This window comes from Bartonella sp. W8122 (assembly GCF_016102485.1).
Lineage (GTDB): Bacteria > Pseudomonadota > Alphaproteobacteria > Rhizobiales > Rhizobiaceae > Bartonella > Bartonella apihabitans.
This window is the reverse complement of sequence record NZ_JACFOO010000001.1, coordinates 230687-288357: the sequence shown is the minus strand read 5'-3', so window position 1 is coordinate 288357 and position 57671 is coordinate 230687. Positions and strand designations below refer to the sequence as shown.

The window sequence follows — 57671 nt, the reverse complement described above, 5'->3', positions numbered from 1 at the left end:
CCAGAACATAGGAAAGCAACATCGTATCGTCGAAAGACCGGATTGTGACATGATACTGTCGCATCACCAGCCAATCATATTTCATATTTTGCGCAATTTTAAGAATCGCGGGATTTTCCAATACCGGCTTCAATAAAGCGACCGCTTTTTGTGTATCAAGTTGTCCTTTCACGCGTCCACCGCCCAGCAAATCATTGCTACCATCGACATGGTTAAGTGGCACGTAGGCCGCTTCACCGGGTTTAAGACCTATAGAAAAGCCGATAAGTTCCGCTTGCATAGGGTCAAGCGAGGTCGTTTCGGTATCAAATGCAAAGAACCCCTGATCGAGCGCCCGATCAAGCCATTGTTTCAATTCGGCTTCGTCCGTTATAGTGTGATAAGCGGTCGTATCTATTTTTTCTGTGAGTGCTTCTTTTTTACGTTTTTCTGCCAGAAGCTGCGGGGTGTTTTCCGCTTGTGAATAATCAGAATCACTTTCTTGTTCTTGTCGAGCATTACCACCAACTTCCGGCGCTCCGCCAACATCGGAACCTTCCTCAAGATCAGGCCCATGGGCACTTTTGCCCCATTCGACATCAAGCTCCACCGGCTCGATTAAAGCCGCATCACAATTGGTCGCTTCTGCAACACGACGCGTCAAGGAATTGAATTCCATTGCTTTCAAAAAGCCGATAAGCCGCGGCCCGTCGGTTGGTTCCAACAGGAGGCCATCAAGACCGGTTTCAAGCGGAACATCGGTTTTTAATGTTACAAGCTGACGTGCCAATCTTGCCTGATCGGCAAATTCAATAATATTTTCACGACGTTTTTGTTGTTTAATGTCGCCGGCATGAGCCAAAAGCGTATCAAGATCGCCGAATTCGTCAAGAAGCTGGGCTGCCGTTTTCGGGCCAATACCCGGCACACCTGGAACATTATCGGTGGAATCACCGGTAAGCGATTGCAAATCAATCATCTTTTCCGGCGGAACGCCCCATTTTTCGATCACTTCCGCAACGCCGATCGGACGGTCTTTCATGCCGTCATACATCCCGACCTGTTGATTGACGAGTTGCATGAGGTCTTTGTCGGAAGAAATGATTGTGGTTTTCGCACCACTTCGGGTGGCCTCAGACGCATAAGTTGCAATAATGTCGTCTGCCTCATAACCTTCTTTTTCAATGCATGGCAGGTTGAAAGCGCGGGTTGCCTGTCTGATAAGGCTGAATTGGGGAATAAGATCGTCGGGCGGAGTAGGGCGGTTCGCTTTATATTCGGGATATATCTTTTTACGGAATGTTTCCGACGAATAATCAAAAATGACAGCAAAATGCGTTGGCACCACGCCAACTGCAGTATCACGCGCATCGCACAGCAATTTCCACAGCATATTGCAAAAACCGGCCAGCGCGCCAACCGGCAAACCGTCTTTTTTCCGTGTTAATGGCGGCAAGGCATGATAGGCGCGAAAGATATAACTTGAACCGTCAACGAGAAAAAGGTGATCATTTTTTTGCATCGTCAATCCTGACATTGAATTTTAAAAACATTATATAAGTTTAAAAGCACATTGAACCCGAAAAGCCCATGAGCAAACGATAGAAAATGTGGTGCAGGCAAAATTTATCGTTAGCCTTTTTAAACATTTTTCACGCATTTGTTACAAAATGTTAATATAGTTGCCCTTGAAAAGCCATTTTTAAATTCTTTTATATGACCTATCGACACTGCGTCGATATGTCCGGTTGTCCGGCTTTGTCCCCCGCCGTTTACCGGATACAACAGTCTACTTTCCCTCTCCGGACTGTTGAGTGAGTGCAGTAAAAAAGACCGTTGTGGTTCCCCCTCTCCGCAACGGTCTATTTTTTTAAACTGATTTTCCGAAAATAGCCCCTGAAGATATTGATCAGATCGATTTGAAGCGCGGTTTTACGAAGGGATGCGAAAAAAATTATTATTGAAGTTTGAATAATCATACAGATTTGAATGCGGGCGTTAAAATCAAAGTCCGCTTTTTCCTTAAATTTTCAAGTGCTATATCCCGCTATCATAAACTCCGGATAGTCCGGATGCCGATATAATCTTCATTGGAGATTTTATGAAAACCAACTTGGCTGGCATCAGGATATTTCCGGTTTCTCCGATTGCCGGTTTTCCCGACACTTCAATTTTTTATGTGGCTCCACATGGCTTTTTCGCCGATTTTTGCAAGCAATGCGTCATGGGCCGCCTTATCCTCTTCGCTCAAACGGCTTGGCAAAGGTTTGGGGCGCGTTTTCAGAACAATTTTATTCTGATCATCATTTTCGTTGGATTTGCTATCTGAATTTGCTCCATCAAATCCCAAAGCTCCCTGTTTGCCGCCAATCAGTTCGATATAAACATCGGCGAGAATTTCAGAGTCGAGCAAAGCACCGTGTAGCGTCCGGCGTGAATTATCAATACCGAAACGTTTGCACAATGCATCGAGAGAATTAGGCCCCATCGGAAATTTCCGTCGCGCCATTGCCAATGTATCAATAATACGATCAACACTGATGAGGGGCTTATGGATACGCTCCAATTCTGCATTCAAAAATCCAAGGTCGAAGTTTGCATTATGGGCAATCAATGTCGCGCCTTCGATAAAGGAAAGAAAATCATCGGCTATTTCTTCAAATTTCGGCTCGTCCTTGAGGCGCTCATTGGTAAGACCGTGGACTGCTACAACTTCGTCGGGAATAATCACCCCTTGCGGATTGAGATAGACGTGAAAAGTTTTATCAGTGAGATAGCGATCAACCATCTCCACACAGCCGATTTCGACAATACGGTCTGTTTCTTTGTGAAGGCCTGTTGTTTCAGTATCAAAAATAATTTCTCTCATAAAAATCTGCTCTCATCAGCCCTTTAAATTGCTCCGGCATTTTTGCACGAATTGTACCTTCATAATGGATTATTTCCCATCTTTCTTGCGTTTTGAAGATGCAATAAACAACAAATCCTGTTTCCGGTACTGTTGGCGCCTATATTCGCGTGAATACGACCGGAAGGTTAGCTATCAAAAATAGTCGACGCAAAATCATTTTGACGATTTTTACATTTATATATCTTTGAAAGAAACTATGGATAATCCGGATATAACGTTGCTAAAATTCGCGATTGAGCCGTCATTTCAATTTTACAAAAACAGCGCCGAAAATATCCACATTCTCATGGGCGGGCGGTTTATTTCAATGTCAAACGGGAAATCAGATGTTTTACCTGTTCTCTCGCGTCATCAAGGCTTTTGCCAGTATCAATAACAAAATCGGCACGCCTTCGCTTTTCTTCGTCCGATATCTGACGCGACAAGATACGGTCGAGTTTCTCGTCATCCCAGCCGCTGCGGGCTAGTACACGTTGCCGCTGAATTTCGGTTGGTGCCGAAACAACCGCTATTTTGTCAACCCGCCCTTCAGGCCCTGTTTCAAATAATAAAGGAATATCGAGAACCACAAGCGGGTCACCCCGATCGCGGTGCATTTTTACAAAGTCTTTTTCCTTTTTTCGCACCAGCGGGTGAATGAACTTTTCCAAAATGGCAAGTTTTGACGGATTCTTCACAATTGTTTTTGATAATTTTGACCGGTCTATCCGGCCATCTGTCAAACAATCAGGGAAAATACGGCTTAAATCTTCAATAACCGGCTTACTTTCATAAAGTTCATGAACAGCCCTGTCAGCATTATAAACGGGAACACCGGCTTCTTCAAAAAAGCCGGCTGTCGTCGTTTTTCCCATGCCGATAGAACCTGTAAGCCCGAGGATAATCATTTATTGGCCCATTTTACCCAGTATTTCTTGTCGTAATTCATTATCAACAACAGGTCTTATTCCAAACCACCGTTCAAACCCCGGTACAGCCTGATGAAGCAACATTCCGATTCCGTCAACATAATTGAGGTTTCTAGCTTTGGCCTGTAAGAGAATTGGCGTCATCAAAGGCGTGTAAACAATATCTGTCACGAGAACCGACGGCTTTGCCTGATCAAGGTGAATAAACGGTTCGCTGTCTTTTTTAATAAGATTATTTGTCATCCCCAGAGAGGTCGTATTAACGATTAGATCTGCCAGAGGAACGAGATCATCAATTTCGTTCCAATTGCGTGCTTTTACCTGATGACCAAAATAACCGGCAAGCTTGTCGGCACGTGATCTCGTCCGGTTTACAAGATAAATGTTCTCGAACCCACGTTGTTCAAGCGTATAGATAATTGCGCGCGCCGCTCCACCAGCGCCGATGACAAGCGCCGCATTTCCACCCCAGCCGGGAGCAAAATCGTCAAGATTGGCTTCAAAACCATAACCATCGGTATTGCTTGCACAAAGTATGTTATTCTCGAACCATAATGTATTGGCGGCTCCTATCCTTGTTGCAGCCTGATCTTTTTTTTCGGAAAGGCGAAAGGCTTCTTCTTTATGAGGCAGCGTAACATTGCCACCGCAAAAACCTTTTTTTTGCAACGAATTGATAAATGTTTCAAAATTTTCCGGCTTAACCTCGACTGCATCATAAGTTCCGGCCAAGTTATATTTTTTGAGCCAAAAGCGATGAATTTGCGGTGAAAGGGAGTGTCCGACCGGATAGCCGGTTACAAAAGCATGGGGTATTTCTGGTATTAAATTTGTCATCTTATCGAATGATGATTCCTGTCTCGCGTAATTTCTGCAACAATAATAAGAGGGGTAAACCGATAATGGTAAAATAATCACCCTCTATTTTATCAAATAGCTGGATACCCAAGCCTTCAACCTGATAGGCACCGACACTTGATTGAACGTCATCTCCTGTTTTATCGATATAATAATCAATAAATTCGGGCGATAATGAACGGACAATCATTTTCGCCGTTGAAAGCCCGACCCAATCGGCTTTACCGGCTTTTGCCAAAGCGATGCCGCTATGAAGATAATGTGTTTTACCTGATAAGGCGGCAAGACGCTGACGCACTTCCTCAAGATTTGCCACTTTATGAAGTGCATTTCCTTCAAGCTCCAGTGTTTGATCGCATCCGATAACAAGTGCATTTGGAAACCGGCGAGAAACATCTTCTGCCTTTTTTATTGCCAATTCTTTGGCAAGCTCCTCCGGTGTGATTTTACCTAGAGTTTTTTCGAGCTGACGCTCATCTATTTTTGCTCCTTCAACATCAAATTCGAGACCAGCATTTTCCAAAATCGATTTTCTGAACGGGCTTAAAGATGCGAGAATAAGCGGTTTATGAGACATGGTTTTTCTTTTTATTAAAATTCAGATTTGATGATCGCGCAGGTAAAGTTCGAGAATCGCAGTTGCTGTTTCTTCGATAGAACGGCGTGTAACATCGATAACCGGCCAATTGTTACGCATACAAATCTGTTTGGCATTATTGAGTTCCTGGGCGATATTTGCCCGGTCAATATAGCTTTCTGTTGAAAGCCCGCCACCAATGTTACGACTTTGCCGCACCTGACTTATCCGGTCGGCAGAAGCGATAAGACCGACGATCATAGGTTTTTTCGACAAAAAGAGCTGATTGGGTGGTTCAACACCGGGAACCAATGGAACATTGGCTGTTTTGATGCCACGATTGGCAAGATAAATACTCGTCGGCGTTTTTGACGTTCTCGAAATTCCTACAAGAATCACATCGGCATTTTGTAAGCCATCCGGCAATTGGCCGTCATCATGATCCATTGTGTAATCGAGCGCCTCGATTCGTTTGAAATAATTTGCATTAAGCTCGTGCTGGGCACTGGCGCGCCTGTTTGCCGGCAACCGCAAATAGGAATGGAATGCTTTGAAAACCGGATCAAGAACAGAAACCGAAGGCACACCCATTTTTTCACATGCCGAATGCAGTAAATGTGCGATTTTTTCGTCCACAATTGTATAAAGCACAATTCCCGGCTCACGATTGATCTGGCCGATTACTTCCTGCAACTGGGCTTCATTGCGAATAAGCGGATAAACATGTTCAATAGCGTTTGCTTCTACATATTGGGAGGCCACTGCGCGACCTGCCGAGAGGAGAGTCTCTCCGGTCGCATCAGAAATCATATATAAATGAAAGTCCAATTTTTCTTTTGTCACAGGATTCACAGGCCCTTGTTGATAGATGTGCAAATGAACAATCATTTTGTGCACACCAAAAAAATGTGAGGATAACTCCATGATGTTATACACAAGCCAAGCCATTGTGGGAAATTCAAAAGCGGGCAATTGAATTACGGGGAAAACCTTCTGTTTTGGAAATTCAACGGCTTTACGATTTTTATTTCACAATTTTAAGAAAGTCGTTGTTTTTATGTATCAAATTAAAATTAATCGGGTAAATATAAGGTTGCTGTGAGCAGGTTTTTCCGGCTTACAAAAATCTCGCCAATTCTGTGGATAAAAAAAGGTTAATAAATAATTAACAGAAAACACAGACTCTAAGAATCAGAATCCAAGATTCAAAATGATTTCTTTATTGAAACCCTCCTTTGGAAAAGCCAACATAAGCCATGACAAAAAAAGTTCTTGAAGTCCTAAGTGGTAAAACAATATCTCCCCCACCAATCTGGTTGATGAGGCAAGCTGGAAGATTCCTGCCGGAATACCGAGAAGTTAGGGAAAAAGCGGGAAGCTTTCTTGATCTTTGCTATAACCCTCAACTTGCTTTTGAAGTCACAATGCAACCGATCAGACGATTCGGTTTTGATGCAGCAATTCTCTTTTCGGATATACTCGTTGTACCCCATGCTTTAGGAAGGAATTTACGTTTTGAAGAAAAAAAGGGACCAATTCTTGATCCTCTATCGGTAAACGAAATTGAAAATTTAAATGTCGAAAAGGCTCAGGAAAAACTAATCCCGAGTTTTGAAACTCTCTCTCTTCTCAAAAATGCTTTACCTCATGACACAACACTGATCGGATTTTGTGGAGCTCCATGGACTGTTGCAACCTATATGATTGCCGGACATAGCACTCCGGATCAGGCTCCTGCCAGATTGTTCGGCTTCAATCATCCGGAAGCAATGAAAACTCTTCTTGAACTTCTTGCCGATGTTTCGGCTGACTATCTTGTCAATCAGGTCAAGTCCGGAGCTGAGGTTTTACAGATTTTTGATTCCTGGGCAGGTGTTCTGGATGAACAGAGTTTTGATGAATATGTTATTTATCCGATAAACCGGATGGTCCGGCGGATTAGAAAAGTTTTTCCGGAAGTTCCGATAATCGGTTTTCCAAAAGGTGCCGGTGCACTTTACGAAAATTTTGCTCGAAAAACAGGGGTAACGGCCATCGGACTTGATTGGTCTATACCGCTTTCCTTTGCCAAAAAACTACAAGAAATAACACCCGTACAAGGAAATCTTGATCCATTGCGGCTGGTTTCGGGTGGTACTGCTCTTGAAAAAGGAATAGAGACTATTCTGGAAAATCTCGGGAATGGACCCTTGGTTTTTAATTTGGGGCATGGAATAACACCACAAACGCCTATCAAAAACGTCGAAAGACTGGTCAAACTGGTGAGGAATTTTAACAAATGACGAATTCTAAAACGCATATGACAACGGGGACAATCTGGCTTCGCGCCATCGTTTCGCTATTGATTGTCGTGGTTGTTTTATGGGCATTGTTTCACGTGAATCCTGATAAATATCCGGAATCGACGTTATGGATTAAATCTTTTCATGTGATTTCTATCATCTGCTGGATGGCCGGTATGTTTTATCTGCCGCGTTTGTTTGTCTACCATTGTCAGGCAGAAGCGGGATCCAAACAATCCGAAACGTTCAAAGTTATGGAACGGCGCCTGTTGCGGGCAATTATCAATCCTGCGATGATTGCATCGTGGGTTACGGGGCTCTGGTTGGCATGGGAAGTTTATGCACTTCAGGGTGGTTGGCTGCATCTGAAACTTCTCGTTGTGGTTATTCTTTCCGGCTATCACGGATTGTTATCCCGCGGAGTTCGCCATTTTGCCGAGGATAGAAATAACTTTTCCGAAAAGACATGGCGGATTTTGAATGAAGTTCCCACAGTGCTCATGATCATCGCTGTGATTGATGTCATTGTAAAACCGTTCTGAGTGAAAATGGCTTGATTTCTTAAGGCAAGGGGGGTAGATGGAATTTACCCTCCTTTTTTATTTTCCAAAGTTTCTGAATAAGGCACTTTTTCAAGGAAAATATTTTTCCATAATCACAAGAGTTTATATTGGATGCAGAATATTCAACAGATGAAACTACAAGAGCTGAAAAGCAAAACGCCGGTTGAACTTGTAGCTTTTGCCGAAACACTGGAAGTCGAAAATGCTTCGTTAATGCGCAAACAGGAATTGATGTTTGCCATTTTGAAGAAGCTTGCCCTTCAGGATGTTGAAATTATCGGTGAAGGTGTTCTGGAAGTTTTGCTGGACGGCTTCGGATTTTTACGTTCGGCCGATGCCAATTATCTTCCGGGCCCCGATGACATTTATCTGTCACCCTCCCAAATCCGGCGGTTTTCATTAAAAACCGGCGATACAGTCGAAGGACCGATACGCAGTCCTAAAGAAGGCGAGCGTTATTTTGCACTATTAAAAATCAATACGATCAATTTTGAAGATCCGGAGAAAATCCGTCACAAAATCCATTTTGATAATTTGACACCTCTCTATCCGAACGAGAGGTTGAAAATGGAGTTGAGTGACCCGACAAACAAGGATATGTCGGCAAGGGTCATTGACCTCATTTCGCCTTTAGGTAAAGGACAACGTGCACTGATTGTTGCACCGCCAAGAACCGGTAAGACAGTTCTTCTTCAAAACATTGCCCATTCGATTACGGCCAATCATCCGGAATGTTTTCTGATTGTGTTGCTTATTGACGAACGTCCGGAAGAAGTGACGGATATGCAACGTTCTGTCAAAGGTGAGGTTGTTTCGTCAACATTCGACGAGCCGGCATCCCGCCACGTTCAGGTCGCTGAAATGGTCATTGAAAAGGCAAAGCGCCTTGTTGAACAGGGTCGCGATGTTGTCATTCTTCTCGATTCGATCACCCGTCTTGGTCGCGCTTATAATACTGTCGTTCCTTCATCAGGTAAGGTATTGACCGGTGGTGTTGACGCCAATGCTCTGCAGCGCCCCAAGCGCTTTTTCGGTGCAGCCCGCAATATTGAAGAAGGCGGTTCGCTCACAATTATCGCTACAGCGCTGATTGATACGGGTAGCCGTATGGATGAAGTCATTTTCGAAGAGTTCAAGGGAACCGGTAACTCTGAAATTGTGCTCGACCGGAAAGTGGCCGATAAGAGAATTTTCCCGGCAATGGATATTTTGAAATCCGGAACCCGCAAGGAAGATTTGTTGGTTTCCCGTCAAGATTTGCAGAAAATATTTGTTTTGCGTCGTATTTTGGCTCCGATGGGCACAACCGACGCGATCGAATTTTTGATTGATAAATTGAAGCAGACAAAAACCAATGCCGAATTTTTCGACTCAATGAATACGTAATTCGGGAATACGTAATTCGGGAATACCTGATTTGGAAATACATGATCGGAGAACTGCTGATCTCCGATCACCCGATCGGGAATGTGTCTGACAGCTGTTTTTCAAAACATACATATGTAGCTTTTTCCGTCCGGAAAATTTTTCGGGCGGTTTTTATATATCTGCGGTAGCATAATTGGGTATGGCAAAGCCGAACAAAGTTTTTGTCAAAAATGGTTATAAAGTTCTGCTTCAAATGATGTGTAGATCATTTTCCGGCTTTTTATAATTCGTTTTTTATTGCTAGACGCGTGGCCGAGCCGGAATAAGACATTTTGACGAACGAGGATAACAACAGTGGATACTATTTTTGCTTTATCAAGCGGAAAACTTCCCTCTGGGGTCGCAGTCATTCGCGTTTCGGGAGATATGACCAAAACGATCGTCAAGACATTGCTCGGTAAGGTTCCGGCACCGCGTTTAATGACATATGGCAAACTTACGTCTCGAGAAGGCGAATTTCTGGACAATGCATTAACAGTGTTTTTTTCCTCACCACATAGTTTTACCGGTGACGATAGCGTGGAATTTCATCTTCATGGCGGCAAAGCCGTTGTGGACCGGTTTTTGAACGAGCTTGAGAAGTTCGATTCATGTCGTTTGGCAGAACCGGGTGAGTTTTCAAGGCGGGCATTTATCAATGGCAAGCTCGATTTGACAGAAGCAGAAGGGCTGGCTGATTTAATCGAAGCGGAAACCGAAAGCCAAAGAAGACTGGCCATAATGGGAGCGACGGGCAAACTTGCAGCGCTTTATAGAGAATGGCGAAACGATCTTATCAAAGCCCGCGCCATGATAGAAGCGGAGCTTGATTTTTCCGATGAGGAAGATGTTCCGGGTTCTGTGAGCGAGATTGTTTGGAATAATTTACGAAATTTAAGCCGGTCAATTTCCAAATTTGTCGAGAAAAGCGAACGTGTAGCCTCCATGCGTGATGGTATAAAAATTGTCATCGCAGGTGCACCAAACGCAGGAAAATCTAGTATTATCAATAAGTTATCAGGTTTTGATGTTGCAATTGTTACAGATGAAGCCGGCACAACACGCGATGCTTTGGAAACCCGTATTGTAATTGATGGATATCAAATTCTATTGACCGATACAGCCGGATTGCGAGAGACAGAGAACAAAGTTGAAAAACTCGGTATAGAGGTTGCCTATAATCGGCTAAAAGACGCCGATCTTGTTTTGCTGGTTGATGACTTGTCAAATCCGGTTGCAATTAAACTTCCAGAAACAAGTGCGGAAATCTGGCATGTCGGGAATAAAGTTGATTTGGCAAAAGGGTCATTAGAAAAATGGCCGATCCAGTTTTCGACAAAAACTGGTGAAGGATTTGATTCTTTTGTAAAAGCGATTGCTTCTTTCTGCTCGAGTTTTTCATATGATGTCGGAGAAGTCGTCACTGCCCGCAAAAGGCAATTAATGCTTTTGAAAACGGCGATCTCCGAAATTGATCACGCGATTCGATATGAAGACCGCGATTTATCTCTAAGAGCGGAACATTTACGACTTGCTGCAGACTCACTGGGTCGTATTACCGGCGATATTGATGTGGAAGATATTTTGGACGTGATTTTTTCGCAATTTTGTATTGGTAAATGAGTCGCTCAAACAAATCAGAAGCTATTTTTCGTCTGAATTGATTCACGTGAAACAGTAAATTGGTGATTCACGTGAAACATTTTGGAAATTAGATGTTCAATCTTCGAAAATAATGATTCACGTGAAACATCTCATATGTTAGAGAACTATTAATTGGTTAGAAGTTCTCCGAAAAAGGTGTTTCTTCTATTGTTTCACGTGAAACGTGATTAAAATAACGGTGTTGATATTAAATTGACTGATAAATTTGACGTAATTGTTGTTGGGGGCGGACATGCCGGATGTGAAGCAGCTGGTGCGGCTGCACGTACCGGTGCAAAAACGGCACTTGTTACCCACCATTTTGCTTCAATTGGAACAATGTCTTGTAATCCCGCAATTGGTGGCCTCGGAAAAGGACATCTTGTGAGAGAAATTGATGCACTCGACGGATTGATGGGGCGTGCAGCAGATGAAGCCGGAATCCAGTTTCGTTTGCTTAACCGGAGAAAAGGACCAGCCGTTAGGGGACCGCGTACACAGGCAGACCGAAAATTATACAAAAAAGCTATGCAGACATTGATTTCGGAACAGCCAAATCTCACGGTCATAGAAGACGAAGTCATTGATATTATTGTAAAAAATAACGCTGTAACGGGCGTTATCTGTAAGGCTCATGGGCAGCTTGAAGCCGGTGCTGTGGTCTTGACGACGGGTACATTTTTGCGTGGGCTTATACATATTGGCGAAAAGACATGGCCTGCGGGGAGAATGGGCGAAGAACCGAGCAATCTCCTTGGTGAACGGCTTGGACAATATGGTATCCGGTTAGGGCGATTGAAAACCGGTACCCCTTCAAGGTTAAGTAAAAAGACAATTGATTGGGACAATCTTCCGAAGCAGACTGCTGACGACGATCCTGTACCATTTTCATTTTTAACCGAAACAATTCGCCAACCACAAATTGACTGTGCGGTTACCCGAACGAATCACAAAACCCATCAGATCATAAAAGATAATATTCATCGTTCGGCAATGTATTCCGGCGCTATTAAAGGTATAGGTCCGAGATATTGTCCTTCGATTGAAGACAAAATTGTCAAATTCGGAGAGCGTGACGGTCATCAGATATTTCTGGAACCGGAAGGACTGGATAACGATACGGTCTATCCAAACGGTATATCAACGTCATTGCCGGAAGAGGTCCAGCTCGACTTTATCAAGACCATCGAAGGCTTGGAACACGCCAAGGTGTTGCAACCGGGTTATGCAATCGAATATGATTTCGTCGACCCACGCCAGCTTTATGCAACATTGGAATTGAAAGCGCTTTCAGGTCTCTTTCTCGCCGGTCAGATAAACGGAACAACCGGTTATGAAGAAGCCGGCGCACAAGGCTTACTTGCAGGGCTGAACGCCGCGAACAAAGCTTCCGGCAAAGATCAAATGACCATCAGCCGTTCAACTGCCTATATTGGTGTTATGGTGGATGATTTGATTACGCGCGGTGTCAGTGAACCATATCGGATGTTTACCTCGCGTGCAGAGTTTCGCTTGTCTTTAAGGGCGGATAATGCGGATGAACGGTTGACACCGTTGGGATTGGAATGGGGTATTGTAGGCTCGCTGCGTCATCAGCATTTTCAATATAAGCAAGACTTATTGACTAAAGCGCGTGACCTTTGTCAATCGGTAGCGATCACGCCGAACGAGGCTACGGAAAAAGGATTGCAGATAAAACATGATGGAATTCGCCGTAGTGCATATGATTTGCTGGCTTATCCGGAAATGTCACTGTCTCGCTTAATCAATATTTGGCCTATTCTTGGCGAGATTGATAAAAAAACGGCGGAAACATTGGAAATAGAGGCTCAATACGCAGTTTATCTTGATCGACAAGCTCAGGATATTGCCAATCTTCGACGGGATGAACGGCTGCGCATTCCGGCGGAACTGGACATTGATGTGATTTCCGGCCTTTCCAATGAACTTAAAGGAAAAATTCGTCAGCGCGCACCGCAATCCATCGCAGAAGCTCAAAAAATTGACGGAATGACTCCGGCAGCTTTGTCCCTCATCATTACCCATATCCAGCGCTTGAACCGCGAAAACAGGAGAAGCGCCTGATGACAGAATGGGTTGAAGAAAAATATCTGACGTTGAAGGAAATCGTGCATTCTGTTTCACGTGAAACAGCGGCCAGTTTGATGGCCTTCGAGGAAGCTGTCAAAAAGTGGCAATCACATATCAATTTGATTGCGAATGCTACTTTGCCCGAGCTCTGGACCAGACATATATTGGATAGTGCACAAATAGCAGCACTTCAACCAGATGCAAAAAACTGGTGCGACATTGGTTCGGGTGGTGGCTTTCCCGGAATTGTAACGGCGATTCTCTTGAAAGAAAAAAGCGGTTTTCACATTGATCTCGTCGAAAGTAACAGCAAAAAGGCGGCATTTTTAAGAAGTGTCAGTGCTGAATTCAATTTGCCTGCCACAGTTCATACATGTCGCATTGAAACCAGTTACATTCATATTAAAAAACCGGAAATTATCACGTCACGCGCTTTGGCATCGCTCGGGAAGCTCGTTGAACTAACGCTTCCATGGTTTGAACAAGGTGCAACCGCCCTATTCCAGAAGGGGCGTGATTATAAAAAAGAAATGGCCGAAGCCGAACAAAACTGGACATTCAATTCGATAATTCATCAAAGTAAAATTGATAGTCAATCCGTTATTCTTGAAATTAGCAAGATCAATCCACGTAAGGGGTGAGAAAAATGAGCGAAACACGCATTATCGCCATTGCAAATCAGAAAGGTGGTGTTGGTAAAACAACGACAGCCATTAACCTCGCTACAGCACTTGCGGCAATTGGAGAAACTGTTCTGGTGATGGATATTGATCCTCAGGGAAATGCCAGCACAGGTCTCGGGATTGATCGTGATCAACGTCTCCTTTCTTCCTATGATGTTATTGTTTCGGGTACATCGGTTAATGACGCTGCACTGGAGACGGAAGTTCCCAATCTTTATGTGGTCCCTTCGACCCTTGATCTTCTTGGAATAGAAATGGAAATTGCACCGGCAAATGACCGTATTCAGAGGCTACAAAATGCCTTGCGAAAAAATCCGAGGGTGACTGAAAAATTTTCATATATATTGATTGATTGCCCCCCTTCTCTCAATCTTTTGACGCTCAATGCTATGGGGGCAGCCAATTCTGTTCTCGTACCTTTGCAATGCGAGTTTCTGGCTCTTGAAGGACTAAGTCAACTGTTGGAAACAGTAAAACAGGTTCGTGGCTCTCTCAATCCTTCGTTGGAAATACAAGGTATTGTGCTTACCATGTATGATGGCCGTAATAATCTTTCCAATCAGGTTGTAGAGGATGTGCGATCCTTTATGGGAGACAAAGTTTATCAAACCGTCATACCGCGCAATGTTCGTGTATCGGAAGCGCCGTCATTCGGTAAACCGGCTCTTCTTTACGATTTGAAATGTGCCGGCAGTCAGGCCTATTTGCAACTTGCTTCGGAAGTCATTCAACGCGAACGCCAATTACGTGCAGCTTAAGATATTAATTTAGAAAAAAACGAGGAAATAGATATGAGTGACGATCAATCGAAAAAACGGCTTGGACGTGGTCTTGCTGCTCTTATTGGCGATATTGATCTTGGTCTTGATAAGCCGCTCGCAGCTCCAAATACCTCGTCGGAACGGCAGGTGCCTATTGAATTTATTTCTCGTAATCCGCAAAATCCCAGACGTAATTTTACGGAAACAGAGCTTGATGATCTTGCCCAGTCTATTCGTGAGCATGGAGTTGTGCAGCCGGTCGTCGTTCGTCCTTCACCCGACCATCCGAACCGCTTCGAATTGATTGCAGGGGAACGTCGTTGGCGTGCTGCACAGCGTGCTAACCTCACCGAAATACCGGTCATTATCCGCGATGTTGACGATCGTACCGCTTTGGAACTTGCCATTATTGAAAATGTTCAAAGAAGCGATCTTAATCCTCTGGAAGAGGGGATGGGGTACCAACAACTCATTGACGAACATGATTATACGCAGGCTGACCTCGCTCAAGTGATTGGCAAGAGCCGCAGCCACGTTGCCAATACACTCCGATTGCTAAAATTACCTGCTAAAGTTCAGCAATTCATCAACGAGGGACAATTGTCGGCCGGTCATGCCCGTTGCCTGATAACAGTTGAAGACCCTTTGGCACTTGCCGAGAAAATTATCCGTGACGGCTTGTCTGTTCGTCAGGCTGAAGCTCTGGCAAATGGACAATCAAATGCAAAATCAAAAAGGCGCACACCGACCGAAAAAGATGCCGATACCAAGTCACTGGAAAAACTTCTTGCCGATGTTATCGGTATGAAAGTCGCCATCAAACACGGGAAAAAAGGTGGGGATGTAAAAATTCATTATTCTTCTCTGGAACAGCTCGACGATATTTGCCGGCGTTTACAAAACTAGAAATTTCGAGAGTTTCAGAACTGAATAAAATTTCAGAACTTATGATTAAACCGGCTTTACTTCGGGTTCGCTAAAAGAATCCGATGAAAGACTTGGCGTTGCACTGCTAAAACGGTTCTTCGGGAAAAAACCGAATGTTTTTCTATAAAATACTTTTGCAGAACAGGCTTTTCTATTAAATAACCTAGGCATTTCTCTTCTTGAGTACAGGTATTCCGAGATATTTTCTGAAGACTTTGTCTTGTCAGAAACTTTATTATAGTTTCACCATAGACGTTGTTTTCATTGAAACCGAATATTCATTAGAAAATAGCGGAAAATGACTCCGCCTTTTGCTATTTTTCACGGCGGATCCGATTACTCCTCAAAGTGTGACGAGACGTTAGCCACAATTGTTACTATCCGGTTATGCCGCAAAGCACATGGTATTCTGTCGGGTATATACTAACCTATTGTTTTTAAACCGAATTTATTGATCAAGCAGTTTGCGGATGCGGTCGGCAAATTGTTTTCCGAATTCGAGATTCTCTTTTGAAACTGTTGCGCTATCATCAAAAAGTGCATCCTGATCGTCCAGAGACGATGCAGCAGCAAGAGAGGCTTGCAGGGCCAGATAACCGAGGACGTAATCTTTCGGTTCAAGTGTATTTTTTTTCAAAATGTTCATTATACGTTCATTTTTGGAAATCGTTTTGACAAGGCCATCAACGCTCGCGTCATTACCGGTTTCGGATTGAGAAAGCTTGATGGATGCATCGGACAGCTCTTTTTGTACATTCTCCATTTTTACCAAAAACTCCTCATTGAGAGGATATTCGGCAACAACCTTGGGATTACCGGTTGGTGAAAGATAGAACTCGTTCTGCTTATTATCCTGTTTCGAGGCGTCGTCGCCAAAAGCGGCAACTGGAAAAACTATCAGACAAAGGGCAATGACAAATCGCTTGATAAACATTCAGAAATGATCCTTGCGTTTTCTCAATTCGGCAAAAACAGCGACATCCGAAGCATTTTGCATTTTTAATGTGCGGCGTATATCTGGGTCATTACAGCGCAAAAAGGGATTTGCCGCTTTCTCGACTTTAATCGAACTCGGGAGTGAGGTTTCCCCGACTGCGATGAGCCTGTCAACAGCAGCAGCCCGATTGATGAGCGCGACATTGTCAGGATCGACCGAGCGAGCAAACCGTGCATTTTCTTTGGTATATTCATGGCCACAATAAAGCTTTGTATCGTCAGGAAGAGCTTTGAGCTTTTCAAGTGAAGAAAACATCATCTCGGCTGATCCTTCAAACAGTCTCCCGCAGCCCAGAGAAAACAACGTATCACCGGTAAAAACCAGTTTGTCTTCAGGAAAATAATAGCAAACGGAGCCAAGCGTATGACCGGGGGTTTCAAGCACTTTGACATCGAATTTTGCAAATTTACAGCCAGATTTTTCATTCACCGCTTCATCAAGCCCACCAATTTTGTCGGCTTCACGTTCCGGCCCGATGATCTTTGTGCCATAAACGGCTTTAAGGGCTGCAATTCCCTCGATGTGGTCCATGTGATGATGGGTTATGAAAAGAACATCAAGCTTATAACCTTTTTGGTCAAGCTTTTCACGGATTGCCTTGGCATCCGGCGCATCAATCGCCGCAGTTAGCCCGCTTGCCTCGTCATGAAGCAGCACTCCGAAATTATCACTGCGGCAGATGAACTGTGTAATTTCCATTGTTTCAATCCCATCGGTTTTAAAATTCTCGACTTATTCGTCGAGCTTTGTCTGTTTCACACCTATCGGCGAGGTTGCATGTTTCATGACAATCGGCATTTGTGCAATCATAAAGATAATGGTGATCGGCATGACACCGAAGACCTTGAATGTCGTCCAGAAATCATTGCTGAAATTACGCCATATCAATTCGTTCAACACAGCAAGAAAAATAAAAAACCATGCCCAGCGGCGTGTTAGAATTTTCCAACCTTCATCATCAAGTTGAAAGGCAGAATCAAGCACATAGCCGAGAAGCGATTTATTGAAAGCGAGACCACCGAAAAGGATAAGACCGAAGAGTGTGTTGATAATTGTCGGCTTCATCTTGATGAAGGTATCATTATGAAGCCAAAGCGTTAAAGCTCCGAAAATCAATACGAATACGCCCGAGATAAGCGGCATAATCGGGAGTTTTCGTGCAATAATCCAGGAGGCCACGAGTGCAATAACAATGGCAACCATGAAAATTGCTGTGGCAGGAAAAATCGGTTTTTCAAATCCCTGAAACAGACCAACATGTTTGATAAGCCATTCGCCCTTGTAATTGGCAAAGAAAAACACCACCAACGGCCCCATTTCCAGAATGAGTTTGAGCGCCGGTGACATATGGAGCTCTTTTACCGCTTTGGTATCTTCGGGATCGGGTTCAAAAAGTGAATTGGTCATTCGTGTTTTCCTGCTATTGCTTCGGCAAAATCCGAAGCTGCAAAGGGCTCGAGGTCATCAATACCCTCTCCTACCCCGATAAAATATACCGGCAATTTGTATTTTGCTGCAATTGCAACGAGAATACCACCGCGCGCTGTTCCATCAAGCTTTGTCATGACAAGGCCATTTACGCCGGCAATGTTGCGGAATATTTCCACTTGATTGAGTGCATTCTGGCCGGTTGTAGCATCAAGTGTTTGCAAAACAGTGTGTGGGGCATCCGGATCATGCTTGCTTAAAACACGCACAATTTTGGCAAGCTCGTCCATAAGTTCGGTTTTATTCTGCAATCGTCCTGCCGTGTCAATGATAAGAACATCACTTCCGGCAGCTTTGGCTTTTTCATAAGCATCATAGGCAAGGCTTGCTGCATCGGCACCAAGTTTTGTCGAAACAACCGGTGCATTGACCCTGTCTCCCCAAATATGGAGTTGTTCGATAGCAGCAGCACGAAAAGTATCGCCAGCGGCCAGCATCACCTTTAATCCGCCGGCGGTAAGTTTGGCTGCCAATTTTCCGATAGTTGTGGTTTTTCCGGTTCCGTTCACACCGACAACCAATATGACATGTGGCTTATGGCTCAAGTCGAGTTCAAGCGGGCGGGCAACCGGTTCAAGTACTTTCTTGATCTCGTCACTCATGATCGTGCGTACTTCGTCGGTTGATATATCCTTGCCATAGCGGCTTGATGCTAGGGTATCCGTAATGCGGATAGCGGTTTCAAGACCAAGATCGGCCTGAATGAGCACATCTTCCAGATCTTGCAATGTCGCTTCATCAAGCTTGCGCTTGGTAAAAATGGAACTGATCGAATCACCAAGTTGGCGCGATGAACGGGCCAAACCGGTTTTCAACCGTTCAAACCATGACATTTTTTTGGGTTCATGGAGCGGCAAATCCGGTTTGATGACCTTGTTTTCGTTCCTCGTCACCTTGTCGGTAATTGTTACGGTTTTTTCACTCGCGTGGTTACTTGGAGTCTCCGCTGTCTCTACAGTTTGTGAACCAACAAATTCCGCTTCCGGAACTGTCGGTTTTTTTGCCGGTTGATTTTCTTTCTTTTTCTTTTCGGCTAAAGCAGGTTTTGGATTTTCCGATGGAGTATTCGGCCGCTCCTGTTTCGGTCCGGCTGGTTTTTCAGTGCTAGCGGTTTTGTTTTGTTCTTTTGCCTGAGCTGCCTTATAGGCTTCAAAAGGTGACAAAGCGGGTGTTGCCGTGTCTTTTGTCCCTTCGGGTTCAGAATCCGTTTTCGGGTTCGAGCCAAAAGAAAAAACTTTTTTAAATAAACCTTTAGCCATAAAAATCCCCGGTCAGGCAGCGTTACGTTCGGTGAGCTTGGCAATAAGCTTGTCGCCATCCTGGCCGACAATATGGCCTTTAACGATGGTTCCGGCAATTGCACCGTCGATTTTAGTCAGTGTGAAATCTTCCGTGCGGCCGATTCCATCATGTTCGACAAGAATCATGTGTTCGGTGTTTTGTAAATGCTCGAGATGCTTCTTATAGGCTTTTTGCCCCTTTTGCCGCAGTTTTTCCGCTCTCAGTTTAACAATATGGCGATCAACCTGTGGCATACGGGCAGCCGGTGTGCCTTCCCGCGGGCTATAGGGAAAGACATGAAGATGGGTCAGTTTACAATCATCAACGAGCGCCAATGTGTTTTCGAACATCTCATCGGTTTCTGTCGGAAAACCGGCAATAAGATCGGCACCATAAACCATTTCGGGACGCTTGTCGCGTAAATCGTTGCAAAACCGGATAGATTGATCGCGTAAATGGCGCCGCTTCATGCGTTTCAAAATCATATTGTCGCCAGCCTGAAGTGAAAGGTGCAAATGCGGCATCAACCGTGGTTCATAAGCCAGTAATTCCATCAATTCATCATCGACTTCTACCGAGTCTATTGAAGAGAGGCGCAAACGCGCAAGATCGGGAACGTTTCTCAAAATCGAACCGACAAGTTTTCCAAGCGTTGCCTTTCCGGGAAGATCAGGTCCATAGCTCGTAAGATCAACACCGGTAAGGACAACTTCCTGATAGCCGTTTCCGTTAAGGCGTTTTATCTGTTCGACAACCGCACCCATTGGAACGGAGCGTGACGGCCCCCTTCCATAAGGAATAATGCAGAATGTGCAGCGATGGTCGCAGCCGTTTTGCACTTGCACGAAAGCCCGCGAATGACCTTCGATCGAGTCAACCATATGGGGCGCATTTTCTTTCACGTCCATGATGTCGTTAACTTTGAGTTTTTCGTAATTGTTGACACCAAAATCCGGAAGCTGACGATAGGAATGGGCATGCAGTTTTTCTTCATTTCCCAAAACCAGATCAACTTCATCCATATCGGCAAAATCCTGCCCCAGAGTTTGGGCTGCACAGCCTGTCACAATGATACGTGCAAGCGGGTTTTCGCGCCTTGCTTTGCGAATTGCCTGTTTTGCCTGACGGACTGCTTCGGCCGTAACAGCACATGTATTGAAGATGACAGCGCCGTTTTCCAATTTATCAAGGCCGGCTGCAGCACTTTCTTTTCGCATAACCTCCGATTCAAATGCATTAAGCCGACAGCCGAAGGTGACAATTTCAGTTGCCATTACGAAATCCTTTGATGTTCACCCGAAACCGGATCGAACTCACCGCTAAACTCGAATTCCGTTGGTCCCGTCATGATGATATGGTTGTCTTTATCCCATAAAATGTCGAGTTTTCCACCCGGTAGAGTTACAGTCACATGCCGTTTTGTAAGTGAACGTCTTGATGCGGCAACAGTTGCGGCACAGGAAGCCGTACCACAAGCGCGCGTAAGGCCTGCTCCTCTTTCCCATGTCCGCAAAGTCAACGAAGTGGGCGATGTGACGTGGGCAATCGAAATATTGCAACGTTCGGGAAAAAACGGGTCATGTTCAAGTTCGGGACCATATTTATCAAGAGCTATGTTCTCAATATCATCGCCAACAAAGAAAATTGCGTGCGGATTTCCCATGGAAACCAGCGAGGCATCACGAAGTAGCCCGCGACCAATATCGGCATGATTGGTGTCGGCAATAGCATGTGACACAGGTATTTCTTGCCACTCAAGATGCGGAATCCCCATATCGACCGACACCAAACCGTTTTCACGACGCTTTGCTCTGACTATACCGGCAGCCGTATCCAGTTTGAAATTATCGCCCAGATTTTGTTTATAGAGCCATTCAACGACGCAACGTGTACCGTTTCCACAGGCCTGAGCCTTGGATCCATCCGAGTTCCATATGACAATGTGGTAATCACTACCGGATTTTGTCGGCTTGTGGACCGCCATTATTTGGTCGAACGCCGTATCGCTTTTCTTTGCCAAAGCGATAGCAGCTTTTGGTGTCATATCGGTTTTGGCCTCACGCATATCGGCAACAATTATTTCATTGCCGAGGCCATTCATTTTTTCAAAAGGGATCATATTTTGCCATCTACCTGATCTTTATTGCGATAATATGACTGAAACTTTAAAAAAATTCCAGCACAAGTACCTTTAACAGTCGGAATAGACCAGAGATATATAAACCCGGAAATGTTAAAAATATTGTCTGGATTTTGTAAATGATTGCGGTTCCCGTTGTTCAAAGCCGGTTTCCGGTCATATTTTATTGCACTTTCTGATAATTTCTCGATTTAAGGTAAACAGCATTGCGGAATAGATCGGTTTTAAAAAATATTAATAAAAACAATATGTTATAAAAAATCTATCAATAATATCAATTTTTCTGGTCGTAACAAAGTCCCGTTCATTGTCCGGTTTCTTTGTGAATCATGAAGAGAAGTGGAGGTTTTTCTTTTTTTCTGACACTTTTTTGCTATGTATAGTCTTTAAATAAAATTTAACCATCGTGCCTTTCCTTTGTACGGATTTTTACTGCGCAATCATGCGATGAAGAAAGTAGGAATATGACAGTCTCGAAGAATTCACTTCTGGTATTGACCGTTATGGCAACAATGCTTGCCGGTTGTGCGAATTCACGATTCGGCAACAATGGCGGTGGTGAGCCGCCGCAAGTGGTTATGCCGGGTCCGGCAAGTTCGGGTGGTGTCAGCCAATCCGAGTTGCCGCCGCCGGATAATTTTCCGTCAGCGCCCAATAATAGCGTAAGTAGCAGTGCCCCGCAGTCGCAAACGGATGTTGCCAGCCTTCAGCCACCTTCAAACGCTGCCGATTTGACACCGGGAGCAATTGCCGGTGTATGGAAAGCCTCGGTTGGCGGGCTCAATTGTCAGATTGCGACACCGCAAACAAAATATGGTCAAGGCTATCGCGCCGGTCCTTTGCATTGTCCGGAAGCCTTCTCGAAAGTTGCTTCATGGGCAGTGAGCGGCAAGCAACTGAATTTCTATGATGGTGCTGGAAGTTCGGTTGCCACGCTTTATTCAGCTGGTCCAAGCCGGTTCGAGGGCAATACAGTAAACGGTCAATCTGTTATACTGAGTCGTTAAGAAGAATTTTTTGTAGAGGCCGTTAATGTCCGGCCTCTTCGTTTTTGATACAAGAAGGGGCTTGTTGATGGGATTGATGCGTGAGCGCTATGATGCGCTGGTTGAAAACGGCGAAATTAGCCGTGATGAAGCGCAAATTGCGTTGATTTCCCATTTTGACCGTCTTCTTGATGAACTATCGGTAAAACGGATATCACAGAAAAGCTCGCCGCTCGGCTGGCTTTTCGGTAAAAATAAAGATAACCACAGTGGTGTCCGTGGTCTTTATGTCTATGGGGAAGTCGGGCGTGGAAAAACCATGCTCATGGATTTGTTTTTTTCGTGTCTCCCTGATGGTGATAAAAGGCGCGCCCATTTCAATGATTTTATGGCAGATGTCCATGACCGGATTAACCGTCACCGGCAGGCATTGACGCGGGGCGAAACCAAACAGAACGACCCTATCCCTCCGGTTGCAGCAAGCCTTGCCAAAGAAGCCAAAGTCCTTTGTTTTGACGAGTTTACGGTTACCGATATTGCCGACGCAATGGTGCTATCAAGGCTTTTTACAGCTTTATTCAAGGACGGTGTAACACTTATTGCTACTTCTAATGTCGCACCTGATAATCTTTATAAAGATGGTCTCAATCGGCAGCTATTTTTGCCTTTTATCAAAATTCTCGAAGAAAATGTCGAGGTTTTCAATCTGGATGCCGATACCGATTACCGGTTGGAAAAGGCTGACCGAAAACCTGTCTACATTACACCTCTCGGCCATGTTGCACAGGAAAAGATGGATGCTGCATGGGCTTTGATCGAACAGGGAAAAACCGCAAAATCCGAAATTGTCGAAGTGCGAGGACATCCGGTCCATGTACCGCGCGTTGTGAATGATGCTGCCCGTTTCGACTATATTGATCTGTGTGACATCCCGTTGGCAGCGTCCGACTATCTCGCTTTGTCAGAACGCTATCATACATTTTTCATCGACAATGTCCCAATTATGGACGACGAGCATCGCAACGAGACAAAACGTTTCATTCTACTGATTGATACGCTTTACGATCGGCATATCAGATTGTTTATTTCGGCGGCTGCAACCCCTGACAAACTTTATCAGGGAAAGAACCAGACGACCGAGACATTCGAGTTCGAACGCACTGCATCACGTCTTTTTGAAATGCAAAGTCAGGAATATTTGGCCAATTGGACCGAAAAACAGGGTCAGTAAAGCCAAAAAACCGGTAAACACGTTTAAATTGTGTCAATTTGACGCACAAAAGTGAAGAAAAATTGACGTTTACGTAAAGTGAAGTCAATATAACCGTTTGATTTTATTAGCTTTAGATAAATCTATTGTAATTTTCGGCGATTCAGCCTATCGACGTAAGAGGTGTAGGTTTTACGGCTGTGCTTTTGTCGCAGGTTGAATCTATACGGGAGTATTAACAAACCCGATTTTTTATTCGGGCTTTCAAGCCGGATAAAAATGAGGGGAGTTTTGATCATGTCGGCGAGGAGCAGATCTGCTTTATTTTTCCGACAGTATTTTTAGGGAAGAAACCAGAATGGCACGCAATAAAATAGCTCTCATCGGTTCAGGGATGATTGGGGGCACATTGGCACACTTGATCGGATTAAAAGAACTTGGCGACGTTGTCTTGTTCGATATTGCCGAGGGTGTGCCGCAGGGTAAAGGTCTTGATATTGCCGAATCTTCACCGGTTGAAGGTTTCGACGCCAAATATACCGGCGCCAATAGCTATGCGGCTATCGAGGGCGCCGACGTTATAATCGTCACCGCAGGTGTTCCCCGTAAACCCGGAATGAGCCGCGATGATCTTCTCGGGATCAACCTCAAAGTTATGGAACAGGTTGGCGCCGGAATTAAGAAATACGCTCCCGACGCATTTGTTATCTGCATCACCAATCCGCTTGATGCAATGGTTTGGGCTTTGCAGAAATTTTCAGGCTTGCCGGCTAATAAGGTTGTTGGCATGGCTGGCGTTCTCGACTCTGCACGGTTCCGTTATTTCCTCGCCGAAGAATTCAAGGTTTCGGTCGACGATGTGACGGCTTTTGTTCTGGGTGGCCACGGTGACTCGATGGTGCCGCTTGCCCGTTATTCGACAGTTGCCGGTATTCCTTTACCTGATCTTGTCAAAATGGGTTGGACAACCGAAGCAAAGCTCGAAAAAATTATTCAGCGTACCCGCGATGGCGGTGCAGAAATCGTTGGTTTGTTGAAAACCGGTTCGGCTTATTATGCTCCGGCAGCATCGGCCATTTCGATGGCAGAAGCTTATCTGAAAGATAAAAAGCGTGTTGTACCGGTTGCTGCGCATCTTTCTGGCCAGTACGGCGTTAAAGACACATATGTCGGTGTTCCTGTTGTTTTGGGCGCTGGTGGTGTTGAACGCGTTATCGAAATTGAACTTGATAAGAAAGAAAAGGAAGCTTTCGATAAATCTGTTCATGCTGTTCATGGCCTTTGTGAAGCTTGCTTAAAACTAGCACCAAACTTGAAATAAGTGGGGGTGGCCCCACTTTTTCATTCACTTAAGTCGGATACACCGATTTTCCGGGACCGGACTTTCGGCCCATAATAGAAAAGGAAAAATGAATGAATATCCATGAATATCAGGCCAAGCGTCTGCTTCATGAATATGGCGCACCGATTGCAAATGGTGTTGCTGTCTATTCTGTAGAGCAGGCAGAGGAATGGGCAAAAAAATTGCCTGGACCTCTTTATGTCGTTAAAAGCCAGATTCACGCTGGTGGTCGCGGCAAGGGTAAGTTTAAAGAACTTGGTCCCGATGCTAAAGGTGGGGTCCGTCTTGCAAAATCGGTTGAAGAAGTTGTTGCCAATGTCAAAGAAATGCTTGGCAAAACACTCGTCACCAAGCAGACAGGTCCGGCCGGAAAACAGGTAAATCGTCTTTATATCGAAGATGGTGCCGATATTGAACGCGAACTTTATCTGTCGATCCTCGTTGACCGTACGGTCGGACAGATCGCCTTTGTCGTTTCGACAGAAGGCGGTATGGATATCGAAACCGTTGCTCATGACACACCGGAAAAAATTCTCACCCTTCCGATTGATCCGGATAAGGGTGTTACCGCTGAAGACAGCACAAAACTTTGCGATGCTCTGAAGCTTGACGGTGTTGCTCGTGAAGACGGATTGAAACTCTTCCCGATTCTTTACAAAGCTTTTGTCGAAAAAGACATGAGCCTTCTTGAAATCAACCCGCTGATCGTCATGAAAAACGGTCATCTGCGCTTGCTCGACTCGAAGGTGTCGTTCGACAATAATGCACTTTTCCGTCACCCCGACATTGTCGAGTTGCGGGATCCTTCAGAGGAAGATCCGAAGGAAATCGAAGCTTCCAAACACGATCTTGCCTATATCGCTCTTGATGGCAATATCGGTTGTATGGTCAACGGTGCCGGCCTTGCTATGGCAACGATGGATATCATCAAGCTTTATGGCGGCGAGCCGGCAAACTTTCTTGATGTTGGTGGTGGTGCTTCCAAGGAACGCGTAACTGCCGCTTTCAAGATTATTACAGCCGACCCGCACGTTCAGGGCATATTGGTGAATATTTTCGGTGGTATTATGCGTTGCGATGTTATCGCCGAAGGTGTTCTGGCTGCGGTCAAGGAAGTCGGTTTGAAAGTGCCTCTGGTTATTCGTCTTGAAGGCACGAATGTTGATAAGGGCAAAGCTCTTATTAATGAAAGTGGTCTGAATGTCATCTCGGCGGATGATCTTGACGATGCCGCCAAGAAAATTGTTGCAGCCGTGAAGGGAGCTTGAAGTCATGTCGATTCTTATCAACAAGGATACAAAAGTTCTCGTACAGGGTTTGACCGGCAAAACAGGTACCTTCCATACCGAGCAGGCACTTGCCTACCATGGAACCAAAATGGTGGGTGGCGTTAACCCGAAAAAAGGTGGCGAGACCTGGCATGGTGCCAATGGTGAAGAACTGCCTATTTTTGCAACTGTTGCCGAAGGTAAGGACAAGACCGGTGCCGACGCATCGGTGATCTATGTTCCGCCGGCAGGTGCTGCGGCTGCAATCATGGAAGCAATTGATGCCGAAATTGGCCTTATTGTCTGTATCACGGAAGGTATTCCGGTTCTCGATATGGTCAAGGTCAAGGCAAAATTGAGAAAATCGAAATCGCGCCTTATCGGTCCGAACTGCCCCGGTGTACTCACACCTGATGAATGCAAAATCGGCATTATGCCGGGATCGATCTTCAAGAAAGGTTCGGTCGGTGTTGTATCGCGCTCGGGAACTTTGACCTATGAAGCTGTTTATCAGACAACGGTCGAAGGTTTGGGTCAGACAACAGCTGTTGGCATTGGTGGCGATCCGGTCAAGGGTACTGAATTTATCGACGTACTCGAGATGTTCCTTGCAGATGACGAAACCAAGTCGATCGTTATGATCGGTGAAATTGGCGGTTCTGCCGAGGAAGACGCTTCCCAATTCCTGATTGATGAAGCCAAGAAAGGGCGCAAAAAACCGGTTGTCGGTTTTATCGCCGGTCGTACAGCGCCCAAGGGCCGTACAATGGGCCATGCCGGTGCGGTGATTTCCGGTGGCAAAGGTGGAGCAGAAGACAAGATCGCTGCTATGGAAGCAGCCGGTATTCGTGTTTCTCCCTCGCCCGCGCAAATCGGCAAGACCCTCGTCGAGGTTCTCAAAGATTGATAGTAAAAGCCACCCGGGCGACTGGTTCGGGTGGCTCGATTTTTTTAACAGAAGCGAATGCTTCTTCAACACCAATTCGTAGGGTGTTCCCGCGGATATTAAGGAGACGGAACAGGTGTTCCGGCAGAATATATGGCAAGGCAGGACCAGACAAACGATCTTTTTGAACAAACTTCGTTTTTATATGGTGGCAATGCTGACTATATAGATCAGCTTTATGCCGAATATGAGAAAAATCCCGCTGGCGTAGATCCGCAATGGCGTGAATTTTTCGATAATTTAAAAGATAATAAGGAAGATGTGCTGAAAAATGCTGAAGGCGCATCCTGGCAGCGTGACAACTGGCCGGTAAAACCGGTTGGCGAGCTGGTATCGGCTCTGGACGGTGATTGGTCGGCTGTTGAAAAACATATGGGCGACAAGCTCAAAGGCAAAGCAGCAGAAGCAGCCAAAAAAGGCGGTTCGGCTGTAAGCGATGCCGATATTATTCAGGCTACACGCGATTCAGTGCGCGCAATTATGATGATCCGCGCCTATCGTATACGCGGCCATCTTCATGCGAAACTCGATCCGTTACAATTGCGTGAAGCACCGGAAGATTATAACGAATTGTCGCCTGAGACCTATGGTTTCACAACGGCTGACTATGATCGCAAGATATTTATCGACAATGTTCTCGGGCTTGAATATGCAACAATCCCGCAGATGTTGGAAATATTGAAAAACACCTATTGCAACACAATCGGTGTCGAATTCATGCATATATCCGATCCGGCAGAAAAAAGCTGGATTCAGGAACGAATCGAGGGCCCGAACAATTGGGTATCGTTCACGCCTGAAGGTAAAAAGGCTATTGTCCATAAACTCGTAGAAGCCGAGGGTTTCGAAAAGTTTCTGGATACAAAATATAAGGGCACAAAGCGTTTCGGCCTTGATGGCGGTGAATCGCTTATTCCGGCTCTTGAACAGATCATCAAGCGCGGTGGTGCTCTCGGTGTTGAAGAAATCGTTTTCGGCATGGCTCACCGCGGACGTCTTAACGTTCTCTCGCAGGTGCTCTCCAAGCCCCATCGCGCAATTTTCCATGAATTCAAGGGTGGCTCTTATAAGCCTGATGATGTTGAAGGTTCGGGCGATGTGAAATACCATCTGGGTACGTCTTCCGATCGCGAGTTCGATGGCAACAAGGTGCATTTGTCACTTCTTGCCAACCCGTCCCACCTCGAAATTGTCGACCCGGTTGTTATCGGTAAAACCCGTGCAAAACAGGATTTGCTTGCCGGTCCGAGCCGCAGTGATCTTGTTCCGCTCAGTGAACGCGCAAAAGTTATGCCGGTTCTTATCCATGGTGATGCAGCTTTTGCAGGCCAAGGTGTTATTCAGGAAACATTGGGTCTTTCGGGGCTGAAAGGTTTCCGTGTTGCCGGCTCGATCCACTTCATCATCAACAACCAGATCGGCTTTACAACCAATCCGCGTTTCGGTCGCTCGACGCCTTATCCATCAGATATTGCCAAGATGATCGACGCACCGATTTTCCACGTCAATGGCGATGATCCAGAAGCGGTTGTTTATGTTGCCAAAGTTGCAACAGAATTCCGCATGATTTTCCATAAACCGGTTGTTATCGACATGTTCTGCTATCGCCGGTTTGGTCACAATGAAGGTGATGAACCGTCCTTCACGCAGCCATTGATGTATAAAGCCATTCGTGGTCATAAAACCACTTTGGAACTTTATGGCGAGAAGCTGGAAAAAGAAGGCCTTATCAAGGCGGAAGAACTCGACCAGCAAAAGCGTGAGTGGCACGACAAACTTGAAAAGGAATTTGAAGCCGCCACTTCCTATAAGCCCAACAAGGCCGATTGGCTTGATGGGACATGGACGGGCTTGAAAGCCGCCGACAATGCCGACGATCAACGTCGTGGCGCAACCGGTGTGCCGATCAAGACACTGAAAGAAATCGGTGAACGTCTTGTTGACATTCCGGCCGATTTTCATGTTCACAAGACCATTAAGCGTTTCCTTGATAACCGTGCAAAAATGTTTGAAACAGGTGAAGGAATCGATTGGGCAACCGGTGAAGCTTTGGCTTTCGGTTCACTCGTTATCGAAGGTGCACCGGTTCGTCTTTCCGGTGAAGATGTCGAACGTGGTACATTCAGCCAGCGTCATTCTGTTCTCTATGATCAGGAAAACGAAAACCGCTATATCCCGTTAAATAATCTCAAAAAAGGTCAGGCCATTTATGAGCCTGTCAACTCGATGCTTTCGGAAGAAGGTGTATTGGGATTTGAATATGGATATTCACTGGCACAACCGCTCGGCTTGAACTTGTGGGAAGCCCAATTTGGTGACTTCGCCAATGGTGCGCAGGTTCTTTTCGACCAGTTCATTTCCTCGGGCGAACGCAAATGGTTGCGTATGAGCGGCCTTGTCTGCCTGTTGCCACACGGATTTGAAGGTCAGGGTCCTGAGCACTCTTCAGCCCGCCTTGAACGTTATCTGCAACTATGTGCAGAAGATAATATGCAAGTTGCCAATTGTACGACACCGGCAAATTACTTCCACATTTTGCGCCGTCAGATCAAACGCGATTTCCGTAAACCCTTGATCTTGATGACACCGAAATCCTTGTTGCGTCACAAACGCGCCATTTCTTCGTTGAGCGATATGGGAGCCGATACAACGTTCCATCGCTTGTTGCTTGATGACGCCCAACAGCTCAAGGATCAGGCAATCAAGTTGCAGAAAGACAACAAGATCCGTCGCGTTGTTCTCTGCTCCGGCAAGGTCTATTATGACCTTTACGAAGAGCGCGAGAAACGCGGAATCGATGATGTCTATCTGTTGCGTGTTGAACAGCTTTACCCGTTCCCGGCAAAAGCCTTGATCACTGTTCTTTCCCGCTTCTTGCAGGCGGAAATCGTCTGGTGTCAGGAAGAGCCGAAAAATATGGGTGCCTGGTCATTTATCGAACCGTATCTTGAATGGGTACTGGCTCATATCGGTGCGAAATATCCTCGCGCCCGTTATGCCGGTCGTCCTGCAAGTGCTTCGCCTGCAACCGGGCTTATGTCGCAACATCTTCAACAGCTTGCCGCGTTCCTTGAAGACGCGTTGGCTTAATTCTCAAATCACTCTGACGTATGGAAAAAAATTATGGCTAATGAAATCCGTGTTCCTACTCTGGGCGAGTCCGTTACTGAAGCAACCATTGGGAAATGGTTCAAAAAAGTTGGCGATGCTGTCGCTATGGACGAGCCCTTGGTTGAACTTGAAACTGATAAAGTAACAGTCGAGGTTCCCTCGCCTGTTGCAGGAAAATTGACAGAAATTGTTGCCAAAGAAGGTGACAATGTAGAAGTTGGCGCGCTTCTTGGCTCGATCGAGGCGGGTGCTGCCGGCAATGTTGCTCCGCAGCCAAAGCCTGCCCAACCGGCACCAAGCGCTCCTGCACCACAACCGGCAGCAAGTGCACCTGCAGCCGCTTCCGGCTCGATGCAGCCTGCTCCTTCGGCAGCCAAGCTCATGGCTGAAAACAATTTGTCAGCCGGTCAGGTTGATGGTTCGGGCAAGCGTGGACAGGTTCTCAAAGGCGATGTTCTTGATGCTCTTGCAAAAGGTATTTCGGCCGCAGCTCCTGTTGCTGCACCGCGCGCGGCATCCCAGCCGCAAGATGCTGCACGTGAAGAACGCGTCCGCATGACAAAATTGCGCCAGACCATTGCCCGTCGTTTGAAAGACGCACAAAACACCATGGCGATGCTCACCACTTTCAACGAAGTGGATATGTCGGCTATTATGGACTTGCGTAAACGCTACAAGGAAATGTTCGAGAAGAAACATGGCGTCAAGCTCGGCTTCATGGGCTTCTTCACCAAGGCTGTTTGCCACGCTTTGAAAGAAGTTCCTGCTGTTAATGCCGAAATCGACGGCACCGACATTATTTACAAAAATTATGTCAATGCCGGTATTGCTGTTGGTACAGCCAAAGGCCTTGTTGTTCCTGTTGTCCGTGACGCAGACCAGCTTTCAATTGCAGGAATCGAAAAAGAAATCGGTCGTCTTGGACGTCTCGCACGTGATGGCAAGCTTGCTGTCGCCGATATGCAGGGTGGCACATTCACCATCACCAATGGTGGCGTTTATGGTTCATTGATGTCGACACCTATCCTCAATGCTCCTCAATCGGGCATTCTGGGTATGCACGCCATCAAGGAGCGTGCTGTCGTTGTCAATGGCGAAGTTGTTGCCCGTCCGATGATGTATCTGGCTCTCTCTTATGACCACCGTATCGTTGATGGTCAGGAAGCTGTTACATTCCTCGTTCGTGTTAAAGAATGCCTTGAAGATCCGGAACGTCTCGTTATCGATCTTTAAAATAGGATAGTCGTAAATGAATGCACCAGCAGCATTATTGGCCATAAGTGTCATATTGTTGTTGGTGCATATTTTTTTGCAGGCTTATCTCGCAACACGTGAATTGGGACGAAGCTGGAACGCCGGACCAAGAGATGGCGGTGAGGCGCCAAAATCTGTTTATGCCGGTCGGGCAATGCGTGCGAGTGCCAATTTCCGCGAAACTTATCCGGCATTTCTGGCATTGATGTTGCTTGGTGATTTTGCACCCAATAACATCATGTTAACCGTGGCCGGTGGTTCCATATGGGTCGTAGCAAGAATTATCTATATTCCGCTTTACCTCTTGGGTATCCCCTATATTCGCAGCATCGTCTGGCTGGTTTCCATTTTCGGATTGGTCATCATGCTTTTTGCTGCTTTCTGGAGATAATTGATGGCTCCTTATTTTGTCGAATGGTCAACATTGATGGCAGTATTCGCAATTGCGGCAATAACGCCGGGAGCCGATTTCGCATTGATTTTGCGCCAATCTCTGGTTCATGGGCGTGAGGCCGCTTTTGCAACCGCTTTCGGCATCGGCGCGGCTTTGCTCTTTCACGTGAGTTACACAATTCTGGGACTTGGGTTGCTCATCTCGAAATCCCTTATTCTGTTTAATGTCGTTAAATGGCTCGGTGTTCTCTATCTTCTCTATATCGGCATTAAAAGCATTACCTCGCGTGGTATTGCGGGTGAAAAAAACGAAAATATGAAAAGTAAAAAAACACGGCAGAGTTTGAAAAAAGCATTTTTTGCCGGATTTACCGTCAATGCTCTTAATCCCAAAGCGGTGTTTTTCTTTCTTTCTATTTTCTCGACATTTGTCGCACCGATAACGCCTATGGCAGTCAAGTTTTGCTATGGCCTGTCGATGTCGGCACTTCTTATTGGATGGTTTGTTCTGGTTGGCATTTTTATGACAACCCCTGCCATTCGCTCATTATATCAACGCGCTGCCAAATGGATTGATCGCCTTTGCGGAGCCGTTTTCATCGCATTCAGTATCAGGCTTATGTTTCAGAAAGCCTCTTAAGTTTTAGAATTTTCAGGTCTCAGCGGCCGTAACGAAAGGAAAAAGAATGTCTTATGATGTTGTGGTAATTGGAGCAGGTCCCGGTGGATATGTTGCGGCAATCAAGGCAGCGCAACTCGGGCTAAAAACAGCAATCGTGGAAAAGCGCGATACATTGGGTGGTACATGTCTTAATGTCGGTTGTATTCCTTCCAAAGCTTTGCTCTATGCTTCCGAAATTTTTGCCGAAGCCCAACATGGTTTCGAGGCTTTGGGTGTTTCGGTTTCCAAACCCAAACTCGACCTTGCCGGCATGATGGCCCACAAGCAGAAAACTGTTGATGGTAACACAAGCGGTGTCGCGTTTTTGATGAAGAAAAACAAGATTGACACCGTTTACGGCACGGCAAAAATTCTTGGTGCAGGCAAAGTCGAAGTTGCTGCCAAAGATGGCTCGAAACAGACTCTTGAAACCAAAAATATCATTATCGCAACAGGTTCCGACGTTGCCGGTATTCCCGGTCTCAAGATCGATATTGACGAAAAAGTTATCGTTTCCTCAACCGGTGCTTTGTCACTTTCCAAAGTACCTCATCACATGGTTGTGGTCGGCGCCGGTGTGATCGGTTCCGAGCTTGGTTCGGTCTGGAGCCGGCTTGGTGCAAAAGTCACAGTCGTCGAATTTCTCGACAAGGTTTTGGGGCCAATGGATGGAGAAGTTTCCAAGCAGTTCCAGAAACTCATGGAAAAACAGGGCATTGAATATAAACTTGGAGCAAAAGTAACCGGCGTTGAAAAAACCGCATCCGGTGCAAAAGTTACTTTTGAGCCTGTCAAAGGTGGTTCGGCTGAAACTCTCGAAGCTGATATTGTTCTCGTTGCTACTGGTCGTCGTCCTTACACGGAAGGGCTCGGTCTCAAAGAGGCCGGTGTAGTACTGGATGAACGTGGTCGAGTAAATATCGATTCACATTGGCAAACGAATATTGCCGGAATTTACGCGATTGGCGATGTTGTCAAAGGTCCGATGCTTGCCCATAAAGCGGAAGACGAAGGTGTTGCTCTGGCTGAAATTCTTGCCGGTCAGAAAGGCCATGTCAATTATGATGTGATCCCGAGTGTCGTTTATACAGAGCCGGAAGTTGCATCTGTTGGCAAAACCGAAGAAGAGCTTAAAGCTGCCGGTATCGAATATCGCGTTGGCAAATTCCCCTTCTCGGCCAATGGTCGTGCCCGCGCTATGTTGAAGACTGACGGATTTGTTAAAATCCTTGCTTGTGCCAAGACCGACAAGGTTCTGGGCGGCCATATTCTTGGCTTCGGTGCCGGTGAAATGATTCACGAAATTGCTGTCTTGATGGAATTTGGCGGCTCATCGGAAGATCTGGCACGGACTTGCCATGCTCACCCGACAATGTCGGAAGCTGTAAAAGAGGCTGCATTGGCCGCTTTTTCAAAACCGATCAATATGTAAGTGAATTTGACATATCATTCAAAAAGGCTGCCTTCGGGCGGCCTTTTTATTTAAATCAAACCGGATTGATAAGGTCACTCCGGAATTCCGGTGTCAGCTTGGAATAGGAGTGGCTTCTATTCAGTGCTTCCCGCTTTTAAATTAAGGAAAACACGACGATAATATTCGTATCGACGAAAGCCGTGATAGGGATTCTCTTCAAGCTTTCCCATTTAAAGAAATCATTATTGATTTAATAGAAAATGACCGGACTGAAAAAGAGAAACGCGTTTATCCGGTACCGGTCGCAATCGGGCCGCATGAGGTCGTAATTTCCCGCCTTAATGAGCCTTCAATATTGGCAGCAAAAGAAAACCTTCGGCCGTCTTGTTGCTTTTAAAATTGTCAGAATTTGATGGGGCTGACTTTATAGCCATGTTTGCGTAATTGTTCGACAAGCCCGCTATCGCCAACCATATGCGCTGCACCAACCGCTATAAAGCTGTTTCCTTGTTCAATCAAAGGAAGTGCGCGTTCAGACATGCGTAGATTGCGTTTAGTCATTAAAATATCTTTGAAAATTTCCTGATCTTTTTTGCTGATCGTTGTTTTAAACATAGTATCAAGAACCAGAATTTCTCCAATGCGACTTTGTTTATAAAGTTGTGTTTCGGTATAAAACATATTGACGTAAAATTTGGGGTTTTCGAGGTAGTCTTCAATTGATCTTGCCTGAAAACTTAAAGGCAGTTTTTCAATTGCAGAGAGTTGTTCATCAAATGTTTCAAGACCAATAACCGGTTTTCCGAGTTTTTTGGCGTTTTGCCCGATTTCTACATCAAGTGCATGGTATCCATAGGTTTCCCGACGCGCCTCGCAGGCTGGTAGGCTCAATGTCATCCAGACGAACCATGGTTTGTTGTTGGAGATAAGATCAAAAGGTAAGTTGTGGTTTTCAAATGTAGCTTTGAGTTTATTGAATTCCTGCCGCGAAAGTCCATCCTTGAAACGTTCACCTTTCTTGGCAGTCAGAAAATCAGGAGAGGCAAGAAGCTTTGTTGTCATTGCTTTACCGTTATCGTCTGCTGCTTCACTCAATTCGAGGGCGACACGATCTGCATTTTCAAGTGCTGTTTTGACTCTAGGAGCGAGATTGACGATTTCCGGATCGGTCACGTGCATTGTACCGAAAAGATAGGATGGTTCGGTTCCTTTTTTTTCAACCCTCCAGAATCGGGCATTGCCATTTTTTATTTTCTTGGCACGTTCCAAGAATTTCCGGTTTTCTTCTTTTGAAAATTTTTTAGTTAAATCCTCACCCGAACAGACGGCCGGCTCTGCCTGATTTTTTTGTTCGAGCAGTGCCTTCGGTAAAAATTTTTCAAACAGTTTTGGTTGTGGTGCTGTCTCGTCTTCACTCAATGCCGGTGAAGAAAAGCAAAAAGTGCCGGCAAACAAAGCCAAAAGAAAAGCGAAATGTCTCGATAATCTCGAGATTGTTTTGAAATATATTCGGCTTTTCTTTTGCATCACAACCTTCCGGTATGCCGGCACTTGTCAGTCATTCAAGCTATAAATCGAGCTTTTTGTCTTCTTTTCCTTCCCGAATTCGGGTGGGTAGTCCCATTTCGTCAAGCTTCTTCAGAAATGGTTCCGGTGGCAATTCTTCCACATTGGCCATGGTCTTTACATCCCAGTCACCAAGCGCCACCAATATAGCCGCTGCCACGGCCGGAACACCGGCCGTGTAAGAAATAGCTTGTGAACCTGTTTCAAGATAGGCTTCTTTGTGGTCGGCAATATTATAGATGAACAGTTCACGGTGTTTACCGTCTTTTTCACCTTTGATAAGGTCGCCAATACAGGTCTTGCCGGTATAATCCGGTGCGAGCGAAGATGGGTCCGGCAAAACAGCTTTGACCACTTTAAGCGGAACAACTTCCAAACCCTCGGCGGTTTTTATGGGCTGTTCGGATAGAAGTCCAAGATTTTTCAATACATTGAACACAGTAATGTACCGTTCACCAAAACCCATCCAGAAGCGGATATTCGGTACATCAAGATTCTTTGACAAAGAATGGATTTCGTCATGACCGGTCATATAGGTGTTGCGCCTGCCGACAACAGGCAAGTCCCATTCGTGGCCGATTTCAAACATTTTGTTTGAAACCCATTTGCTGTCCTGCCACGACCAGACCTGACCGGTAAATTCGCGAAAATTGATTTCCGGATCGAAATTGGTGGCAAACCAGCGCCCGTGACTACCGGCATTAATATCAATAATATCAATGTCGCTGATTTTGTCGAAATAGTCCTGATGGGCAAGCGCCGCATAAGCATTGACCACACCGGGGTCAAATCCTGCTCCGAGAATGGCCGTTACTTTATGTGCTTCACATTCTTCGCGGCGCGGCCATTCATAATTGCCATACCAGGGTGGTGTCTCGCATATTTTTAGCGGGTCCTCGTGAATAGCCGTATCAATATAGGCTGCGCCCGTCTCGATACAGGCCGAAAGAACCGACATATTGAGAAAAGCCGAGCCGACATTGATAACAATCCGGCTTTTTGTTTTGCGAATAAGATCTGCCGTCGATTTTACATCCATCGCATCGAGGTGGTGCGTTTCGAACACACCCTTCACCTTCATGGATTTTTTCTCTTTGACGGATGCAATGATCGATTCGCATTTTTGTAGTGTTCGTGATGCGATATGAAGATCACCGAGAATATCGTTATGTTGGGCGCATTTATGAGCAACCACCTGAGCTACCCCACCTGCGCCAATAATCAGGATATTCTTTTTCATTCCCGGTTTGTCTCCTAAATTCTGCTTTCAAAATCTTTGTTAAACTTGGCGCCTTTTTCACGAAAGGCTTTCACAATAGTCTTTATACCCGAATTCACGTTGAACACGAATGGTTCCATCCAATTCTTTTATCGCAATAGCGGGCATATTAAGACCATTAAACCAATTTTTTTTCACCATTGTATAGCCGGCGGCATCTTCTATCGATAAATGGTCGCCTATTTTCAACTTTTCAGGAAAACGGAAGGTTCCAAAAATATCGCCGGCAAGGCATGATTTGCCACAAATCATAATTTCATGCGCCCCCTGATTTGGCGAAATTTTCGCTTTTTCCCGATAAACGAGAAGATCAAGCATATGGGCTTCGATGGAACTGTCAACAATAGCGAGATCCTTGCCATTATGCATGGTGTCAAGAACCGTAACTTCAAGTGTTGCGCTATTGGTAATCGAAGCTTCTCCCGGTTCAAGATAAACCGTAACACCATATTTATCGGAAAAACGCTTGAGCCTGTCGGCAAAAGCTTCAAGCGGATAATCTTTACCGGTAAAATAGATGCCACCTCCAAGGCTCACCCATTCTACATGGTGAAAAAGTTGGCCGAATTTTTGTTCTATATCGGAAAGCATCCGGTCAAACAAAGCGAAGTCGCCATTCTCGCAGTTATAATGAATCATAAAACCGTTGACGAGCGGCAAAACCGCTTCGATTTTTTCGTAACTTGTTTCGCCAAGACGGCTGAAAGGGCGGGCAGGGTCGGCAAGGTCGAAGCCGGAACAACTGACCCCCGGATTCAGTCGCAACCCTCTTTCAATATTTTCGGATTTTTTTTCAAATCGGTGAAGCTGGTTGATGGAATTGAATATGATTGTATCGGCATAAGTGATCGCCTCATCAATCTCGTAATCGGCCCAGGCAACCGAATAGGCATGGGTTTCTTTGCCGAATTTTTCTTTTCCCAAGCGAAGTTCATAAAGCGATGACGATGTGGTGCCATCCATATAGCGCGCCATAAAATCGAAAACGCCCCATGTTGCAAAACATTTCAATGCCAAAAGCGATTTGGCGCCCGACAGTTCACGAAGACGTGCAATTTTTTCCATATTGTGCAGCAACTTCGATTTGTCGACAAGGTAATAGGGCGTTTGAAGCATTTTTAAATCCTGCAATATCCGGTTTTTTCCGATGGCTCTTAAAGCCTCGACCACATATAGAAACACATTTCTATAAGCGCAAATATGTTCTTCATTAACTATAGCAAAAAAGAGTGCAGTTTTCTCGATTTGATGTCTGCTATAATTTTCTTGTCTCGTTCCGGGAAGGATTCTTAATGCGTAAATTCAATAAATCTTTTTACTTGTTTGTCGGACTGCCAGTGATCGGTTTGGTTGCGACATTTTCATCACTTGCTTCCGATCTTGATGAGAATCTCGTCGTTGCGCAAAACACCAGAACGACCGGATCGTCAGCCATTACCAGTACGAGCCGAGGCGAATTGAACGGTTTCAAAGGCTATCGCCATCACCGTACCGGTTATAGAAAGCATACAGATGGCTGGTGGTATCCGGAAGCAGCGTTTCAACCGGGCGCACACGTCGATAGCACCAGTGTGAAACCTAAAAAAGCGTCACAAAAAGCCAAAAAAGACGACGACAAGCCATGGCTTATCAAAAACCATGTCGATTTTTGTTCATCAAAATATAAGTCCTATACAAGGTCCGATAACAGCTACCAGCCTTTTGACGGTCCGCGAAAACAATGTGTATCGCGTTATTATAGTCCGAAATGAACATCGTCCGATTGATGACAATCGGACTTCATAAACGCCCCATTCAGGTGAAATGAGGAAAATTTGGAAAAAACGGCAAAATTTTCTCCATTAAACTTTTGAAAAGGCTTGCGTTATATGCTTGAAAAAATCCAATATGGGATTGAGGTAAAACCGATTCATTTCCGGTGACCTATATAGAAACAAGGCCCCGAAAAACAGGATGGTGTACAGATAATGACAACACGGGAAGCAATCTTGATATTGCTGGTAATACTTCCCTTTGTTGGTAGTGCCATTATCGGTTTTTTTCGTTCCACAGCAAAAAATAATGAGGCATGGTTTGTCGGTGCGATTGCGCTTATGGCACTGTTTTGCACCATTATGCTTTATCCGGCCATTTCAGCCGACAATGTTATAAGACTTGATATTTCATGGTTACCGCAATGGGGATTGAATTTCACCTTGCGGATAGATGGTTTTTCCTGGTTGTTTGCACTTCTGATAACGGGTATCGGCCTGCTCGTTGTTGTCTATGCCCGTTATTATATGAATCCGGCGGATCCGGTTCCACGTTTTTTTTCATTCCTGCTTGCCTTTATGGGCTCGATGCTCGGAATGGTGTTGTCAGGCAACATTGTTCTCCTCGTTATCTTTTGGGAACTCACCAGTATTTTCTCGTTTCTTTTGATCGGCTACTGGTACCATAATGCAAGTGCACGTGACGGCGCACGCATGGCCCTGACGGTGACAGGGTTCGGCGGCTTTGCGCTTCTTGTCGGCATGTTGATTATCGGCCATATTGTCGGCAGTTATGATTTGGATGTGGTGTTGAATTCGGGTTCACTCATCAAAAGAAGTCCGCTCTATATTCCGGCACTTGTCTGTGTGCTTCTCGGAGCATTGACAAAAAGCGCACAATTTCCGTTCCATTTCTGGCTCCCTAATGCAATGGCCGCACCAACACCGGTTTCTGCCTATCTTCATTCGGCAACAATGGTCAAAGCCGGCGTATTTCTTATGGTGCGGTTCTGGCCGGTATTGTCGGGAACAGAAGAATGGTTCTGGATTATCGGGCTTTGCGGCTTGATCACGCTTTTGATCGGCGCCTATTTTGCCATGTTCCAACAGGACCTTAAAGGTCTGCTTGCCTATTCGACAATCAGTCATCTGGGGTTGATAACCACGCTCTTAAGTCTTGCAAGTCCGCTTGCTTGCGTTGCAGCAATCTTTCATATCGTCAACCATGCCATTTTCAAGGCATCATTATTCATGGCAGCGGGCATTATCGACCACGAAACGGGAACCCGCGATATGCGCAAATTGTCGGGGCTTTTCCGCTATATGCCGTTTACCGGTACGCTGGCGCTGGTTGCAAGTGCTGCCATGGCAGGTGTGCCGCTTCTCAATGGCTTCATATCGAAGGAAATGTTTTTTGCCGAAGCAGTTGAAGTTCACATGGAATCATGGCTCGACAAGAGTACACCTTATCTTGCTACGCTCGCGGGATTGTTGAGTGTTACCTATTCGGTGCGTTTTATCCACGGAGTATTTTTTGGCGGAAAACCGCATGATTTGCCAAAAACGCCGCATGAACCACCGCATTTCATGCGTTTTCCCATCGAGCTGTTGGTGTTTTTATGCCTTCTCATCGGCATATTTCCGAAATTTGCAATTGGTGGCGTTTTGGGAACAGCCGTCCATTCTGTATTGGGGGCTGAAACACCGCATTATGATCTGGCTTTATGGCATGGCTTCAATACGCCGCTTGTCATGAGCCTCATTGCTTTGATCGGCGGGCTTATCCTTTATATTCTCACGCGCAAATATCTGAAATCATGTGAAGGTGGCCCGCCATTTTTCAGACATTTGAAAGGGCAGCGTATTTTTGAACGTGTATTGGTAACAATATCATGGAAATGGGCGCGTTCGGCCGAGGCTTTTCTTTCGACCCGTCGTCTGCAAGTGGAAGCACGCTGGATTATCCTTGCGCCCATCGTTGCACTCTTGTTGTTGATTGCCGGCAATCAATGGATAGATGCGGGTGCATTGCCGCTTTTTCCGCTTGATCTACCGTTTTTAATTATCTGGCTGATCGGTGGTGTGTGCGCAATATTGGTTGCATGGCAGGCAAAATTCCACCGTTTCGCTTCTTTGATACTTTTAGGTGTAACGGGGCTTATGACCTGTGCCACATTCTTGTGGCTTTCCGCCCCCGATCTTGCATTGACACAATTGGTTGTGGAAGTTGTTACAACCGTTCTTCTGCTTTTGGGGCTGAGATGGCTGCCCAAACGCTTGCAAGCACCTGACCCTATGCCGGACGGTTTTACGCCATGGTTGCGAAGAGGCCGCGATTTGCTCATTGCTATTGCCGGCGGGGGCGGTTTGGCGTGGCTTTCCTATTGTGTGATGACCCGTCCGCAAGGCGAAACAATTTCAGACTTTTTCCTCACCCATTCCTATTCCGATGCGGGTGGTCGCAATGTCGTCAATGTGCTTCTCGTGGATTTTCGTGGCTTTGATACAATGGGCGAGATAACCGTGCTCGGTATTGTAGCGCTCACCGTTTTTGCCCTGTTGCGGCGTTTCCGTCCGGCAGTTGAAAGTATCGAGGCACCAACACAACAACGCGTTCAGTCGGCTTTTGACGAAGCAAGGCCCGATCGGGAGGTTGGTGACACAGTTTCCGACTATCTTGTTATTCCGCGCATTATCATGCATTGGCTGTTTCCGGTTATTATGGCCTTTGCCGTCTATTTATTCATGCGCGGGCATGATTTGCCGGGCGGCGGTTTTGCCAGCGGTGTCACTATGGCTATCGGATTTATTCTGCAATATGTGGCATCGGGAACGCGGTGGGTGGAAAGTCATCTGACAGTTTTACCGCTGCGCTGGATCGGTTTCGGTATTCTTCTGGCATTGGTAACCGGTATCGGTTCGTGGTTTTTCGGCTACCCCTTTCTTACCTCCTATTTTCAATATACGAAGGTTCCTTTTATCGGAAAAATGCCGACAGCCAGTGCTATGGCGTTCGACCTCGGTGTTTTTTCACTTGTTGTCGGCGCAACCGTGCTGATGCTCATTGCGATAGCGCACCAATCAATCCGGCATTATCGTGTTGGTAAAAGAACTGCTAAAAAAGAGGAGGGACGCTGATGGAAATTGTTCTTTCTCTCGGTATCGGTGTGCTTGCCGGTTCAGGAATCTGGCTCCTTTTGCGGCCAAGAACCTATCAGGTCATTCTAGGGCTTTCGCTTATTTCCTATGCTGTCAATCTGTTTATTTTTTCAATGGCGCGTCCCCGCTCGAACGCAGCACCGATTGTTGACCCCTCCAATCCTGTCAATCCGGCAAATTATGCTGACCCGATACCGCAAGCGCTGGTTCTTACAGCCATTGTAATCGGTTTTGCGACAACCGCATTATTCCTTGTTATTCTGCTGGTTTCACGAGGGCTGACCGGTTCGGACCATGTCGATGGAAGGGAAAATAAATGACCGAAAATTTTCTCTACCATCTCGTTATTCTGCCTATTCTTCTGCCCATTGCGACTGCGGCACTTCTGCTTTTTTATGATGAAAGACGCCGCAAACTCAAATTATGGATAAGCCTTTCGTCGATAGGACTTCTCATTCTTGTTTCTATCGGATTGATCGAACGGGCTGTCGATGTTTCGCCACATGCGGAGGTTTATAGCCTTGGAAATTGGCAAGCGCCTTTCGGAATTGTTCTGGTGCTCGACCGGTTAAGTGCGGTCATGGTTTTTCTGGCAAGCATTCTTGCGGCTGCTTCATTGGTGTTTTCGGCTGCCCATTGGCATAAAGCCGGTCCACACTTCCATTCTCTCATGCAATTCATGATTGCCGGTGTAAACGGCGCATTCCTGACCGGTGATCTGTTCAATCTCTTTGTGTTTTTTGAAGTTATGTTGACAGCATCCTACGGGCTTGCCCTCCACGGTAGCGGGCAGGCAAAGGTGCGTGCTGGTATGCACTATGTGGTGATCAATCTTATTGCTTCTTCGTTTTTTCTGATAGGCGCAGCTCTCATTTACGGTGTTTGCGGAACATTGAATATGGCCGATCTTGCGTTGAAGCTCCAAACGCTCAAATCGGCCGATCGTATTATTTTCGAGTCTGGCGCGGCAATTCTCGGAATTGCCTTTCTGGTCAAAGCCGGCATGTGGCCACTCAACTTCTGGCTGACACCGACTTATAGTTCTGCTGCCGCACCGGTTGGAGCAACATTTGCTATTTTGAGCAAGGTCGGAATTTACGTTGTTTTGCGGCTTACATTACTGGTCTTCGGGACTAATGGCGGAACGTTAACCGGTTTTGGTAATGACATATTGTTTTATGGCGGGCTCGCAACTTTGATATTCGGTTTTATCGGAGTGCTCGCAAGTCAGGCTCTGGGACGGCTTGCCTCCTATAGCGTTCTGGTGTCATCGGGAACGCTGCTTGCCGCTATCGGAACCGGCAATGCTTCGCTCACCGCTGGCGCACTTTTTTATATTGTTTCCTCCACTTTGTCGCTTGCGGCTTTTTTTCTCCTCGTCGAACTCGTCGAACGTAGTCAGGATACCGCCGCCAATGTTCTTGCGGTAACAATGGAAGTTTATGGCGAAGACGAGGAAGATGAAGAGGATGAGGTCGGCACTTATATTCCGGCAACGCTTGCAATTCTTGGAGCGTGTTTCGGAATAACAGCGATTCTCATTATCGGTATGCCGCCATTTTCGGGGTTTGTCGCAAAATTCATGATGATTACCGGTATTTTCAATCCGGATGGACTAAATGGCGATGGTTACCAACCAAGCGCGAGGGATTGGACTTTTGTCGCTCTTCTCATCTTTTCCGGTTTTGCCGCACTTATCGCCATGACGAGAACCGGCATCCGCACTTTCTGGGCGTCGATTGAAGGTAAAGTGCCACGCGTGCAAGTGATAGAATTTGCTCCCGTTGCAGGCTTGCTCGGCTTGTGTCTTCTATTGACCATCGCTGCCGGTCCGGTAGCAGGCTATCTGGGAAAAGCTGCTGAAGAACTGCATCATCCGCAAAATTATATCGACAGTGTTTTGCCGCAGGCAAACGTAGCCGTAAGCCCCAACCCGTCACAAGAAATAACGGCGGGACTTATTGATAAGGTTGATGTTGAAAGGGGTGGGAAATGAAACGCATAATCCCCTATCCATTGTTGACCTTGTCGCTTCTTCTCATGTGGATGATTTTGAACGGCTTTACCTTGGGGCAGGGGATCATCGGCATTGTCGTTGGACTTGCAGGCGGGTTTTTAATGCGGCTATTAAAACCGCAGAAGGTGCATATCCATAATTGGGGCTCGGTTATCAGGCTGTTTTTTCGTGTTACGATCGATATTGTAAAGTCGAATTATGAGGTTGCCCTCTATGTGCTTTTCGGCGGGGCAAAACAGAAACAATCCGGCTTCATCACGGTTCCGCTTGAACTTAAAAACCATACAGCACTTGCTGTTTTATCCTGTATTATGACAGCAACACCCGGGACTGCCTGGATTGCCTATCATAGCAAGGATAGCAGTCTTCTTGTCCATATTCTTGATCTTGATATGGATAATGAAAATTATTGGAGAGATTTCATTAAAAATCGTTATGAAAGTCTGCTTCTGGAGATATTCCAATGAGTATTGTTATTCTTTATTGGGGCATCAATATTGCGCAACTGTTTCTGGGACTTGCGATGATATTGGCGTTTATTCGCCTGATCCGTGGACCACGCGCACAGGACAGAATTTTAGGTCTTGATGCACTCTATACAGCAACACTGATGTTATTTGTCACCTTCGGCATGCGTTCCGGCACAACAATCTATTACGATTCCGCATTGGTGATTGGCCTTTTGGGTTTTGTTTCAAGTTCGGCTTTGGCGAAATTTCTCATGCGCGGGGAAGTGATCGAATGATTGAAGACTTTCCTCTTTGGCTTTCTATCGTCATTGTGTTTTTCCTGCTTTTAGGCTCGGGGCTGACATTGATCGGCGCCATCGGTCTTAATCGTGCAAAAAGCTTTTATGACCGTTTACATATGCCAACGCTCGGAACAAGCTGGGGTGTCAGTGGCATTATCATTGCCTCGATCATCTATTCAACGGTGAGCGGCCACAAACTCATTTCCCATTCTATATTGCTTGCCATATTCATTATCGTGACGACACCTGTCACACTCATGTTGTTATCGCGGGCAGCCATGCAGCGCGATCAATCTTCCAATTCAACCGAATTGCCGGAGAAAATGCGCTATCAAAAGATCGACGATACTTTGCCGACGCCGCAAGAGCTTCTTGAAAAAACGCCGAGCCTTGATGATTTCAAATAATGACAAATGGTGAAATGACTCACCGACTGTAGAGGCGAAACGGCACATTGATTAAGCCGATATAACCGAGCCGACGCTGGCATAAAAGAAATCCGGATTAACAAGAAGGCGCCCTATTTTCTTCGTCAAATATGGGCAATCATTGCTTATCGCTTGTTGCTTTTTGTTTTGAAAGCCTGTTGAGCTACACGGACATGAACCGATCGTCTCAGACAAATCCGGTTATAAGAGATAGTTAAAAGAAGCGCGTTTAATTTTGGCAAACACGCTTCTTTGTGAAGTCCGGTTATTTTTTTAGATCTTCGGGGTGTTTGCGAGCAACCTGACGACCAAAATCGGGTGCATCAACTTCCTGCCCCGCATCAATAATGCCGCGTCTTACGGCACGTGTGCGCGTGAAAAGGTCAAACAGAGCCTGTCCATCCCCCCAGCGGATTGCACGTTGGAGCGACGCGAGGTCTTCACTGAACCGTCCGAGCATTTCAATGATAGCGTCTTTATTGTTCAGGCAAATGTCGCGCCACATTGTCGGGTCGGAAGAGGCAAGGCGGGTGAAATCGCGAAAACCGGAAGCCGAATAGGCAATGACTTCGGAATTAGTGACTTTTTCAAGGTCGCTGGCCGTGCCGACAATGTTATAGGCAATAAGATGTGGCAGATGCGATGTGATTGCCAGAACCAGATCGTGATGTTCGGGATCCATTCTGTCAACTTTTGCACCACAGGCTTCCCAGAATTGCGTCAATTTGGCGATTGCTTTTTCATCTGTTCCGGGAAGCGGGGTCAAAATGCACCAACGATTGATGAAAAGATCAGCAAAACCGGCGTCAGGACCGGAAAATTCGGTACCGGCAATGGGGTGACCAGGGATAAAAATGACATTATCGGGCAATTCCGGTTTCATCTGGCGGATAACCGATGCTTTGGTAGAACCGACATCGGTAACAATGGCACCGGGTTTTAGATGTGGTGCAATTTCCTTAGCAACCTGACCGGATGAACCGACCGGAACCGAAACAATAACGAGATCGGCATCTTCAACCGCTTTGCCATTGTCGGTTGTATAGCTGTCACCGAGTTTAAGTTCGCGTGCCCGTTCAAGTGTCGTTCCTGTGCGGGTGGAAATGGCAATATGATCGGCCAACTTTTTTTGTCGGATAACACGGGCAAGGGACGAACCGATAAGACCGATACCGATAAGGGCGACTTTTTTAAATTTGACTTCAGACATTTTTCTACTTCAAAAAATTTTTCAATGTGGCGACAACGCCGCGATTTGCTTCTTCGGATCCAATGGAAAGGCGCAACGCGTTCGGAAATCCGTATCCGGTAACGCGGCGCAAAATATACCCGTTGGCTTTCAGATAATCATCAGCCTGAGCGGCCGATTTTTCTTTGTCTGCCGGAAAATGGATGAGCAGAAAATTGGTGACAGAAGGCGTAACCTTAAGCCCCAATGCCTCGATTTCATGTGTGAGCCATAAACGCCATTTTGAATTATAGGCTATAGCATTCTTGATATAGGCACGGTCGCGAAAAGCAACACTTGCAGCAGCTTGTGCCGGTACACTGACATTGAAAGCCCCACGAATACGGTTAACCGCATCAATGACATGAAGAGGCGCATACATCCATCCCACACGCAAACCGGCAAGTCCGTAAATTTTTGAAAATGTGCGTGTCATGACAACATTTTCGTTCGCCGAAACAAGTTCGACGCCGGTATCGTAATCATCCTCGGTGACAAATTCGGCATAGGCACCGTCAAGGACTAAAAGCACATTTTTAGGGAGCCCTGCATGAAGCCTTTTGACCTCGGTTGCTGTCAGATAGGTACCCGTCGGATTACCGGGATTGGCGATAAATACGATTTTTGTTCTTTCCGTTACTGCGGCAAGAATGGCATCAATATCGATGCGGCAGTCTTTTTCTTTCACAATAACAGGTTTTGCGCCGGTCCCTCTGATTTGTATCTCGTAAACGCTAAAGCCGTGTTCGGTCATGATTCCTTCATCACCGGCTGTAAGATAGGTATTGGATAAAAGTCCTAACAAATCATCAGAACCGTTTCCCGCCATCAGATTGCTTCTTGCAAGTCCTGTCACTTCCGAAATGGCTTCAAGAAGCGGTGTGGCCGAACCATCCGGATAGAGTTCAAGATGTGCTGCGGCCTGCCGATAGGCGTCAATCGCTGCAGGACAGGGGCCAAGCGGCGACTCGTTCGAAGAAAGTTTGAAAACTTTCCCTGTATTTTTGGTCTCGCTTGATCCGGGAACGTAAGCTGCAATATCCAGAATACCTTTCCTAGGCTGTGGACGGTCAACAAGAACATCTTTTTTCATCGATATTTATCCGGTCTGGTAGTTTAATATTTTACGAAATACCCTTGCTTTCATCCGAAGTCGAGAGAAAATCTTGACATTTGTCAGAGGAGGCGACTAGCTATTCTTTTTCTTTCAAGACGGTGCAACCGACATGACACAAATAAAATCGTCCGGAAAATCTTCCGGCGCGAAAAATTCCCAAGCTGATTTTCCTGACAGTAAAGTAGCGCTGTTCGGACAAGACGAGCCGTTAAAGCTTGATAGCGGCGTTGTTTTATCGCCTTTCCAGATTGCCTATCAGGACTATGGCACATTGAATGAAGACAAAAGCAACGCCATTTTGATCTGCCATGCTTTGACTGGCGACCAACATGTTGCCAACACCCATCCGGTAACCGGAAAGCCCGGTTGGTGGGATATATTGGTAGGGCCCGGTAAAATTATTGATACCGAACGCTATTATGTGATCTGTTCCAATGTGTTAGGAGGGTGCCTCGGTTCAACCGGTCCGGCATCGAAAAATCCGAAAACGGGAAAGCCCTATGCACTCGATTTTCCTGTTATCACGATAGGAGATATGGTGCGCGCACAGGCAATGCTTGTTGAAAAACTGGGAATCAAAACGTTGTTTTGTGTGGTTGGTGGTTCCATGGGCGGAATGCAGGCATTGCAATGGGCTGCAGCCTATAAGGAAAAAGTTTTTTCATCTGTTATTCTTGCGACCGGTGCGCGCCATTCGGCACAAAATATCGCTTTTGATGAAATTGGCAGACAAGCCGTTATGGCCGATCCCAACTGGTTGGGCGGGCGGTATCTCGAAGCAGGAAAACGCCCGACAAAAGGTTTGGCTGTTGCCAGAATGACAGCCCATATCACTTATCTTTCGGAAGCGGCACTTCATCGCAAATTCGGGCGGAATTTACAAAATAGAGACCAGATAACGTTCGGCTTTGATGCCGATTTCCAGATAGAAAGTTATTTGCGTCATCAGGGTATGACATTTGTCGAGCGCTTTGATGCCAATAGCTATCTTTATTTGACGCGTGCCATGGATTATTTTGATCTTCAAGCCGAATATGGGGGCCATTTGGCCGATGCCTTCAGGGGCTCGCGCGGGCGGTTCTTTGTCGCTTCATTTTCCAGTGACTGGCTGTTTACCACCGCACAATGTCGCACCTTTGTCCACGCACTCAACGCTGCCGGAGCGCGGGTTTCTTTTGTTGAAATCAAAACCGATAAAGGTCATGACGCTTTTCTGCTTGATGAACCGGTGATGTTTTCTGCCATTCACAGTTTCCTGACAGCGGCCGCAGAACAGAGGGGATTGACGGCATGAGCGAGAATGAAGAATTATTGTCGGCACTAAAATCCCGTACCGATTTTGAAGTGATCGCCAATTTTATAAGATCGGGTGCCCGTGTTCTTGATGTCGGTTGCGGCGATGGTAGTCTGCTTTATCTGTTGCAAACGCGGCGCAATGTTGATGGGCGCGGTGTCGAATTGTCGCAACAAGGTGTTGACCAATGTTTGCTTAAAGGACTCTCGGTCATTCAGGGAGATGCCGATAGCGATCTCGTTTATTATCCGGATTCGTGTTTCGATTATGTTATTCTCTCGCAAACCTTGCAGGCAACACACAATCCGAAGGTCGTGCTCGAACAACTTTTACGCATTGGCGAGAGGGCCGTTGTCTCCATTCCCAATTTCGGTTATTGGCGCGCCCGCGCACATCTGCTTTTTCTCGGCCGTATGCCGGTTACCAAAGAGCTTCCCTATAGCTGGTATGATACGCCGAATATCCATTTTTGCACGATTGAGGATTTTATCGATCTGGTCAATGAAATAGGGGCAAAAATCGAAGAAGCGGTGGTGTTGAATCGGCAGGGAAAACCCGTCAAAGGCAAATTGCCGTTGGGAGCCTGGAATTTGTTCGGGCAACAGGCAGTGTTTCTGTTACATCGATGATCAATAAAGCCGAAACCGATCTTCCGACTTTGGTAAGGGATCATCTTGCTTGTTGGGATATTCCCGAGAGCGCCCGCATCGACCTTCTCACCATATCGGAAAATGCGACTTTTCGGGTGACTTTCGGGGACGAGACAAGAATTATACGAGTTTATCGGCCTTCCTATCATCAAAATGATGAAATTTTATCCGAACTCCTTTGGCTTCAGGCAATCGAGCAATCCGGCATTGTAACGGTTCCACATCTTTTCACTTCCCGTTCCGGTCAATTGTTTGTCGAAGCGGGCATTTTCAGGCTTGCCTGTTTTTCGTTTATACGGGGACAAGAACCTCAAGCTGATAAGGCGCTTGTGCGCCGGTTTTTTGAACTTGGCAAAATTTCCGCCAAACTGCATCGCCAATCCATGAATTGGGTGAGGCCGGAAAGCTTCATTCGTAAACATTGGACTTATGAAACAATGATCGGCCCGAATGCTGTCTGGGGAGATTGGCGAAAGGCCGAAAATCTTCAACCTGCCGATCGTGAAATTCTTGAAAACTGCGATAAAACGCTTGAATTTTTTTCTTCAACTTTCCCAAAAGATAAAGCCCATTACGGTCTTATCCATGGCGATTTGCGGCTTGCAAATCTGTTGATTGATGGCGAAAACCTTGCGGCGATCGATTTTGATGATTGCGGCTTTTCATGGTTCGGATTGGATCTTGCCAACTCTCTGAGTTTTATTGAAGATAGCCCATTTGTGCCAAGCTATATCAGTGCATGGCTTGAAGGTTATGGAGAAGTGATGCCGGTAAATCGGGAAATGGCAGATATGATTGTCCATCTCGTCATGATGCGCCGTTTGCAATTGACAGCATGGCTTGAAACGCACAATCAAACGCCAACAGCTAAAAAGCTTCGCAAAACTTTTTTGAAAGGCACGGTTGAACTCGCGAAGGCCTATCTTGAAAAAGTTAGCCCTCTTGCTGGTCGATCAGGGCAACGCCTTTAATCTGGGCATAAACATTCATTCCTTCTTTAAGCCCCAATATTTGCCATGAATGACGTGTGAGGCGTGCAAGAAAATGCGCTCCCTTTCCATTATCACCCAATTCCAGTTTGACCAGAACTTCAAAATGCCCCTGTTCCCGCATTGTCAGAATGCGTGCCGGCATCACATTGAGGATCGAGCTTTTTAGCGGTTTTTCGACAGCAAGGCTCACATCATTGGCAGCAATGCGAATGCGCATTTTTTTCCCCCCTACCAAAGGTGCAGACGGGGCAACGAACGTGCCGCCCGGTACATCCACTTCGACAAGGCCGGTATGTTCATTATAGGATTTGACATAGCCGTCAAGATTGACAGCAGCTTCACGGGTATGGGCAAGTGGCAGATCAGGATTTGCTTCAATTTCTCTCAAACTGCCGGAGGCAATAACTTTGCCACTATCCATCAACACCAATGTGTCGGCCAACCGTTCGACTTCATAAATATCGTGGGTGATATAAATGATCGGCATTGAAAGACGGTCACGCAGACCAATCAGAAAGGGAAGGATTTCATCTCTCGACCGTTTGTCGAGCGCCGATAGCGGTTCATCCATAAGGAGAATCTTGGGATGCGACAAGAGCGCGCGGCCAATTGCCACACGTTGACGCTCACCACCGGAGAGATTGTGCGGCGCACGATCGATAAGGTGGGCAATATTCAAAAATTCCACCACTTCGTCGAATGTCGGCGAGAGATTGTTTTCGCCTTTCGCCATAGCAAAGGTAAGGTTCTTTCTGACGGATAAATGCGGAAACAAACTGGCTTCCTGAAAAACATAACCGAGGGGACGTTTATAAACAGGAACGAAACCGGTTTCGTTTTGCCAGCATTCATTGCCGATCTCGACTTTTCCCGAAAAACGATTAAGTCCGGCAATACCGCGCAAAACAGAAGTTTTTCCGCATCCGGAAGGGCCGTAAAGCGCAATGACACCGCGAAGCGGTGCATGAAAGGAACAATCAAGCGTAAAATTGCCCAGCGTCCCTTTAAGATCAACGGAAATGGTTTCACTCATAATGTTCGCGCCTCAATGAATTTTTGCAAGAGTGAAACAGTCAGAATGATGCAGAATGAAAAGATAACCATAATGATTGATAAAACATTGGCTTCATGCATCTGACCGGCTTCGACATAGCTCATAATAGTGGTCGAGATCACGGCCGTTTTTCCCGGCAGGTTTCCACCAATCATCTGCACAACACCGAATTCGCCCACTGTATGGGCAAACCCCAAAACAGCGGCAGTCATAAAACCGGGGCTCGCAATCGGAAGCGCGACTTTCCAGAATGCTTTCCATGGCGAAGCACGCAATGTTGCTGCAACTTCCATCGGCCGCTTTCCCATAGCCTCGAATGAATTGCGGATGGGTTGAACAACAAAAGGCATGGAATAAATGACCGAGCCGATGACCAGCCCTTCAAAAGTGAAGGCAAATTTACCCATGCCGAACCATGGTGCAATAAAGCCACCCGGTCCATTAGGTCCCAGAAACACCAGAAGATAAAAGCCCAGAACTGTTGGTGGCAAAACCAAAGGTATGGAGATAATGGATGCGACGATTTCTTTTCCATAAGTTTTGGATCGCGACAGCCACAAAGCAATCGGCGTTCCGATAGCCATCAGAAAAAACGTGGTTACCGTCGCCAATTCGGCCGTAAGCTTGATCGCGGTCCAGGTCTCATTGGAAAGAAGCATCATGCTTTCTACTTTGTTTCCGGCAGGGCGTAGCCATATTTTTTGATAATGGTTGCTGCTTCCGGACCTTTAAGGAAGCTCACAAAAGCCTTTGCCGCTTCGTTATTTTCACCGGTTTTCAAAAGCACGGCATCCTGACGGATCGGGTTATAGTCGGTTTGAGGAACAATCCATTTCGAGCCGCCTTTTTCATTGATAATTTGGGATAGAGCAACAAAACCGATTTCGGCATTTCCGGTTTTGACAAACTGGTAGGCTTGCGAAATGTTTTGCCCTTCGACAAGTTTGTCCTTGATTTTGTCGTGGACTTTTAGCGCATCCATGGTTTCGACAGCCGCCTTGCCATAAGGGGCAGCATCGGGATTACAGAAGGAAATATGGGTAATTTTGCTATCTGTCAAAGTTTCAGGACCCTTTACAAGGTCATCTTTTGCACTCCACAACACCAATGTGCCGATTGCATAGGTAAATTCTGTTCCCTTGACACCATAGCCTTCTTCAACGGCTTTGGTTGGCCTTTCGGTATCGGCTGCAAGAAATACCTCGAAAGGAGCACCATTCTTTATCTGTGTATAGAAATTACCGGTGGCACCGAATGAAAGTGTTGCCGTGTGTCCGGTCTTTTCTTTGAATTGTTCGGCAATTTCCTTGACGGGTTCGGTAAAATTGGCAGCCACTGCAACAACGGTTTCACCGGCATGGGTAAAGGTTACACTTGCCAGCAACAGACCGACCGATAAAGCGAGTTTGGATTTCATTGCCTTCTCCTAACATGTTGCAATAATGATGTTTTCAGCCTTGATAAGTGCAAGAACAGGTTGATTGGTCATAAGTCCTTTAAGTGAGGGGTCGTCCGGTCTCATTGTTGCGATGAGTGTTTTGTCTTCACCAATTTCAACGTTAAGCTCGACGCTTTTTTTGCCGACAGTGATTGATTGTAAAATTCCCGGAATCCGATTTTGTTCAGAAAAATTGTCCTTGTCTTCAAAAGGTACGACCCTGACAAAGGGTGCTTTGATAAGAGCTGCAACCTCACGCCCCTTGACAAGTCCAAGCCGCTCGACACTTTTTTCGGTAATCTCGGCTTTGATAGCGATTTTATCGGAAATACCGATGGTCACAAATGCGGCTGGTACTGCACTTTCGATGGATAAAATGTGGCCTGATACAACATTGCGTGCCGAGGTTCTCATCATGAAACCTTGTAAAAGCCCTGTCGAACTTAAACCTATTTCCGACAAATTATCTGAGGCCTGCTTCATCATTGTGGCAAGTCCGGTTTCAAGATGGTGGAAAGTTTCGATGAGTTTTAACGCTTCCGGTGTCAGGGTGGCACCACCACCATTTTTCCCGCCGATATTCTTTTTCAAGAGCGGTTTTGCAACGAGGTTTTGCATGGCGCTAATGCCATCCCATGCAGCCTTGTAGCTAAGCCCGACAGAACGGGCAGCCGCAGAAATCGAACCTTCGCGGCCGACAGCCTCAAGAAGCTTGATGCGCTCGCGCCCGACCGAGCCGATATGATCTTCTGTGAAAGATAAGGTTGCTTTGACCGACATAGATATACCATTCTGTTATATAGTTTACCTATATAACGATTATGACGAAAGCAAGGTTTCCGCACCAATTTTTCTAAAGCCGGTTTTTGGTGGTTTTTCTTTGGCTTTGTCTAGATATTATTTTAATAGCCGCGCATCCGGTTGACGACAGACGGCAATTTTCCGGTTTTTCGCCAATTTGCTATATTTTTCGCCACAATTTTTGCGGCACTTTCTTTGTTTGTAGGCGCCGAAATATGGGGAAGCACGGTTATATTTTCATTCAGCCATAAGGGCGAATCGGGCGGCAAAGGTTCCTGATCGAAAACGTCAAGAACCGCATGATCGAGCTCATGTTTATTAAGAGCGTCAACAAGAGCATCTGTATCAATAACAGGCCCTCTGGAAAAATTGATAAGGTTTGCTCCCTTTTTCATATGGGCAAATTCATTTTGTCCAAGAAGCCCCGTTGTTTCATTGGTGAGCGGTATAAGGAGAACGACAATATCGCTTGTTTCAATCAGTCGCATAAAACCGGCTTTTCCGCTCAAACATGTGACATTATCAAGTGTCTTTTGGCTTCTTGACCAACCGTTTACCTGAAATCCGGTAAGTGTCAGCAATTTCGCTGCAGCTCTTCCCAATTGACCTAAACCGAGAAGGCCGATTTTCCATTGTGAGGCGGGCTTATAGCTATGAGCTTGCCAGAGCCGCACCTGTTGCTGGCGATGATAGCGCGGCATATCGCGGGTTAAATAAAGTGTCCATGCAAGAACAGCTTCGGCCATGGCTTCGGTCAAAGCGGGATCAACGAGCCGTACAATCGGCGGTGCATTTTCGGGTAATTCCTTCACCATCCGTTCGACACCTGCCCACAGGCTTTGTATCCATTTCAGATTTGTGAGTTTTTTCAATTGGGTGGGATCGGGGTTTGCAACAATGGCAAGTTCGATTGCGCCATAATCTTCCGGTTTCAAATCGTTGAAATCAACAATCTTTTCATCGCCCAAATTTTCGGACAGGATTTTTAACCAGTTATCCCTTTCGGTTTGTTCACTACGGCTGACAAAAGCAATCGGTTCTGCCATCGGATATTTTCCTTATGAAAAAAGCGGCACGAAATGATCGGCCGCGACATCTCGGCTATTGCTGCTCTGCCAAATCTGCCTTAAGTTTAGCCAAAATTCCATAGTGATTTTAAAACGCGGAAAATGATCGTCCGGAAAATTGGAAGGCTCCCGTTTTCTAAAACCGGAATATCCGGATTCTTTCCGGCAGGATAAATCTTTTCCGCTGGTGAATTATGTTGAAGAGGTTAAAATAAGATGACACGCACCGTTTATGTCAACGGCGATTGGTTTGATGAAACAAATGCCCGGATTTCAATTTTTGACAGGTCTGTCATGTTTGCCGATTCCGTTTATGAAGTCACCTCTTTTCTTGACGGAAAATTTCTCGACTTTGACGGACATATCAAAAGGCTGAAAAATTCTCTGAAAGCGCTGGAGATAGAATTCAACGTGGATAGAGATGAATTGCTCGATATTCATCGCGAGCTTATCAAGCGAAACGGTCTTGACAACGGCACTGTCTATCTTCAGGTTTCGCGTGGTGCGGGGGATCGTAATTTTGTTTATGACAATAGCGAATTGAAGCCCTGCCTTTTCATGTTCACCCAGACAGGCTTTGTCAAAAATCTTCAAAAAATGCCGCAGTTGAAAATGATATCGGTGAAAGAAGGACGCTGGTGCCGCCGCGACATCAAGACGACGCAGCTTCTTTATTCGTCTCTGACCAAGACTCATGCCCATGCCGAGGGCGTTGACGATGCAGTCTATGTCGAGGATGGCTATTTGACCGAAGCAACCTCTTCCAATTTCTTCATTGTCGATGGTCAGGGAACACTCATAACCCGTCAGTTGGATCACTCCATTTTGCCCGGTATTACCCGCGGTACGATTCTCGAACTTGCCCGCAAAAACGGTATTAATGTCGAAGAACGGCTTTTTACATTGGAAGAAACCTATGCCGCCAGTGAAGCACTGATTACCTCGACCACCAATTTTGCAGCTCCTGTTTTGAGCGTTGACGGGCGTAAAATTGGCGATGGTAACCCCGGAAAAGTAACATTGCGCTTACGTGAGCTTTATATCGAACACGTCAAACGCAGTTAGAGCTTTTGTTTAATATCGGAAACTAGTTCTAGCGCTTGGATTGAACAGCAAGCGCCAAAAGTGCCTGCCGGATAATCGGTTCGGCAAGAGCTGTATTTTCTCTGCTTTCAAGAACAGCTTTTTGTAACCGCTCCATCGCTTCCGCAATCCGCTTCAATGTCCAGCGGTTGAGTGCCTGTTCCATAACCTTTTGTCGGCGAAAGAAAATAGGCGGACGCGCCGAAGCAATAGCAGAAGAGGGCGTTTTCCCCTCGATTTCCACTTGTTGGCGTAAAATTTGCAATTGTTGGAATGGTCTCTCGGCTGCGCTTAATATCAAAAAAAGTGCGTTACCGGTTGCAACCTGACGGTCGAAACGGTTGTTAAAGCCGACAAGATCACCAATGAGTACAGCATCGATAATTTCATCGTAAGTGAGGCCGCTTACATCACTCACGGCAGCTTTTACATCATCAAGCGTAATCTCGCTCTTGTCCATTGCATAAAGGCAAAGCTTGTCCAATTCACTGCGCGAAATAAGCCGGTCTCCCCCGAGGCTTTCTTTAAGCCATTTTCTTGCTTCAAGCGAAATAGAAAGGTGATATTCACCGAGCACCTGATCAATCAGTCCTTCAAGCGAGCGTGCATCATCGGCATAACAGGGAAGTGCCATGGCTGATGCTGCCGTTTCCACAGCCGATCGCAAGCTCGCACCTTTTTTAAGGTCTCCGGCCTCTATCATCAGATAAACATTTTCAAGGCCGGTTTTTGCAAGTTTTTTGACGACTTCGGTGAGATTTCGTCCATTGCCGGCGTTTTTTATCGAGATGAGCCGCTTTCCGCCAAACAGCGAAACCGTATGGGCTTCGTCAAGAAGGCGCGTCGGGTCACGTTCAAGATCGGCCGCTTCAAGCCTGATATTGGAAAACGGGTCATCAAGTTTGACACCGGTGAGCTTGGCAAATTTCGAAGCCCGTTCGGAAACGAGCCCTTTATCGGGACCGTAAATCAGAACAATGGGGTATTGCGCTTGTAAACGTGAAAGGAAACCGTCGACCTCATGTGCTTTTTTCTGCGCCATGTTAATCCATCAGCAGCTTGTCATCGTCGAGCGCTTCACCTCTGACCTTCTGGAACATGCCGACAAGGTCGCTCACATCAAGACCTTTGCGTTCTTCTTCGTGCACATCAAGTATTACCTTTCCACCATGCAGCATAAAGGTACGATCACCATAATCAAGTGCCTGCCGCATAGAGTGGGTAACCATCAAAGTGGTCAGATTGTTTTCCTTGATAACTTTTTCTGTAAGTTTCATGACAAATTCGGCCATTCCCGGATCAAGTGCGGCCGTATGTTCGTCAAGCAGCAAAACATCGGCATCTGAAAGAGTGGCCATAATCAACGCCAAAGCCTGACGCTGCCCGCCCGAAAGACTGTCCATCCGGTTCTGGATACGGTCTTCAAGTCCAAGACCGAGAGCGGCAATACGGGCGCGGAATATTTCGCGATTTTCTTTTGTCAGAGCCGATCGCAACCCCCGTCGTTTTCCGCGACGGGCGGCAAGGGCGAGATTTTCTTCAATGGTGAGTGACCCGCAACTTCCTGCTAGCGGATCCTGAAAAACCCGTGCGATCATACCCGCCCGTTCGGCAGTCGATTTTCTCGAAACATCAATATTGTTGATAATGACTTTGCCTTCATTGGGCAAGATATCTCCGGCAAGAACCCCAAGCATGGTCGATTTGCCAGCACCGTTGGACCCGATAATGGTTACAAAGCTGCCACGCTCTATTTTAAGGTTGAGATCAATAAGCGCCTGTTTTTCCAAGGGCGTTCCGGCTTTGAATGTTACGCCGATATGTTGCAGTTCAATCATGCTTTTTTGCCCCCAGATAATGCGGCAAAACAAGAGTCAATACCACAATCAAAGCGGTAATAAGCTGCAAGTCTGT

General features: G+C 46.0%; 54 protein-coding genes (2 of these 54 running past the window's edge). 29 read left to right on the top strand and 25 right to left on the bottom strand.

The features are described from left to right. From polA to H3S83_RS01340, 6 genes are all read right to left on the bottom strand, one after another. Nucleotides 1-1501, bottom strand: partial view of a DNA polymerase I gene (polA, locus tag H3S83_RS01365; protein WP_198238704.1) — the 5' portion only. It extends 1451 nt beyond the left edge of the window; 1501 of the gene's 2952 nt are visible here — the first part of the coding sequence; the start codon lies at nt 1499-1501; its stop codon lies beyond the left edge, outside the window. A 645-nt stretch (nt 1502-2146) separates the two neighbouring features. Continuing rightward, entirely contained in the window at nt 2147-2848 is a 702-nt protein-coding gene (gene dnaQ / locus H3S83_RS01360; RefSeq protein ID WP_198233419.1) for a DNA polymerase III subunit epsilon, read from the bottom strand. Between the two features lie 341 nt (nt 2849-3189). Then, nucleotides 3190-3777: a dephospho-CoA kinase gene (gene coaE / locus H3S83_RS01355; protein WP_198238067.1), complete on the bottom strand. Its 588-nt coding sequence runs from the start codon at nt 3775-3777 to the stop codon at nt 3190-3192. After that, on the bottom strand, nt 3778-4635 hold the full coding sequence (locus tag H3S83_RS01350) for a shikimate dehydrogenase (protein WP_198238703.1): 858 nt from the start codon (nt 4633-4635) through the stop codon (nt 3778-3780). Nucleotide 4636: 1 nt separating this feature from the next. Next, nucleotides 4637-5233: a Maf family nucleotide pyrophosphatase gene (locus tag H3S83_RS01345; protein WP_198238702.1), complete on the bottom strand. Its 597-nt coding sequence runs from the start codon at nt 5231-5233 to the stop codon at nt 4637-4639. Between the two features lie 21 nt (nt 5234-5254). Next, complete coding sequence (locus H3S83_RS01340; protein WP_077973686.1) at nt 5255-6076, bottom strand: pyruvate, water dikinase regulatory protein; 822 nt, start codon at nt 6074-6076, stop codon at nt 5255-5257. 413 nt (nt 6077-6489) lie between these two features. On the opposite strand from H3S83_RS01340, the gene hemE reads away from it, so the two are divergent. The 8 genes from hemE to H3S83_RS01300 all read left to right on the top strand — a co-directional run bounded on the left by hemE (nt 6490) and on the right by H3S83_RS01300 (nt 15570). Continuing rightward, nucleotides 6490-7515: a uroporphyrinogen decarboxylase gene (gene hemE / locus H3S83_RS01335; RefSeq protein ID WP_198238701.1), complete on the top strand. Its 1026-nt coding sequence runs from the start codon at nt 6490-6492 to the stop codon at nt 7513-7515. Next, nucleotides 7512-8057 (top strand): protoporphyrinogen oxidase HemJ, encoded by a 546-nt coding sequence (gene hemJ / locus H3S83_RS01330; protein ID WP_077973383.1) that lies wholly within the window; start codon nt 7512-7514, stop codon nt 8055-8057. The genes hemE and hemJ overlap by 4 nt, the downstream gene beginning before the upstream one ends. 141 nt (nt 8058-8198) lie before the next feature. After that, the gene (rho, locus tag H3S83_RS01325) at nt 8199-9464 is read left to right on the top strand and encodes a transcription termination factor Rho (RefSeq protein ID WP_075869915.1); all 1266 of its coding nucleotides are present in this window, start codon (nt 8199-8201) and stop codon (nt 9462-9464) included. 336 nt (nt 9465-9800) lie between these two features. Next, entirely contained in the window at nt 9801-11108 is a 1308-nt protein-coding gene (gene mnmE, locus H3S83_RS01320; RefSeq protein WP_198238700.1) for a tRNA uridine-5-carboxymethylaminomethyl(34) synthesis GTPase MnmE, read from the top strand. Nucleotides 11109-11342: 234 nt separating this feature from the next. After that, nucleotides 11343-13214, top strand: a complete 1872-nt coding sequence (mnmG, locus tag H3S83_RS01315) for a tRNA uridine-5-carboxymethylaminomethyl(34) synthesis enzyme MnmG (protein WP_198238699.1) — start codon at nt 11343-11345, stop codon at nt 13212-13214. Continuing rightward, nucleotides 13214-13861 (top strand): 16S rRNA (guanine(527)-N(7))-methyltransferase RsmG, encoded by a 648-nt coding sequence (gene rsmG, locus H3S83_RS01310; RefSeq protein WP_198238698.1) that lies wholly within the window; start codon nt 13214-13216, stop codon nt 13859-13861. The genes mnmG and rsmG overlap by 1 nt, the downstream gene beginning before the upstream one ends. A 5-nt stretch (nt 13862-13866) precedes the next feature. Then, on the top strand, nt 13867-14661 hold the full coding sequence (locus H3S83_RS01305; RefSeq protein ID WP_077973379.1) for a ParA family protein: 795 nt from the start codon (nt 13867-13869) through the stop codon (nt 14659-14661). Nucleotides 14662-14694: 33 nt separating this feature from the next. Further along, nucleotides 14695-15570 (top strand): ParB/RepB/Spo0J family partition protein, encoded by an 876-nt coding sequence (locus tag H3S83_RS01300; RefSeq protein ID WP_198225545.1) that lies wholly within the window; start codon nt 14695-14697, stop codon nt 15568-15570. Nucleotides 15571-16039: 469 nt separating this feature from the next. Here the strand turns inward: H3S83_RS01300 and H3S83_RS01295 are convergent, their stop codons facing one another. Genes H3S83_RS01295 through dapF form a run of 6 tightly spaced genes read right to left on the bottom strand, consistent with a single transcriptional unit; the run spans nt 16040 to nt 21476 of the window. Further along, a complete protein-coding gene (locus tag H3S83_RS01295; RefSeq protein WP_198238075.1) occupies nt 16040-16525 on the bottom strand; it encodes a hypothetical protein in 486 nt (161 codons plus the stop codon). Continuing rightward, on the bottom strand, nt 16526-17287 hold the full coding sequence (gene gloB, locus H3S83_RS01290) for a hydroxyacylglutathione hydrolase (RefSeq protein WP_198238697.1): 762 nt from the start codon (nt 17285-17287) through the stop codon (nt 16526-16528). 33 nt (nt 17288-17320) lie between these two features. Next, entirely contained in the window at nt 17321-17995 is a 675-nt protein-coding gene (locus H3S83_RS01285; RefSeq protein WP_198238696.1) for a septation protein A, read from the bottom strand. Then, nucleotides 17992-19335: a signal recognition particle-docking protein FtsY gene (gene ftsY / locus H3S83_RS01280; protein WP_198238695.1), complete on the bottom strand. Its 1344-nt coding sequence runs from the start codon at nt 19333-19335 to the stop codon at nt 17992-17994. Before ftsY ends, H3S83_RS01285 begins: the two co-directional genes overlap by 4 nt. A 12-nt stretch (nt 19336-19347) precedes the next feature. Then, nucleotides 19348-20631, bottom strand: a complete 1284-nt coding sequence (gene mtaB / locus H3S83_RS01275; protein WP_198238694.1) for a tRNA (N(6)-L-threonylcarbamoyladenosine(37)-C(2))-methylthiotransferase MtaB — start codon at nt 20629-20631, stop codon at nt 19348-19350. After that, nucleotides 20631-21476, bottom strand: a complete 846-nt coding sequence (gene dapF / locus H3S83_RS01270) for a diaminopimelate epimerase (RefSeq protein ID WP_198238693.1) — start codon at nt 21474-21476, stop codon at nt 20631-20633. Before dapF ends, mtaB begins: the two co-directional genes overlap by 1 nt. 485 nt (nt 21477-21961) lie before the next feature. Between dapF and H3S83_RS01265 the strand changes: the two genes are divergently transcribed. The 10 genes from H3S83_RS01265 to lpdA all read left to right on the top strand — a co-directional run bounded on the left by H3S83_RS01265 (nt 21962) and on the right by lpdA (nt 34100). Continuing rightward, nucleotides 21962-22504 carry an AprI/Inh family metalloprotease inhibitor gene (locus H3S83_RS01265; protein WP_198225551.1) on the top strand — a complete coding sequence of 181 codons (543 nt, stop codon included), beginning with the start codon at nt 21962-21964 and terminating at the stop codon, nt 22502-22504. Between the two features lie 67 nt (nt 22505-22571). Next, nucleotides 22572-23714 carry a cell division protein ZapE gene (gene zapE, locus H3S83_RS01260; RefSeq protein WP_077973364.1) on the top strand — a complete coding sequence of 381 codons (1143 nt, stop codon included), beginning with the start codon at nt 22572-22574 and terminating at the stop codon, nt 23712-23714. 337 nt (nt 23715-24051) lie between these two features. Beyond that, nucleotides 24052-25014, top strand: a complete 963-nt coding sequence (gene mdh / locus H3S83_RS01255) for a malate dehydrogenase (protein WP_077973362.1) — start codon at nt 24052-24054, stop codon at nt 25012-25014. Between the two features lie 92 nt (nt 25015-25106). Next, nucleotides 25107-26303: an ADP-forming succinate--CoA ligase subunit beta gene (sucC, locus tag H3S83_RS01250; RefSeq protein WP_198225553.1), complete on the top strand. Its 1197-nt coding sequence runs from the start codon at nt 25107-25109 to the stop codon at nt 26301-26303. 4 nt (nt 26304-26307) lie between these two features. Beyond that, the gene (sucD, locus tag H3S83_RS01245; RefSeq protein ID WP_077973359.1) at nt 26308-27210 is read left to right on the top strand and encodes a succinate--CoA ligase subunit alpha; all 903 of its coding nucleotides are present in this window, start codon (nt 26308-26310) and stop codon (nt 27208-27210) included. Nucleotides 27211-27342: 132 nt separating this feature from the next. Next, complete coding sequence (locus H3S83_RS01240) at nt 27343-30339, top strand: 2-oxoglutarate dehydrogenase E1 component (protein ID WP_078040261.1); 2997 nt, start codon at nt 27343-27345, stop codon at nt 30337-30339. A gap of 33 nt (nt 30340-30372) precedes the next feature. Then, on the top strand, nt 30373-31593 hold the full coding sequence (gene odhB, locus H3S83_RS01235; RefSeq protein WP_075869478.1) for a 2-oxoglutarate dehydrogenase complex dihydrolipoyllysine-residue succinyltransferase: 1221 nt from the start codon (nt 30373-30375) through the stop codon (nt 31591-31593). Nucleotides 31594-31609: 16 nt separating this feature from the next. Then, entirely contained in the window at nt 31610-32005 is a 396-nt protein-coding gene (locus H3S83_RS01230) for an MAPEG family protein (RefSeq protein WP_198233269.1), read from the top strand. Between the two features lie 3 nt (nt 32006-32008). Next, complete coding sequence (locus H3S83_RS01225) at nt 32009-32647, top strand: LysE family transporter (RefSeq protein ID WP_077973354.1); 639 nt, start codon at nt 32009-32011, stop codon at nt 32645-32647. 46 nt (nt 32648-32693) lie between these two features. Then, nucleotides 32694-34100 carry a dihydrolipoyl dehydrogenase gene (gene lpdA, locus H3S83_RS01220; protein WP_078040258.1) on the top strand — a complete coding sequence of 469 codons (1407 nt, stop codon included), beginning with the start codon at nt 32694-32696 and terminating at the stop codon, nt 34098-34100. Between the two features lie 384 nt (nt 34101-34484). Here lpdA and H3S83_RS01215 read toward each other — a convergent pair whose 3' ends face one another. Genes H3S83_RS01215 through H3S83_RS01205 form a run of 3 tightly spaced genes read right to left on the bottom strand, consistent with a single transcriptional unit; the run spans nt 34485 to nt 38043 of the window. After that, nucleotides 34485-35609: a TraB/GumN family protein gene (locus tag H3S83_RS01215; protein ID WP_198238692.1), complete on the bottom strand. Its 1125-nt coding sequence runs from the start codon at nt 35607-35609 to the stop codon at nt 34485-34487. Nucleotides 35610-35649: 40 nt separating this feature from the next. Next, complete coding sequence (locus tag H3S83_RS01210; protein WP_198238691.1) at nt 35650-36888, bottom strand: saccharopine dehydrogenase family protein; 1239 nt, start codon at nt 36886-36888, stop codon at nt 35650-35652. A 57-nt stretch (nt 36889-36945) separates the two neighbouring features. Continuing rightward, a complete protein-coding gene (locus H3S83_RS01205) occupies nt 36946-38043 on the bottom strand; it encodes a carboxynorspermidine decarboxylase (RefSeq protein WP_198238690.1) in 1098 nt (365 codons plus the stop codon). Nucleotides 38044-38219: 176 nt separating this feature from the next. Here H3S83_RS01205 and H3S83_RS01200 point away from each other — a divergent pair, with 176 nt between their 5' ends. The 7 genes from H3S83_RS01200 to mnhG all read left to right on the top strand — a co-directional run bounded on the left by H3S83_RS01200 (nt 38220) and on the right by mnhG (nt 45012). Beyond that, a complete protein-coding gene (locus H3S83_RS01200; protein ID WP_198238689.1) occupies nt 38220-38678 on the top strand; it encodes a BA14K family protein in 459 nt (152 codons plus the stop codon). A gap of 216 nt (nt 38679-38894) precedes the next feature. After that, a complete protein-coding gene (locus H3S83_RS01195) occupies nt 38895-41816 on the top strand; it encodes a monovalent cation/H+ antiporter subunit A (protein ID WP_198238688.1) in 2922 nt (973 codons plus the stop codon). Then, entirely contained in the window at nt 41816-42157 is a 342-nt protein-coding gene (locus H3S83_RS01190) for a Na+/H+ antiporter subunit C (protein WP_075869471.1), read from the top strand. The genes H3S83_RS01195 and H3S83_RS01190 overlap by 1 nt, the downstream gene beginning before the upstream one ends. Continuing rightward, complete coding sequence (locus H3S83_RS01185; protein WP_198238687.1) at nt 42154-43833, top strand: monovalent cation/H+ antiporter subunit D; 1680 nt, start codon at nt 42154-42156, stop codon at nt 43831-43833. The genes H3S83_RS01190 and H3S83_RS01185 overlap by 4 nt, the downstream gene beginning before the upstream one ends. After that, nucleotides 43830-44321 carry a Na+/H+ antiporter subunit E gene (locus H3S83_RS01180; protein WP_198238686.1) on the top strand — a complete coding sequence of 164 codons (492 nt, stop codon included), beginning with the start codon at nt 43830-43832 and terminating at the stop codon, nt 44319-44321. The genes H3S83_RS01185 and H3S83_RS01180 overlap by 4 nt, the downstream gene beginning before the upstream one ends. Further along, nucleotides 44318-44599, top strand: a complete 282-nt coding sequence (locus tag H3S83_RS01175; protein ID WP_198225565.1) for a K+/H+ antiporter subunit F — start codon at nt 44318-44320, stop codon at nt 44597-44599. The genes H3S83_RS01180 and H3S83_RS01175 overlap by 4 nt, the downstream gene beginning before the upstream one ends. After that, nucleotides 44596-45012: a monovalent cation/H(+) antiporter subunit G gene (gene mnhG, locus H3S83_RS01170; RefSeq protein ID WP_198238685.1), complete on the top strand. Its 417-nt coding sequence runs from the start codon at nt 44596-44598 to the stop codon at nt 45010-45012. The genes H3S83_RS01175 and mnhG overlap by 4 nt, the downstream gene beginning before the upstream one ends. 286 nt (nt 45013-45298) lie before the next feature. On the opposite strand, the gene H3S83_RS01165 is transcribed toward mnhG, so the two are convergent. After that, nucleotides 45299-46243: a prephenate/arogenate dehydrogenase family protein gene (locus tag H3S83_RS01165; RefSeq protein ID WP_198238684.1), complete on the bottom strand. Its 945-nt coding sequence runs from the start codon at nt 46241-46243 to the stop codon at nt 45299-45301. A gap of 4 nt (nt 46244-46247) precedes the next feature. After that, complete coding sequence (gene hisC / locus H3S83_RS01160) at nt 46248-47354, bottom strand: histidinol-phosphate transaminase (RefSeq protein WP_198238683.1); 1107 nt, start codon at nt 47352-47354, stop codon at nt 46248-46250. 133 nt (nt 47355-47487) lie between these two features. Between hisC and H3S83_RS01155 the strand changes: the two genes are divergently transcribed. From H3S83_RS01155 to H3S83_RS01145, 3 genes are read left to right on the top strand one after another with little or no spacing between them, the layout of a single operon-like run. Continuing rightward, nucleotides 47488-48672 (top strand): homoserine O-acetyltransferase, encoded by a 1185-nt coding sequence (locus tag H3S83_RS01155; protein WP_198238682.1) that lies wholly within the window; start codon nt 47488-47490, stop codon nt 48670-48672. Beyond that, nucleotides 48669-49301, top strand: a complete 633-nt coding sequence (gene metW / locus H3S83_RS01150) for a methionine biosynthesis protein MetW (RefSeq protein WP_198238681.1) — start codon at nt 48669-48671, stop codon at nt 49299-49301. The genes H3S83_RS01155 and metW overlap by 4 nt, the downstream gene beginning before the upstream one ends. Continuing rightward, nucleotides 49298-50293 (top strand): phosphotransferase enzyme family protein, encoded by a 996-nt coding sequence (locus H3S83_RS01145; protein WP_198238680.1) that lies wholly within the window; start codon nt 49298-49300, stop codon nt 50291-50293. The genes metW and H3S83_RS01145 overlap by 4 nt, the downstream gene beginning before the upstream one ends. Here H3S83_RS01145 and modC read toward each other — a convergent pair. From modC to H3S83_RS01120, 5 genes are all read right to left on the bottom strand, one after another. Beyond that, nucleotides 50256-51347 (bottom strand): molybdenum ABC transporter ATP-binding protein, encoded by a 1092-nt coding sequence (modC, locus tag H3S83_RS01140; protein WP_198238679.1) that lies wholly within the window; start codon nt 51345-51347, stop codon nt 50256-50258. The genes H3S83_RS01145 and modC overlap by 38 nt on opposite strands. After that, nucleotides 51344-52030, bottom strand: a complete 687-nt coding sequence (gene modB, locus H3S83_RS01135; RefSeq protein ID WP_198238678.1) for a molybdate ABC transporter permease subunit — start codon at nt 52028-52030, stop codon at nt 51344-51346. Before modB ends, modC begins: the two co-directional genes overlap by 4 nt. A gap of 5 nt (nt 52031-52035) precedes the next feature. Continuing rightward, on the bottom strand, nt 52036-52785 hold the full coding sequence (modA, locus tag H3S83_RS01130) for a molybdate ABC transporter substrate-binding protein (RefSeq protein ID WP_198238677.1): 750 nt from the start codon (nt 52783-52785) through the stop codon (nt 52036-52038). 9 nt (nt 52786-52794) lie between these two features. After that, nucleotides 52795-53586, bottom strand: a complete 792-nt coding sequence (locus H3S83_RS01125; RefSeq protein WP_198238676.1) for a TOBE domain-containing protein — start codon at nt 53584-53586, stop codon at nt 52795-52797. Nucleotides 53587-53708: 122 nt separating this feature from the next. Next, nucleotides 53709-54653, bottom strand: a complete 945-nt coding sequence (locus H3S83_RS01120; protein ID WP_198238675.1) for a glyoxylate/hydroxypyruvate reductase A — start codon at nt 54651-54653, stop codon at nt 53709-53711. Between the two features lie 237 nt (nt 54654-54890). Here H3S83_RS01120 and H3S83_RS01115 point away from each other — a divergent pair, with 237 nt between their 5' ends. Next, nucleotides 54891-55739 carry a D-amino-acid transaminase gene (locus tag H3S83_RS01115; RefSeq protein ID WP_198238674.1) on the top strand — a complete coding sequence of 283 codons (849 nt, stop codon included), beginning with the start codon at nt 54891-54893 and terminating at the stop codon, nt 55737-55739. 28 nt (nt 55740-55767) lie between these two features. Here H3S83_RS01115 and holA read toward each other — a convergent pair whose 3' ends face one another. The 3 genes in view from holA to H3S83_RS01100 are tightly spaced (at most 1 nt apart) and all read right to left on the bottom strand, a layout consistent with a single transcriptional unit that may run on beyond the window. Then, a complete protein-coding gene (gene holA / locus H3S83_RS01110; protein ID WP_198238673.1) occupies nt 55768-56799 on the bottom strand; it encodes a DNA polymerase III subunit delta in 1032 nt (343 codons plus the stop codon). A 1-nt stretch (nt 56800) separates the two neighbouring features. Continuing rightward, nucleotides 56801-57595 (bottom strand): ABC transporter ATP-binding protein, encoded by a 795-nt coding sequence (locus tag H3S83_RS01105; protein WP_075869455.1) that lies wholly within the window; start codon nt 57593-57595, stop codon nt 56801-56803. Beyond that, a protein-coding gene (locus H3S83_RS01100) for an ABC transporter permease (protein ID WP_198238672.1) crosses the window boundary here: on the bottom strand, nt 57588-57671 show its 3' end. Its footprint extends 813 nt past the window's final position; 84 of the gene's 897 nt are visible here — the last part of the coding sequence; its start codon lies off the right edge, out of view; it ends in the stop codon at nt 57588-57590. The genes H3S83_RS01105 and H3S83_RS01100 overlap by 8 nt, the downstream gene beginning before the upstream one ends.

What these genes read in the sequence shown, in the direction of transcription:
- modC (WP_198238679.1), bottom strand. Translation starts at nt 51,347, where the DNA reads ATGAGTGAAACCATTTCCGTTGATCTTAAAGGGACGCTGGGCAATTTT.
- sucD (WP_077973359.1), top strand. Translation starts at nt 26,308, where the DNA reads ATGTCGATTCTTATCAACAAGGATACAAAAGTTCTCGTACAGGGTTTG.
- H3S83_RS01145 (WP_198238680.1), top strand. Translation starts at nt 49,298, where the DNA reads ATGATCAATAAAGCCGAAACCGATCTTCCGACTTTGGTAAGGGATCAT.
- H3S83_RS01265 (WP_198225551.1), top strand. Translation starts at nt 21,962, where the DNA reads ATGACAGTCTCGAAGAATTCACTTCTGGTATTGACCGTTATGGCAACA.
- modB (WP_198238678.1), bottom strand. Translation starts at nt 52,030, where the DNA reads ATGATGCTTCTTTCCAATGAGACCTGGACCGCGATCAAGCTTACGGCC.
- hisC (WP_198238683.1), bottom strand. Translation starts at nt 47,354, where the DNA reads ATGAAAAAAGATGTTCTTGTTGACCGTCCACAGCCTAGGAAAGGTATT.
- H3S83_RS01345 (WP_198238702.1), bottom strand. Translation starts at nt 5,233, where the DNA reads ATGTCTCATAAACCGCTTATTCTCGCATCTTTAAGCCCGTTCAGAAAA.
- H3S83_RS01115 (WP_198238674.1), top strand. Translation starts at nt 54,891, where the DNA reads ATGACACGCACCGTTTATGTCAACGGCGATTGGTTTGATGAAACAAAT.
- H3S83_RS01120 (WP_198238675.1), bottom strand. Translation starts at nt 54,653, where the DNA reads ATGGCAGAACCGATTGCTTTTGTCAGCCGTAGTGAACAAACCGAAAGG.
- zapE (WP_077973364.1), top strand. Translation starts at nt 22,572, where the DNA reads ATGGGATTGATGCGTGAGCGCTATGATGCGCTGGTTGAAAACGGCGAA.
- H3S83_RS01225 (WP_077973354.1), top strand. Translation starts at nt 32,009, where the DNA reads ATGGCTCCTTATTTTGTCGAATGGTCAACATTGATGGCAGTATTCGCA.
- H3S83_RS01180 (WP_198238686.1), top strand. Translation starts at nt 43,830, where the DNA reads ATGAAACGCATAATCCCCTATCCATTGTTGACCTTGTCGCTTCTTCTC.
- H3S83_RS01350 (WP_198238703.1), bottom strand. Translation starts at nt 4,635, where the DNA reads ATGACAAATTTAATACCAGAAATACCCCATGCTTTTGTAACCGGCTAT.
- hemJ (WP_077973383.1), top strand. Translation starts at nt 7,512, where the DNA reads ATGACGAATTCTAAAACGCATATGACAACGGGGACAATCTGGCTTCGC.
- H3S83_RS01200 (WP_198238689.1), top strand. Translation starts at nt 38,220, where the DNA reads ATGCGTAAATTCAATAAATCTTTTTACTTGTTTGTCGGACTGCCAGTG.
- lpdA (WP_078040258.1), top strand. Translation starts at nt 32,694, where the DNA reads ATGTCTTATGATGTTGTGGTAATTGGAGCAGGTCCCGGTGGATATGTT.
- mdh (WP_077973362.1), top strand. Translation starts at nt 24,052, where the DNA reads ATGGCACGCAATAAAATAGCTCTCATCGGTTCAGGGATGATTGGGGGC.
- H3S83_RS01215 (WP_198238692.1), bottom strand. Translation starts at nt 35,609, where the DNA reads ATGCAAAAGAAAAGCCGAATATATTTCAAAACAATCTCGAGATTATCG.
- H3S83_RS01210 (WP_198238691.1), bottom strand. Translation starts at nt 36,888, where the DNA reads ATGAAAAAGAATATCCTGATTATTGGCGCAGGTGGGGTAGCTCAGGTG.
- sucC (WP_198225553.1), top strand. Translation starts at nt 25,107, where the DNA reads ATGAATATCCATGAATATCAGGCCAAGCGTCTGCTTCATGAATATGGC.
- H3S83_RS01165 (WP_198238684.1), bottom strand. Translation starts at nt 46,243, where the DNA reads ATGTCTGAAGTCAAATTTAAAAAAGTCGCCCTTATCGGTATCGGTCTT.
- H3S83_RS01125 (WP_198238676.1), bottom strand. Translation starts at nt 53,586, where the DNA reads ATGTCGGTCAAAGCAACCTTATCTTTCACAGAAGATCATATCGGCTCG.
- H3S83_RS01240 (WP_078040261.1), top strand. Translation starts at nt 27,343, where the DNA reads ATGGCAAGGCAGGACCAGACAAACGATCTTTTTGAACAAACTTCGTTT.
- holA (WP_198238673.1), bottom strand. Translation starts at nt 56,799, where the DNA reads ATGGCGCAGAAAAAAGCACATGAGGTCGACGGTTTCCTTTCACGTTTA.
- H3S83_RS01285 (WP_198238696.1), bottom strand. Translation starts at nt 17,995, where the DNA reads ATGACCAATTCACTTTTTGAACCCGATCCCGAAGATACCAAAGCGGTA.
- ftsY (WP_198238695.1), bottom strand. Translation starts at nt 19,335, where the DNA reads ATGGCTAAAGGTTTATTTAAAAAAGTTTTTTCTTTTGGCTCGAACCCG.
- H3S83_RS01175 (WP_198225565.1), top strand. Translation starts at nt 44,318, where the DNA reads ATGAGTATTGTTATTCTTTATTGGGGCATCAATATTGCGCAACTGTTT.
- H3S83_RS01185 (WP_198238687.1), top strand. Translation starts at nt 42,154, where the DNA reads ATGACCGAAAATTTTCTCTACCATCTCGTTATTCTGCCTATTCTTCTG.
- dnaQ (WP_198233419.1), bottom strand. Translation starts at nt 2,848, where the DNA reads ATGAGAGAAATTATTTTTGATACTGAAACAACAGGCCTTCACAAAGAA.
- odhB (WP_075869478.1), top strand. Translation starts at nt 30,373, where the DNA reads ATGGCTAATGAAATCCGTGTTCCTACTCTGGGCGAGTCCGTTACTGAA.
- metW (WP_198238681.1), top strand. Translation starts at nt 48,669, where the DNA reads ATGAGCGAGAATGAAGAATTATTGTCGGCACTAAAATCCCGTACCGAT.
- modA (WP_198238677.1), bottom strand. Translation starts at nt 52,785, where the DNA reads ATGAAATCCAAACTCGCTTTATCGGTCGGTCTGTTGCTGGCAAGTGTA.
- H3S83_RS01295 (WP_198238075.1), bottom strand. Translation starts at nt 16,525, where the DNA reads ATGTTTATCAAGCGATTTGTCATTGCCCTTTGTCTGATAGTTTTTCCA.
- H3S83_RS01300 (WP_198225545.1), top strand. Translation starts at nt 14,695, where the DNA reads ATGAGTGACGATCAATCGAAAAAACGGCTTGGACGTGGTCTTGCTGCT.
- rsmG (WP_198238698.1), top strand. Translation starts at nt 13,214, where the DNA reads ATGACAGAATGGGTTGAAGAAAAATATCTGACGTTGAAGGAAATCGTG.
- dapF (WP_198238693.1), bottom strand. Translation starts at nt 21,476, where the DNA reads ATGATCCCTTTTGAAAAAATGAATGGCCTCGGCAATGAAATAATTGTT.
- mnhG (WP_198238685.1), top strand. Translation starts at nt 44,596, where the DNA reads ATGATTGAAGACTTTCCTCTTTGGCTTTCTATCGTCATTGTGTTTTTC.
- coaE (WP_198238067.1), bottom strand. Translation starts at nt 3,777, where the DNA reads ATGATTATCCTCGGGCTTACAGGTTCTATCGGCATGGGAAAAACGACG.
- H3S83_RS01305 (WP_077973379.1), top strand. Translation starts at nt 13,867, where the DNA reads ATGAGCGAAACACGCATTATCGCCATTGCAAATCAGAAAGGTGGTGTT.
- H3S83_RS01105 (WP_075869455.1), bottom strand. Translation starts at nt 57,595, where the DNA reads ATGATTGAACTGCAACATATCGGCGTAACATTCAAAGCCGGAACGCCC.
- H3S83_RS01195 (WP_198238688.1), top strand. Translation starts at nt 38,895, where the DNA reads ATGACAACACGGGAAGCAATCTTGATATTGCTGGTAATACTTCCCTTT.
- H3S83_RS01230 (WP_198233269.1), top strand. Translation starts at nt 31,610, where the DNA reads ATGAATGCACCAGCAGCATTATTGGCCATAAGTGTCATATTGTTGTTG.
- mtaB (WP_198238694.1), bottom strand. Translation starts at nt 20,631, where the DNA reads ATGGCAACTGAAATTGTCACCTTCGGCTGTCGGCTTAATGCATTTGAA.
- H3S83_RS01205 (WP_198238690.1), bottom strand. Translation starts at nt 38,043, where the DNA reads ATGCTTCAAACGCCCTATTACCTTGTCGACAAATCGAAGTTGCTGCAC.
- gloB (WP_198238697.1), bottom strand. Translation starts at nt 17,287, where the DNA reads ATGGAAATTACACAGTTCATCTGCCGCAGTGATAATTTCGGAGTGCTG.
- hemE (WP_198238701.1), top strand. Translation starts at nt 6,490, where the DNA reads ATGACAAAAAAAGTTCTTGAAGTCCTAAGTGGTAAAACAATATCTCCC.
- H3S83_RS01155 (WP_198238682.1), top strand. Translation starts at nt 47,488, where the DNA reads ATGACACAAATAAAATCGTCCGGAAAATCTTCCGGCGCGAAAAATTCC.
- H3S83_RS01190 (WP_075869471.1), top strand. Translation starts at nt 41,816, where the DNA reads ATGGAAATTGTTCTTTCTCTCGGTATCGGTGTGCTTGCCGGTTCAGGA.